A 57671-nucleotide genomic window follows, 5' to 3' on the forward strand; every position below is an offset into this window, starting at 1 on the left:
CCGCCGCCGCAGGCGGCCAGGACCGGGGCGACGGCCGCGCCGGCCGCTCCGGCCTTGAGGAGGGAACGGCGGGAGGTGAGGTGGTTCAGGGCGGTGGTGGGGTCTTCGGACTGGGCTGGCACGGGGACACCTCGTGTGGGTACGGAAACTTCGGAGAGGCCGGGACCCTGGTGACAGACGGTGGCTGGGGGGTGCCCCCGGTAGGGATTGTCGGGATCGGCCCCAATCGATACTTGTTCGCACTACAGGAAGCGTCAAACGAGGTCGGGGCACTCTCGAAGGCGTCCCGGACATTTCTTACGGTCTGTCCGGGATGGTGTTTGAGGGGCCGGTGAATCCTGCTGTGGCCTGGGGGTTTCAGGTCGAATCGGAGGGCGTCCCGCGTGTCCGTGTGCGGGCACCGTCCGCGCCGTGGTAGGGGTCCCAAGCGCGTTTTCGGCGCTCCCTGTTGTGTCCTCATCGTTGTCTGTGAGTAGTGAAAACGTGGCGTTTAGTCGCATATTTTCCGTCTTTCCCAGGCGCTCGATCACGTAGGGTGACACCCTTGGGGTGAGATGAACGCGGCGCCGTGGCCGCAGCTCCCCACGGTCTCAGGGGAGGGCCTTGGTGTCGGACACGGCCGGATGCGGCCAGGGCATTGCCCGAGTGTTGCATGGGTGTTGCACGTCACATGGCCGGTCCAGGGGGCCGAGCTGTTTCCTTTGTCCACATCGGGGAGGACACGGGACGGGGTTTTGTGGCCAATCCCCGGCGCGGGGAACTCAGGTGTGCTGTTCTGGACCCGGCACACCCTTGTCTAAGGTGAGTGCAGGCGGCGCAACCCGCGCGCCCGTCGCGGGTGATTGGAGTGACCGGATGGCTGAGGCGAGGCAACTCCGGGATTACGTGCCCGCGGAGGCCCCGGACGCCGCGACGTCGACCGCACCACGGATCGACGTCGGAGATCTCACGGGTGGGGTCACCGACCACACCGTGTGGAGCTGTGCGGGGAACCTGACCGCGGTGCGGTCCATCCGCGCGCGGGTCCGTGAGTTCCTCACCAGGAACGGGCACGGCGACGGGGCCCTTGACGACGCGGAACTGGCCGTGAGCGAGCTGGCGACCAACGCCCTGCTCCACTCGCGCTCGGGGCAGAGCGGGGGCGTGATGACGCTGTTCATCCGCTCCGACGCGAACAGGCTCCGGGTGGCCGTGGCCGACCAGGGCGAGCGCGACCCGGTGGACACGCACGGCGGACACACCCGCGAGGACGGCGACGACTTCGGGCGTGGCAAGTTCATCGTCGACAGCTGCGCCACGCGCAGCGGTGAGTACTGGAGCGAGGCCACGCACGTGACCTGGTTCGAGATCGATGACGAGTCGGGCGGGAACGCGGTCAGCGAGACCGCCTGAGAGGCCCGGGAGGGCTTCGGGGTGGCCGGAGACACTCGACCCCCAGGGGTGCGCTCCCGTGCCATCCGGAGCGCGTTGGAGCGCGCTCACGGGCACACGGAGCCCTCGGGTGCGCCCGCGGTGGCGCCGGAACGAGCCTCGGTCGACAGCCGGAACGGGCGTGACGCCGTCGAGGGGCGCCACGAAGTCCGACCAACGCGACACGGGCGGCGCACCGACCCGTCAGTGACCGCCCGGCGCACCGCCCTCGAAGCGCGGCGTCCTAGCTCGCGACGTCGGGCCACGGATGGTGGATCCGCGTGGGGACGGGGTCGCACGTGACCGTCACCCGGCGCCCCTCGGGCGGCGGGCAGTCCTCGCCCGCCACCACGCAGGTTCCGGTCCACAGCGCCAGCGCCACGAGGGCCAGTCTGGTCGCCTCGTCCCCGGACTCGCCCACCGCGACGACGTCGTCGGCGGTCAGCGCCAGTTCACCGCGCAGTTCCGCGAATCGTGCCAGCAGGTCGTGGTGGGTGTGCAGGGTGGTGAGGATGTCGTCCCCGACCGGCTCGTACCCCAGGTGCCCGTTGTCGAAGAGGCCCCGCGCCGGGCTGTACCCGTTCCCGTCCGGGCTGGGCAGCAGCAGCTCCCTGAACGGGGTGGTGCCCAGGGCGGAACCGAAGGTGATCACCTGTCGCACCCGCGACCGTTCGGCCAGTTCCAGCCCCCGCTCGGCCAGCTCCTCGCTCACCATCAGCAACCGGGCGTCGGTCTCGGCCAGGGCCCGGCACTGGGTGCGGAGATCGGACTCGGGGGAGACCGTCAGCGCCCGGCCGCCCACCGCCATCACCGTGTACGAGGCCAGGAAGCGGTCAGGGGAGACCGGCGCCAACACGCCGACCACGTCCCCGAGGCACATCCCACGACGACTCAGCCCCGCGGCGGCCTGCTCGACCGTGGCCGCGAAGGTGAGTGCGTCGATCCGTCCGGACGCGCCCCGGATCGTCCCACCGCGCGCGCTCCGCAGCCGCAGCCGCTCACACAGCCCACCGGTGAGCGAGCCGATCGGGTCGTCCCGACGCGGCAGGTGACGGCCGGGTCGTCCGGTTCCTGAAGTCAGTCCTGCCCCCATGCGTTCCCCCACTCGAACGGTCTCCATGTGGGCCCGCTACCCGGGCTCGTCACGCCCCCTCCACGTGGCGAGCCCGGAAGCGCCGCGCCGGACGTTCGCCGCGAGGGACCTCCCCAGGTTTCCCCTCGCGCCAGCGCGGTTGCCCACCGGTTCCGGGAGACTACCCGGTACCGACGGCACGTCGGTTCCCCGGTGTTCGGCCCGGGATCCGACGGCCGTTTCTGGGACCGGCCGAGCCCTGTTCGCACAGTGCCGAGAGCTCGAAGTCCCATGGCTTTGACCCTAGCGCGTTCATGGCAATATGCACATGCATATGGCCATGCACATGCATATGTAGATTCGTGGTCGCGCGAGAACTACACCACCCGCGCGAAGCCCCGGACCGGCAGTGCGCGCGGGGTCGGGGCGAGACCGGGTCAGCCCGTCCGGTGCCGCTTGATCCAAGCGGCGATCTGTGTGCGGGAGTTGAAGCCCATCTTCCGGTTGATGTTGGCCACGTGTCTGGCCGCGGTCGAGGACGTGATGAACAGGGTCCGGGCGATCTCGGGGTTGCTCTTGCCGGTGCTCACCAACTGGGCGATCTCCAGCTCCCGTCGGGTCAGCAGCTTCCCGGGGCTGGCCGACTCCGGTGAGGGAGGGACGGGCGCGGGCTTCGGGGCGGCGGCCGGGGCCTGGGGACGCGTACGGCGTCGGGGAGCCGGGCGACGGCTCTCCTCGGCCAACAGCTCCGCCTCACGCACCGCCTCGAACTGGCTCAGGGCGTGTCCCTGCTCCCACCAGCCCACCAACTGACGGCGGCGGCGACGGCCCCGTTCCTCGTCCGTGAACGGCCACGGGGCCTCCCGCTCGGGCAGACCGACTCGCGAGCGCAGCGCCGTGGCGGCGCCGGCCAGGCGGCAGGCGGGTTCGCGCAGCCCGGAACCGAACGCGACCCGGGCCAGGGACACCAGGCTCCGGGCGGCCTCGGCGCGCTGACCGCTGGCGTGGCTGAGCAGCAGCCCCTCGCTCAGGTAGTCGTAGGCCTGACTGGTGTGCCCCTGCGCGTGCGCCACCCGGCCGATCCCGGCCAGGCAGCGCGCCTCCTCGGACACCGCGCCGATCATCCGCTGGGTGTCCAGCGCCTCCCGGTAACAGCGGTCGGCGGTGATCAGGTCGTCGTTCATCTCGGCGGCCCGGGCCTGGTTGATCAGGGTCACCCCCACCCCCCACCGGTGGTCGATGCCCCGCAGCAGCGCGAGCGCGGCGTTGTAGTGGTGGTCGGCGGTGGGGTAGTCGCCCTGCTGGCACACCAGGGCCGCCCGGCAGCCCAGGGCGATCGCCTCGCCCCACAGGTCACCGGCCTCACGGCACAGCCGCAGGGCCTCCTCCACCCGGACCGACGCGCGGTCCAGGTTGCGCTCACGCACCTCCACCAGGGCCAGCAGGCTCAGGCAGGTGCGCACGAACGCGTCGTCACCGGCCTCGCGGCACAACCGCAGCCCCTCCTCGCCCGCCTCCAGAGCCAGCGCGTGGTCCCGGCGCACACGTGCCAACTGGGCCCGGCCGACCAGCGCCCGCGCCCGGGAGGGAGCCTTCGCGCTCTCCTCCAGCGCCAGCAGGCGGTCCATCCAGTGCGCGCCCTCGGAGTAGTTGTTGTGGCTCACCCAGTGGGCCACCAGGCTCACGCACAGCCGCAGCCCGGGTTCGGCGGCGCCCTTCTGGAGGGACCAACGCAGCAGGGACCGGAGCGTGTCGTACTCGGCGATCACCCGTTGGCGTCCGGAGTCCCGCTCGGACCACGGCATGGAACGGCTTGACTCCAGCCGTTGCCCCAGGTCCTCCGCCAGACGCAGCATGCGGGTCAGCAGACGCTCCTGGATCGACTCGGACTCGCCGGAGGCGACCAGCCGCTCCTGCGCGAACCGGCGCACCGCCTCGGGCAGCCGGTAGCGCACCCGGCCCTCGAACTCGCCGGTGACGGTGATCAGGGAGCGGTCCAGCAGCGACGTCAGCAGGTCGAGGATGGTCGACTCGGGCAGGGACTCGTCAGCGCACACCTGCTCGGCCAGCTCCAGGTCCCACCCCCGGAACACCGACAGACGGCGCAGCAGCACGCGTTCGGGCTCGGGCAGGCCCCGGTACACGAAGTCCAGAACCAAAGGCAGCACATCGCTGCGCGAGACGGCCTGTCCGGGTCCGGGCTGGAACACGGGGGAGGCCAGGTGGGCGCGGAGTCCCTCGGTGAGCGCGGCGATGCCCTCCTCCGGGGCGCGGGCGCCCAGCACCTCGATCCCCAACGGAACCCCACCGCTCAGGTCGCACAGGGTCGCCACGGCATCCAGCTCGGGGCCCGTGGCGGTGAACCGGGGGTCGCGCGCACGGGCGCGGTCCATGAACAGCCGCACCGACTCCGCGTCCGCCGGGTCCGGGGGAGGGGCGTTGCGCGGGACCACGGGCAGGGCCATGGCGGGCACCCGCCACACCGTGCCCCCGGTCAGCCGCACCGGAACCTCGCTGGTCAGCAGCACCGACACGGCGGGGCACTCCGTGAGCAGGGTCTCCCCGACCGCGGTCACCTCGTCCGCGATGTGTTCGCAGGAGTCCAGTACCAGCAGCAGTCTGCGGTCCCGCAGCGCCTCGGTCACGGTCGCCCCGAGCGGCAGCCCGGGTTCCTCGACCACCCCCACCGCCTGCGCGATGCGCGCGTGCACCTCCAGGGATGTGCGCACGTCGGTGAGATCGGCGATCCACACCCCGTCCGGGAACGAGACGGTGGACTGCTCGGCCACGCGCAGGGCCAGGCGCGTCTTGCCGATGCCGTCCGCGCCGCAGAGGGTGACGGACCTGCTGGAACCGAGCAGGCGGAGCAGATCGCTGAGATCTCGCTCCCGACCCACGAAACTGGTGCCCGGCAGGGGGAGATTGTGCCGCGCTGGCGCGGTCAAAGGTGCCATGGCCTTCACAAGTAGGGGCTGTTGGGGGTGTTCTCACCACGGAGGATACGAGGAGGGGCGGGGGCTGACGTCATCGAGGTGGGCGAAGTGGCTTGGGCTTTCTGGTTTAGCGGGTGCACGCGCACTGTGCAAGTGCTTCGGCACGAACACCCTCGGTTCAGCCGGGTTCTCTCGGTGAAGCCCAGCCGGTCAACTGCGTCCTTGACGAAATCGAGAGTTTTCTGAAGATGTTCGCGATATGGCGGGCGGCGGTGGCCTGACTGATGGTGAGACGGGTCGCGATCTCCCGGTTGGACAGACCCCTCTCCGCCAGCGTGGCGATCTCCCGTTCCCGCGGGGTCAGCGATTCCGGTCCGGACAGTCGGGGCGTGGGCGGGCGGGGAAAGGCCAGGGCCCGGTCGCGCACCTGCTCCAACGGGAGCGGGCGCCAGGCGTTCCAAGCCTCGGTGGCCCGCCCCGTGCCCACTCTCCGCTCCACCGCCGACCGCAGGCGGACGGTCTCGGCCGACGGCCGGTCCAGCGCCGTCCGCAGGTCGGCCGCCACCCCGGCCAGGGCCGCCGCCCGCGTGGGCTCCTCCTCGGCCAGCGCCAGTTCCGCCAGGGCCTCCAGCGCCTCGGCCACCGCGATCCGGCGACCCGAGGTGAAACTCACCCGCAGACACCGGCCCAGCGGCTCCCGCGCGGACAGGGTGTCCCGTGCCGCCAGGTGCAGGCGGCCCAGGTCCGCGGCGCACCGCGCGGCGTAGGGATCGGAGGGCAGCTCGACGAAGACCTCAAGGGCCTCGGAGAAGAGTTCCCGGGCCCGGTCGTGGTCGTCGGCCTCGGCGGCGATGGTGCCCAGCCCGTACAGGGCGCGCGCCTCGCTCCAGCGGTCGCCCAGCCCCCGCGAGGAGGTGGCGCTCTCCTCCAGGTGCGCGACGGCCTCCCCGGTGGCGCCCCGACGCCGGGCCAACTCGGCCAGGACGCCCCGCGTGCTCGCCTCGGTCATGGGGTCACCGGACAGGCCGGCCCAGTCCAGGGCCCGGGCCGCCTGCCGTTCACACTCCTCCAGGGAACCCAGCCGCATGGTGAGCGTCGCCAGGGTGGTCAGGGCCGAGGCGGCGGCGATCGGTGCGCGGCAGGCCCGCGCGGCCTCCAGTGCGCAGGAGGCCAGGGTGTCGACCCTGGCAGCGGGGTCCACGTCCAGGCGCAGCTCCGCGTGCAGGGCCAGGGCCCTGGCGCGCAGCGAGGGCGCCTGGTCGTCGGGCTGGTGCGACAGCACCCGCTCCAGGAGCCGGCTGCCCTCCGCGGACAGGTCCCGCATCAGCCAGTAGGCCCGCAGCGCCACGCACACCCGCAGGGCGTCGTCCACGCGCCCGTGGGACAGCGCCCACTCCACCAGCCGGGAGTGGTTCTCCCGGTGGTGGTCGTACATACGCAGCCGCTCGAGCCACTCGTCCCAGGTCTGCGAGGTGGCGGAGCTCTTGGCCGCCTCCTCGAGCCGGTCCACGGTGAACCGCAGGTAGCGGTCCCAGCGCCGATCGCTGTCGGCGCCCAGGCGTTCGGCGGCGTAGGCCCGCACCGTCTCGGTCAGCCGGTAGTGCGCGGTCCCGTTGATCTCGGAGTCCATCACCACCAGGGACTTGTCCAGCAGGGAGAAGTGCAGGGAGAGCACGTCCGTGGGGTCCACGCCCTCGCCCGAGCACACGTCCTCGGCGGCCTCCAGGTACCAGGTGGAGAACAGCGACAACCGGTGCAGCAGCAGCCGCTCGGTGTCGCTGAGCATGTCGTGGCTCCACTCCAGCACGGCTCGCAGGGTCCGCTGGCGTGCCGGGAGATGGCCGGTGCCGTCACTGGTCAGGAGCTGGAAGCGGTCGTCCAGTCGGCGCAGGATCTGCTGGACCGACAGCACCCGGACCCGGGCGGCCGCCAGTTCGATCGCCAGCGGCATGCCGTCGAGCATGCGACAGATCTCCGCCACGTAGCCCGAGTTCTCGCGGGTCATCTCGAACCCGGAACGCGCCGCGTGGGCCCGGGTGAGGAACAGGCGCACCGATTCGTACCGCTGGGCGTCCCGCCGGGGGATCGGCGCGGGCACCGCCGCGTAGGGATCGGTCGGTGTGGGCCGCGCGGGCAGCGAGAGCGGCGGGACCCGCCAGATGTTCTCCTCCGGCACGTGTAGCGGCTGGCGGCTCGTCACGAGGATCCGGACCCGGGGGCAGTCCCGCAGTACGGCCTCGCAGAGCTCCGCCATGGGGCCCACGGCGTGCTCGCAGGTGTCCAGCAGCAACAACAGGTGCTGGGTGCGCAACGCCGTGATGACGCCGTCCATCAGCGTCGTGGAGTCGCCGTTGACCGCCTGGAGGCCCGCCGCGACCGCGCGCAGGGCCTGCTCGCGGTCGGTGGCCTCGCTGAGGTCGATGAACCGCACACCGTCCGGGAACCGGCGCAGGACGCGCTCGGCGAGGTGGAGCGCGAGCCGCGTCTTGCCGATTCCGCCGGTGCCGGTCAGCGTGATCATCCTGGCCGTGCCCATGAGGCGGCTCAGGTCGACGATGTCGCGTTCACGTCCGACGAACTGGATGAACTCACCAGCGGACAGGGGCAGGTTGTGGCGAGGAGGAGACATGGCCTCGATAACTAGGACACCAATCGGCCCGTGCCTGAGGTACGGCACGGAGTACAGCCTGTCCCAGTCTCGCACCCGGGCCCCGAGGCTGTCTCGCGAATGGCCGGTTCCGGCACGGGAGGTCGGAAACCGCCCGTGCCGGACCAGAACCTGCTAAGTGGCGGGGGACCACACGGCCGGGTCGGCAGTGCCCTGCTCACCCTTGGCCATGTCCTTGACCTCGTGCTCGCCGCCCTCCTCGAAGGGCGGGAACCACACGAAGGGGATGCCCCTCTTGGAGGCGTACTGGATCTGCTTGCCGACCTTGGCGGTGGAGTGGAACACCTCGGTGTTGAACCCGCGCTCCCGCAGCAGCTCGCCCGTGCGCAGGGCGTCGGCGCGACGCTCGGCGTTGGGCACCACGACCATCACGTCCGTCGGGCAGACCCGGCCCGCCTCGATCCTGCCCTCCGCCACCAGCTTGGCGAAGATACGGGTCAGGCCGATGGAGATGCCCACACCCGGCAGCCGCTTGCGGATGAACTGCCCGGCGAGGTTCTCGTACCGGCCGCCGGCGCAGATGCTGCCGTAACCGGGGTCGTCGTCGAAGGACGCCTCGTACACGGTCCCGGTGTAGTAGTCGAGGCCGCGCGCGATGGACAGGTCCGCGACCACGCTGCCCTCGGGTAGGTCGGCGAGGTCGTTCAGGACGAAGGCGAGCTCCTCCAGTCCCTCCTCCAGCAGTTCGGAGACCACACCGAGTGCGCGGACCTCCTCGACGACACCGGCACCCCTGATCCGGGCCAGAGCCAGGCAGGGGTCGATCTGCTCGGTGGTCAGGCCCTCGCCCTCAAGGATCTCGCGGACGCCGTCGTCGCCGATCTTGTGGAGCTTGTCCACGGCACGGATCACCGCGATGGGGTCCTTGACGCCGAGCCCCTCGTAGAAGCCCTGGAGCACCTTGCGGTTGTTGACGTTGAGAGTCCACGCCGGGATGTCCAGCCCGCTGAGCACCCGGTGCACGATGCGGGGCAGTTCGGCGTCGAAGTGCAGCGGCACCGAGTCCACGTTGATGACGTCGATGTCGCACTGGGTGAACTCGCGGAAGCGGCCCTCCTGCGGACGCTCACCGCGCCAGACGCGCTGCGTCTGGTAGCGCTTGAACGGGAAGGTCAGCTCGTTGAAGTGCTGGGCGACGTACCGGGCGAAGGGCACGGTCAGGTCGAAGTGCAGACCGAGCCTGGCGTCGGAGTCGTCCTTGGCGTCGGCCTGGAGCCGGTGCAGCGTGTAGACCTCCTGGGAGGTCTCGCCCTTGGCCATCAGCACGTCCAGGTTCTCCACGGAGGGGGTCTCCACGGACGCGAAGCCGAAGGACTCGAACCCGGCGCGGATATGGTCCAGCCAACGCTGCTCCACGGCCCGGACCTGTGGGGTCCACTCGGGGAAACCGCTGATGGGAGTGGGGCGGACGACGCGCTGATCGGACATGTGGGGTTCTCGGCTCCCTTGGGAGTGTGCGGCGTGTTCGGGAAGGTGCCCCTCGACCCGGGCCGCGGCCGTCGCCGCAGGGGGAGGGTGCCCGTCCATCCTACGCACCCGAGCCGCACCCCAGGGCCCGTTAAGGTGGAGTCCCGTCCGTGCGCCCCAGCCACAGCCGGTGTGCTGCCCTGCCCCCTCACGGGTGTGAGCCTCGCCCGTTCACCTCACTCCTGGTGGGCTCAGCCACTGACGGTGTGGTGGCCCGGCCTACGGTGTGAGCCCCGGCCCTTCGCCTCGGCCATGGTGGCTCAGCCACAGGCGAGCCCCGCCCGTACGCCCCAGCCACAAGGGGGGTGCTTTCGTTCGGTGCCGGAGAGGGTTCTGCAGGAGGAGTCGAGCCGCTAGCGAGGTACGAGCGTCAGGCGTGGACGACGACGAAGAATCCCTCTGCAAAGGCACCGAACACGGGCCGAAGCGAAGCGGAGGCCCAAAGAAGTACAGCCGAACCCCGCACCGAAGCGAAGCGGAGGTGCAAAGAAAACACAGCAACCAGACCCACCGGCCCACGTGGACGGTTGTGGGCCGGTGGGGCTGTGGGCGCCCGTGGGTGGGGTGTGCGGCCGGGCCGACGTCGAAGAGCGAGACGTCGGTGTCGGTCGTGCGCCCCTGGGCGCCGCCAGGGTCCCGTGGTGGTCACGTCCTCGTGCCAGGAGGTCGTTGCGACCGCGCTCAGGCGGGTGCCCTGCTCTCCACCGTAGATGGCGGGGCCGGTGCCGGACAGGGATTGGCGCGGCCGAAAGCGGCCGAAAATGGCCTCTCACAATGTCGTAAAGTCGACCTGCCGGGGTACAGGAGTGTGCTTGTCTGACTACGGTCCGTCGGACACGACGGACTCCTCGCCACGAGGTGGACATCCGCCCTCGGGGCCCTTCTGCTGCGTTTCGACCCGCATGGGCGTGGTGGCCGGGGATGTGACGTCTTCCCCCACTGTGCCGAAACCCCGGATTCCAGTGCTGTCCGGTGTTAAGTTCCAGTAGCGGCTGTTTCCCGTGAAGGTTCGGAACCGGGATCGCCGCGCCCCTCCAGCCCGGGTCGTGTGCGCCGTCCGTCCGTGCAGGCCCGGCACTCTCGCTAGGACTAACAGTGATCCACTCAGCTAACAGTACGAACAACGTCCACGCACCCAGTGAGCTGTCCACCAAGATCATCATCGCCGGGGGCTTCGGGGTCGGCAAGACCACGTTCGTCGGGGCTGTGTCGGAGATCCCCCCGGTCCGCACCGAGGCCGCCGTGACCGCGGCCAGCGCTGGTGTGGACGACCTCTCGCACACCCCGGACAAGACCAGCACCACGGTCGCCATGGACTTCGGTCGCATCTCCCTGGACACTGACCTGACCCTGTTCCTGTTCGGTACGCCTGGCCAGCAGCGCTTCTGGTTCATGTGGGACGACCTCGTCCGGGGCGCCCTGGGCGCGGTGATCCTCGCGGACACCCGGCGCCTGGAGGACACCTTCCAGGCCCTGGACTACTTCGAGCGGCAGTACCGGCTGCCCTTCGTCGTGGCGGTCAACGAGTTCGATCCCGAGGCCGCCTACAGCGCCGACGAGTTGCGCGACGCCCTCGACCTGACCCCCGACGTGCCCGTGGTCTACTGCGATGCGCGCGACCGCAGGTCCGTGGTCAAGGTCCTGGTCACCCTCGTCAAGCACGGGATGGCCCTGGAAGCGCGTCAGCGCCACCAGCGCCAGCTCGTGAACTGACCGGACCCGTCCGGGGTTCCCCACGAGTCGCTGGTCCAGGGCGTTCTGTCCCCGTTGGAGCCGACAAGCTGGTACCCGAGAGGAACCATTCGCTTGTGTCCGGCGTTACCCTGGCGTGGTGTTCGGACGAATGGCGGAAAGCGTCCGCCGCCTACTGGGCAAGCCCGGTGCGGTGGACCTGCGGCCCTATACCAAGCTCCTGCCGGCGATCGAGGCCGAAGAGGAGGGTCTGCGAGAACTCAGCGATGGCGAGCTGACGGAGAAGGCCATCGACCTCGGCTACGCCGAGCTTCCCTACTCCCAGAGTGACCTCGTGAGTCTGTGCGCGGTCGGCCGCGAGGCCGCCCGGCGCACCCTCGACGAGCGCCCCTTCGACGTGCAGCTGCTCGGTGTGATGGCCCTCCTCGACGGCCACGTCTCCGAGATGGCCACCGGTGAGGGCAAGACCCTCGCCGGTACCCTCGCCGCTGCCGGGTTCGCCCTGCGCGGCAAGCGGGTCCACGTCCTCAGCGTCAACGACTACCTCGCCCGGCGTGACGCCGAGTGGATGGGGCCCCTCTACGCCATGCTCGGAGTCACGGTCGGCTCCGTCAGCGAGGAGTCCACCGTCGACGAGCGCAAGGAGGCCTACGGCTGCGACGTCACGTACGCGGCCGTCAGCGAGCTCGGCTTCGACGTGCTGCGCGACCGCATGGTGACCGACGTCGACGACCGTGTGGTGCCCGAACCCCACGTCGCCATCATCGACGAGGCGGACTCCGTGCTCGTCGACGAGGCCCGTGTCCCCCTGGTCCTGGCCGGTGCGGCCGAGGCCGTGGCCGCCGACGTCGAGATGGCCGACGTCGTACGGGGCCTCAAGCCGCGCCTGCACTACGAGGTCGACGGCGAGGGGCGCAACGTCCAGCTCACCGACGCCGGTATCGACGCGGTCGAGAAGTCCCTGGGCGGCGTCGACCTGTACTCCGAGGACGACACCTCGGTGCTGCCCCAGGTCAACCTGGCCCTGCACGCGCACGTGCTGCTCCAGCGCGACGTGCACTACGTGGTGCGCGACGGCGAGGTGCGGCTGATCAACGAGTCCCGCGGTCGGATCGCCCTCCTCCAGCGCTGGCCCGACGGCCTCCAGGCGGCGGTCGAGGCCAAGGAGAAGGTCGCGGTCAGCGAGACCGGCGAGGTGCTGGACTCGATCACGGTTCAGTCCCTGGTCCTGCGCTACCCCACGCTGGCCGGGATGACCGGTACCGCCATGAGCGTCGCCGAGCAGCTGCGCGAGTTCTACGAGCTCGAGGTGGCGGTCGTGCCCTCCAACAAGCCGAACGTCCGCGATGACCACGGCACGCTCCTGTTCGCCACCCGTGAGGAGAAGGAGGACGCCCTCGTCGCCAAGGTGGAGGAGATCCACCGGACGGGGCGCCCGATCCTGATCGGCACGCAGGACGTCGCCGAATCCGAACTGCTCGCGGACCGGCTGCGCCAGGCCGGTCTGGAGAGCGTGGTCCTCAACGCCAAGAACGACGCGGACGAGGCCTCCATCATCGCCGAGGCCGGCACCCACGGTGCGATCACCGTCTCCACCCAGATGGCCGGGCGCGGTACCGACATCCGGCTGGGCGGCAGTGACATGACCGACCGCGACCGGGTGGTGGAGACCGGTGGTCTGTTCGTCATGGGCTTCGGCCGCTACCCCAGCAGCCGGCTGGACGGCCAGCTGCGCGGGCGGGCCGGGCGTCAGGGCGACCCCGGCGACTCCATCTTCTTCGTCAGCATGGACGACGACCTGTTGGTGAACCACGCCCCCGAGACCACCGGCTACAAGACCACCGCTGACGGTGAGATCACCGACGAGGGCTGGCTGGCCATGGTCGACCACGCCCAGCGGGTGTCCGAGGGCCAGCTGCTGGAGGTGCACCGCAACACCTGGCGCTACAACAAGCTCATCGACGTGCAGCGCGAGGTGGTCCTGGAGCACCGGGAGCTGGTCCTGACCGGCGGGCAGGGGGACCGGCACGTCGCGGCGGACCGTAAGGAGCGCCACGACGAGCTGGTGGAGGAGCTGGACGCCGACGAGGTCGCCAGCGCCGCCAAGCTCATCACGCTCTACCACCTGGACCGGGGGTGGACCGACCACAACGCGTTCCTCTCGGAACTGCGCGAGGGCATCCACCTGAGGTACCTGGGACGGCGCGACCCGCTCGACGAGTTCAACCGCGAGGCGGTCCCGGTCTTCAAGGGCTTCCTGGACGAGGCCCGGGCCCGTGCCGCCGACAGCTTCGAGGAGCTGGAGGTGGTGGACGGTGAGCTGGACGTGAGCTCGGTCGGCGTGAAGCGTCCGTCGATGACCTGGACCTACATGGTGCACGACCACCCGTTCAGTTCGGCTTTGGAGACGCTCGTGGGCAGGCTCAAGGGCGGTCGGGGTACGTCGAGCGGTGACTGAATAATTCGCACAACCGCCACTCGCGCGGGTCGGGACCAAAGTCCCGGCCCGCGCATTACTTTTGTCGGCTAGTCTGCTGAAGCGCTAATCAAACCCGTCGGTTCCCTGTTTAATTGGTGGACGCGGGTTAAAATGGATGCGTTTTCCAGGTTATTCGAGACGGTTGGGACTGAATCCACGGTGGTCCACGAGATCGGCGCGCAGGAGAAGATCAGTTACGGGCGCAACGACCGCTTCGCCGGCGGGCCCGTCGGCGGCGGTAGCTTCTGGACCGACGACGACGGTCAGCCGGTCGCCAAGATCGGCGGCCCGAAGGAGTGGCGGCCCACGCCCATGATCGACGTCCGCGTCAATGACGTGTTCAGTGTCGGTGGCCAGGCGTGGCGGGTGACGGAAATCGTCGACGCCGATTCGCCGAGTGCGTATCTGCTGGCCACACGGATTAGCTGAGGTCACTCCCCGGGCAGGTCTCGGGGAGGTTTTCTTCTGGCCCTCGTCGGAATCTCCGACCGCCGCGACCGTTCTGTTGGTCGCGGGGGAACGTTTCCTGTTTCGGTTTTGCCGACGAGGGCTTCTTTGTTTGTCCTTATCTGGATTTCTCGTGTGCCGGGGTGTTCGCGCACGTGTGCGACGGTCCGGTGGCACTGAGTTATCGCAGGTCGGCGCTGGTGCGTGGGGAATCCCCCCGGTGGTAATCGAGACATTCCGGTTACCCGAAGGGGGGTGGTCGCGTGACCGGTGCATCGTTAACGTTTGTGATGCAGGCGCGCCCCGGAGCGTGTGGGAGGGTTCGTCGTCCACCAGGGGTACGGGTGGTCGCGCCGGACACCGTCGGACCCAGGGGCTGTCCCCCGCCCCTGGGCCTGGCTCGCTCCCCGGGCCGCGTCGCCCCGGCCGCCCCTAGCGGGTCCCGCTCGGCACCTCCCCCTCCCTTCCTCCCTTCCTCCCTTCCTCCCTTCCTCCCTTCCTTCTTCTCGTTCTCATCTGCGTGCCCTCCCTCGGGCCGCGCGGTGCCCGGACGGGGTGAGTGGATCAGGTTGCAGGGGTCCAGTCGCGTCCGCGACGGTCCTCTGCTGTGATGCACGCAGGATCTTTCGGTCAAACCGAGCGGCGTTCTGGTCTTGCGGTAGAACGAGTTCCAGTATTAGCCTCTGGGTGTGCCTCGCTCGGCGGGGTGCCCGACAGTTCGGTCGTGGGGCGCTCCCGACGGCAGGTGAACGACCGTCGCCCGTCGAAGTCGGATCGCGCCCCGGCCTCGGCGGGCGTCGTCCGTTCCCCGGGGGAGTCGTGTGCGGGTGCCGGTGGGGTCAGCCGAGGAGACGGGAGATCTCGGCGAAGGTCGGGCAGGGCCAGGGCAGGCGGCACCCCTGGCAGCGTGGATCGTCGCCTTCGTCGGGCCTGTGCAGGCCGAGCAGGTCCACGCAGACCCCGGCCAGGGCGGAGACCTCGTTGCGCGCGTTGGCGTAGAAGGCGACGTCGTTGATCCGTGCCAGGGCGCTGTCGGAGCGGGCGTCGGGGAGCCCGACGGTATCCGGCTCCCAGGGCACCGCCCGGTCGGAGCGCTCCAGTATGCCCTCCACACACCGGAGCAGCCTGGCGTGTTCGGAGGTGTGGACACTCCCTGTCGCTGGTCTCGTGAACGGCGGCATCGCTGATCGCCCCCAACGGGTGGATACGCAGCGGCTCATCCCCCAAGGAAAAGCACTGTGACATAGCGTACACATCTCGTCGCGTATTGTCGCGACTTGGGGGTGTGGGCCGCCCTGGGAGCGTGGCCGCCAGACCAGGGGAGATGGGGGGCGCGGGCTGCCCCCAAGGGGAGGGACAGCCCGCAGGTCGGGGGAGGGGACCCGTCGCACGAGCGGGCCCCGCCTGGGAACCGGTCAGCCGCAGCCGCCGCTACAGCCGCAGGAGCCACCGTTCTGGCACCCGCAGCCGCAGCTCGATCCGCAGCCGCATCCGCTCAGGCCCGGCGGTCTGGTCAGGGGGTCGGTCACAGTCCCTCCTCAAGGGCTCGACACCGTCACCCGTGCGCGATCGCACCCGGTCCGGAACGGACCCGGCGCCACGGGCGAGTTTCCCGCCCCAGGAAGTGCCCGCTGCCCGGCTTTTCCAATCGAAGACGGGAACCTTGCCCTTCCATGACCGAGGGACGCCGCGCCCCCGACACGTCGGGGTGCCCATGCTGACCAGTGCCTTCACCGTCGAGTTCAGGTGAAGAGGGTCGACGCCGTGGCCGGTCGGCGTGTCATTCGGTAGAGCCGAACCCGGCCCAGGAGCATGACCGGAACCACGGGCAGCAGCATCGACCACACGAACACACCGACCATCCCGGGAGGGTCCATGCCGGGCAGCTCGGTCGACAGCGCCACCACCAGCCCCGGAACGGTGATCGCCAACGCCGAGGTGTGCCGGGACAGCATGGGGCCGATCAGCCCGCTGGTCGCCGCCAGCGCCGCCACCATCGCCGCCACCATCGCGAACAGCGCGACAATCGCGACGGTTCCCAGCACGGTGAACGCGTCCGGCCGGACCGCCGCCGACCAGGCCGGTCAGGACCAGCCCCCAGGTGACGGCCAGCGTCCAGCTGCCCACGACGAGTACGCGGACCTCAGAAGATGTCGGTCGGCGGCGCGGGGGAGTCCCGCGCGTCCGCGTCGTGCACGGGGGAGTGGCCCGACAGGAACCGGTCCAGGTCCTCGCCCCCCACCAGCCGGGCCATCTCCGGGTCCCGGTGAGCCGACCGTCCCAGCTCCTCCGTCGGCAGCGGCCGGTGGCCCGCCACCAGCACCAGGTTGCCGAACCGGCGTCCGCGCAGGACACCCGGCTCGGCGGTCATCACCACGTGCGGCAGCACCGAACGCACGGTGGCCACCTGGGCGCGCGTGTGCTTCAACGCGTAGCCGTCCCCGACGTTGACCACCAGGAAGCCCCCCGGCCGCAGCACCCGCGCCGCCTCCGCGTAGAACTCCACCGAGGTGAGCCGCGCCGGGGTCCGCGCACCCGAGAAGACGTCGGACACGATGAGGTCCGCGCTGTCCTCGTGCCGGGCGGCGATCCAGTCCCGGGCGTCGCCGATGCCCACCCGCAGCTGCGCCCTGCGGTCCCACGGCAGACGCCGCCGCACCAGTTCCACCAGTGCCGCGTCCACGTCCACCGCGCGCTGGCGCGAACCCGGACGGCTGTGCGCCACGTACCGGGCCACCGTCAGAGCCCCGGCACCCAGGTGCATCGCCTCCACCGGCTCACCCTCCGGGGCCACCAGGTCGGCCGCGTGCGCGATCCGGCGCACGTACGAGAAGTCGAGGTAACCGGGGTCGGACAGGTCCACGTGCGACTGCGGCGTGCCCTCCACCAGCAGGAACCACGAGTTGGCGCGGTCCGCGTCGGCGAGCAGGTCGACCCCCGGCACCACCGAGACCTCCTCCTCGGCCTCGACCCTGTCACGCACACGTCTGCCCATGCCCCCGCCTCACTCCTCGCGATCCCCCAACGTTAGGCGCAGCCGGGAGCCTTCGGAAACGGACGCGCGATCCCCCTCGAAGGAGCGCTAGCCTGGGGTTCCCCAGAAGACCCAACCCGCGCCCCCTCAGGGGCGCGATCACCGAGGAGTGGCCGTGCTACTGCGGATGTCGAACCTGTTCCTGCGCACCCTGCGTGAGGACCCGGCGGACGCCGAGGTGCCGAGCCACAAGCTCCTCGTCCGCGCCGGCTACGTCCGCCGCGCCGCCCCCGGCATCTACACCTGGCTGCCCCTGGGCAAGATCGTCCTGGAGAACGTCGCCCGCGTGGTGCGCGAGGAGATGAACGCGATGGGCGGCCAGGAGGTCCTGCTGCCCGCGCTGCTCCCCAAGGAGTTCTACGAGACCACCGGCCGCTGGGAGGAGTACGGCGACACCCTCTTCCGGCTCAAGGACCGCAAGGGCGCCGACTACCTGCTCGGCCCCACCCACGAGGAGCTCTTCACCCTCCTGGTCAAGGGCGAGTACTCGTCCTACAAGGACTTCCCGGTGGTGCTCTACCAGATCCAGGAGAAGTTCCGCGACGAGGCCCGCCCCCGCGCCGGTGTGCTGCGCGGCCGCGAGTTCCACATGAAGGACTCCTACTCCTTCGACATCGACGACGAGGGTCTCCAGGAGTCCTACGACAAGCACCGGGCCGCCTACATCCGGATCTTCGACCGGTTGGGCCTGGACTACGTCATCGTCTCCGCGACCTCCGGCGCCATGGGCGGCTCGGCCTCCGAGGAGTTCCTGGCGGTCGCGCCCACCGGCGAGGACACCTTCGTGCGCAGCACGGAGTCCGACTACGCCGCCAACGTCGAGGCCGTGCGGACCCCGGCCCCCGCAGAGCGTCCCGTGGAGGGGCTGCCCGAGGCCCAGGTGCACCACACCCCGGGCACCGCCACCATCCAGACCCTGGTGGACTTCCTCAACGGCGCCGGGATGGGCCGCGACTTCACCGAGGCCGACACCCTCAAGAACGTCCTGGTCAAGACCCGCGCCCCCGGCAGCAAGGAGTGGGAGCTCCTCGGCATCGGCCTGCCCGGCGACCGCGAGGTCGACCTCAAGCGCCTCGAAGCCGCCCTGGAGCCCACCGAGGTCGCGCTCCTGGACGACGCCGACTTCGCCGCCAACACCTTCCTGGCCAAGGGCTACATCGGCCCGCGCGCCCTGCTGGACAACAAGGTGCGCTACCTCGTCGACCCGCGCGTGGCCACCGGCACCTCATGGGTGACCGGCGCCGACCGGACCGACCACCACGTGATCGACCTCGTGGCCGGACGCGACTTCACCCCGGACGGCACCATCGACGTCGCCGAGGTGCGCGACGGAGACGCCTCGCCCGACGGCCAGGGCACCCTGTACACCGCACGCGGCATCGAGATCGGGCACATCTTCCAGCTCGGCCGCAAGTACGCCGACGCGTTCAAGCTGGACGCCCTCGGCCCGGACGGCAAGCCCCGCCGCGTCACCATGGGCTCCTACGGCATCGGTGTCTCCCGCGCCGTCGCCTCCGTCGTCGAGCAGTCGCACGACGACAAGGGCATCGTCTGGCCGCGCGAGGTCGCCCCCGCCGACGTGCACGTGGTCGGCACAGGCAAGGGCGGCGAGGTCGAGGAGGCCCTGCGGATCGGCGGCGAACTGGAGGCCCGCGGCCTGCGCGTGCTGGTCGACGACCGCAAGGCGGCCCCCGGCGTGAAGTTCAACGACGCCGAACTGCTGGGGATCCCGACCGTGGTCATCGTCGGCCGCGGCCTCAAGGAGGGCCTGGTCGAGCTGCGCGACCGCCGCACCGGTGAGCGTACTGACGTGCCGGTCGGCGAGATCGTCGAGAGCACCGTCGCCGCCTGCGCCGAGTAGGGCCGCACAGCGACAGGAAGGGGGCTCCCGCGTACTCGGTGCGGGAGCCCCTTCTCGTTGGTCACGGCGTGCGCCGTTCGGGTCAGCCGCGCTCGAAGCCGGGCAGGGAGTCGAGTTCGGCGCCCCACTCCAGGGATCGCACCGTCGACTCCTGGAGGCCGCGCGCCGCGGTCACCCGCAGCTCGGTGTCGGCCGACGCGCTCAGCCACAGGTAGGCGCTCATGGTCGTCTCCTCCAACTCCACGGCGAAATCGTCCATGTCTCCGCCGTCGCGTCCCTGGGGCAACGGGTAGGAGGCCAGCGCCGCCGGGGGGTCGACACCCCGCTCGACCGAGGCGGCGTGCAGGGCGTCCCGCAGCGCCTTGTGCTCGTAGGCGGACGCCGAGGCGCGCTCGCGCCGGGTCCGGTCCCCGGCGGCGCCGCCGACGAACTCGTACCCGTACACGGCCGCGTGCTCGGCGCTCAGGGCCTCCGCCAGGGCCGCGCCGGTGGGATCGCCGCCCTCGGAGGGTGACGGATCCGTACCGGGTCCCTGGGAGCCCCCCGCGGGCGTGGGGATCTCGCTCACCTGACTACCTGCCTTCCGCCATCACGTCGCTCGGACGTCCCTGGGATGTTCCTCGGCCTTCCTCCGCCGCGCGGCCCCGCCACCTCCGCGCTCAGGCACGCGCGAGCAGATGGGCGTGCCCGGCCTCGCAGGCACCGATCCCGCTCACGAGCTGAGCCAGCCCGGGATCGGTCACCGCCGCCGCCTGGTCGAGTCGGGCACTGGTCGCGGCCGCGGCGAGCACGCGCAGCCCCGCGGTGTCGGGCACGGCGTCCAGCGCCACCTCCCCGACCGGGGCCGGGGGCTCCGCCTCGTCCCCGACGGTGTCGTGCGCGGTCACGCCCTCGGGCAGGGCGTCCAACAGGGCGTCCAGGTGCGTGAGGTGGTCCTCCAGCAGGCGCTCCAACAGCTCCGCGGGGCCCGTGCCGTGCTCCAGCGCGGCCTCGTGACGGACGATCGCCCGTTCCTTCTCGCGGATGAGCGAGCGCAGCACGGCGACGTCCGGCGTCACGTCGAACGGGTACCAGTCGGCCCCGGCACAACCGCTCACCCCGACAGTGCCCGCGACCGCGCCGGTCACCGCGACACCGGTCAGCACGAGGCTCCTGGCCGCCAAGGACCGCCTCGTCAGTCCGTGCGCGGTGCGACCGTTGACATCCCCCTGGTCCACGCGCTCTCCTCCCGTGCCCACGGCGTCGACAGGACCGCCGTCTCCGGCGGTCAGCCCCCATCTTTCCACGGTCGGCGACGGGTCCGGGTCGCGCTGACACCCCCTGCCAGGACGGTGTTCCGGACACCCGGAGACCCACCCGTGGGCACCCCCGTCCGCGTGTACCGACCTGGGCGCCGCTCAGGTGTGGATACCCTTGCACCACAACCGCCGTCGCACGCGACGTGCGGCGCTCCAGCTCCCCTCACGGGGGCACGGAGCGGATTCGACGAAGACTACGTACAGAGCTGGACCGCCCCGTTCACGGCACACGGCCGAGCGGGCGGGATTTCGCCGTTTGAGGGGCTAATCACGCATGGGAGCGCAGGCGCGCAACGAGCGCATCGCCGAGCTGCTTGAGCCGGTACTGGCCGCGGCCGGACTGGACCTGGAGGCCGTCGAGCTGACACCCGCGGGCAAACGCCGGGTGCTGCGCGTGGTCGTGGACTCCGACAACGGGGTCGACCTGGACGTCGTCGGAGAGGTGAGCCAGGCCGTCAACGAGAGCCTGGACGCCTCCGACGTCATGGGCGAGCAGCCCTATGTGCTGGAGGTCACCTCCCCGGGGGTGGACCGTCCGCTCACGCTGCCGCGGCACTGGCGGCGCTCCCAGGGCCGTCTGGTGAAGGTCTCCCTCGTCGAGGGCGGCGACCTCACCGGACGCGTCACCGAGTCCGACGACCAGGGCGTCACCCTGGACGTCAAGGGCCGCCCCCGCAGCCTGGCCTACGACAGGATCGCCAAGGCCAAGGTCCAGGTGGAATTCCGTCGCGAAGCCGACACCGACGCGGCGGACTAGAGGGGGAGCCCCATGGATATTGACATGAGTGTCCTGCGCAGCCTGGAGCGCGAGAAGGACATCGCCGTCGAACTGGTGGCCAAGGCCATCGAGGACGCCCTCCTGATCGCCTACCACCGCGAGGAGGGCCCCGACAGGAAGGCCCGCGTGGAGCTCAACCGCTCCACCGGCCACGTGGTCGTGTGGGTCTCCGAGACCGACGAGGAGGGCGGGGTCGTCGGTGAGTTCGACGGCACCCCCACCGGGTTCGGCCGCATCGCGACCTCGACCGCCAAGCAGGTCATCCTCCAGCGTCTGCGCGACGCCGAGGACGAGCTGACCCTGGGTGAGTTCGCCGGGCGCGAGCACGACATCGTCTCCGGGATCATCCAGCAGGGCAACGACCCGCGCAACGTCCTGGTCGACCTCGGCAAGATCGAGGCCGTCCTGCCCCCGCAGGAGCAGGTCCCCACCGAGGACTACACCCACGGCGAGCGGCTGCGCGCCTACGTGGTGCAGGTCCGCAAGGGCCACCGCGGCCCCTCGGTGACCCTCTCGCGCACCCACCCCAACCTGGTGCGCAAGCTCTTCGAGCTGGAGGTCCCCGAGATCGCGGACCACACCGTCGAGATCTCCGCGATCGCCCGCGAGGCCGGTCACCGCACGAAGATGGCGGTCCGCTCCAACCGGGGCGGCGTCAACGCCAAGGGTGCCTGCATCGGCCCGCTGGGCAGCCGCGTCCGCAACGTCATGGCCGAGCTCCACGGAGAGAAGATCGACATCGTCGACTACTCCGAGGACCCCGCCGTGTTCGTCGCCAACGCGCTCTCCCCGGCCCGGGTCAACTCGGTGGAGATCCTCGACATGGCCGCGCGGGTGGCCCGCGTGATCGTGCCGGACTACCAGCAGTCGCTGGCGATCGGCAAGGAGGGCCAGAACGCCCGTCTCGCCGCGCGCCTCACCGGCTGGCGTATCGACATCCGCTCCGACGCCGACCCCGTGCCGGCGCCGGGCGAGGACGCGGACGAGACCGTCCAGGGGGACGAAGACACCCCTTCGGCCGGTTAATCGGGTCGCGCCCATGTCCCGACGCGATAGGGTGGCCGGAGACGGTCCTGACCGCCCCGTGCGTACGTGCGTGGGGTGCCGGTCGCGGACAGTCCAGTCCGACCTCGTGCGGCTGGTGGCCGTGGGCACGGTCATCACGCCCGACACCCGAGGTCGACGTCCGGGGCGCGGCGCCTATCTGCACCACGATCGGCGATGCCTGGAGCTCGCCGAACGGCGCAGAGCATGGTCCCGTGCCTTCCGGAACCGGAACGGTGGTGGCTCCACCGGGTGGGATGTCTCGCTAGTGACGTCCCTCCTTGGTGACGCCCCCGCCTGATCGAGTGCGACTCGGTTCCGGATAGGGTTGGAATGTCCGCGCCGGCCCCGTGGTTGATGTGACCGAGGTCGGCGTGTAGTGCTGTGTCGGCACTTATGAGCTGGCCCATTGTTGTGTAGCGATGAGGAAGCAGGTCGAGATTGCGATGAGCGCCTGATGAGTACGCAGCGATGAGTAACTCGAGCTAACGACGGTCCGGCACAAGCCCATGTCCCGGACCGAAGCTGAAGGAGAAGTGTGGCGAAGGTCCGGGTGTACGAACTCGCTAAGGAGTTCGGTGTAGAGAGCAAGGCCGTGCTGGCCAAGCTCAACGAGATGGGCGAATTCGTCCGTTCGGCGTCCTCGACGATAGAGGCCCCCGTCGTTCGACGCCTACAGGAAGCTTTCAACAACGGTTCCGACGGCGGCAAGAAGGGTGGATCGGCTCCCAAGCCCGGTCCCAAGCCCGCCGCCGAAGGTTCGGCGCGTCCCGCGGCTCCCAAGCCCGGTCCCGCGCCCAAGCCGGGCCCGAAGCCCGGTCCGGCCGCGCGTCCCGCGGCCCCCAAGGCCGAGAAGCCCGCAGAGCCGGCGGAGAAGCCCGCCGCTCCGGCCGAGAAGCCTGCCGCGCCGGTCGAGAAGCCCGCGGTTCCGCATTTCGAGAAGCCCGCCGAGCGGCCCGAGTCCGCTCCGAAGCCCGGCCCCAAGCCGGCTCCGAAGGCGGCTCGCGGCGACGCCCCGCGTCCCGGCGGCCCCAAGCCCGCTGGCGCCCAGGGTGCCCGCGGTGAGCGTGGCGACCGCGGCGAGCGTGGCGACCGTCCCCAGCGCGGTGACCGTCCGGAGCGTTCCGGCGGCCGCGAGGGTGGTCGTGACGGCGGTCGCGGCCCGCGTCCGGGCGGTCCCCGTCCGGGCCCGCGTCCGGGTAACAACCCGTTCGCGTCCAACGCCTCGGGCATGGGCTCCAAGCCCGCCGCCCCGCGTCCCGGCGGCGGCGCTCCGCGTCCGGGCCCCCGTCCCGGTGGCCCGCAGGGCGGCGGCGAACAGCGCGCCCCCCGTCCCGGCGGCGGTGGCGCTCCGCGTCCCGGCGGTGCCGGTGGCCCGCGTCCGGGCCCCCGTCCCGGTGGTCCGCAGGGCGGCGGCGAGCAGCGCGCTCCGCGTCCCGGCGGTGCCGCGGGCGCTCCCCGTCCCGGTGGCGGTGCTCCGCGCCCGGGTGGCGGCGGCGCTCCGCGACCCGGCGGTCCGCGTCCCAGCCCGATGAACATGCCCTCGTCCCGTCCGGCGGCGCCCGCTGGCGGCGGCCGCGGTGGTGGCGGCGGCGGTCGTCCCGGTGGCGGCGGTGGCCGCGGCCGTGGTGGCGCTCCCGCGGGTGCGGGTCCGCGTCCCGGTGGCGGCGGCGGTCGTCCCGGCGGCTTCGGTGGTCGTCCCGGTGGCGGCGGCCGTGGTCGCGGCGGCGGAACGGCCGGTGCGTTCGGTCGTCCGGGCGGTCGTCCCGGGCGTGCCCGCAAGTCCAAGAAGCAGCGGCGTCAGGAGTTCAACGACCTCCAGGCCCCGTCCTTCGGCGGCGTCAAGATCCCGAGCGGCAACGGTCAGACGATCCGTCTGTCCCGTGGCGCCTCGCTCTCGGACTTCGGCGACAAGATCGACGTCAACCCGGCGTCGCTGGTCCAGGTCATGATGCACCTGGGCGAGATGGTCACCGCGACCCAGTCGCTGCCCGACGAGACGCTTCAGCTGCTCGGCGAGGAGCTGAAGTACAGGATCGAGGTCGTCAGCCCCGAGGACGAGGACCGCGAGCTGCTGGAGTCCTTCTCCATCGAGTTCGGCGAGAACGAGGGCGGCGACGCCGACCTGCGTCCGCGTCCCCCGGTGGTCACCGTCATGGGTCACGTCGACCACGGTAAGACCCGACTGCTGGACACGATCCGTAAGACCAACGTCGTCAGCGGCGAGGCCGGCGGAATCACCCAGCACATCGGTGCCTACCAGGTCGCGACCGAGGTGGACGGCGAAGAGCGCAAGATCACCTTCATCGACACCCCCGGTCACGAGGCGTTCACCGCCATGCGTGCCCGTGGTGCGAAGGTCACCGACGTCGCGGTCCTGGTCGTGGCGGCCGACGACGGCGTCAAGCCGCAGACGGCCGAGGCCATCGACCACGCCAAGGCGGCCGACGTGCCGATCGTGGTCGCGGTCAACAAGATCGACGTCGAGGGAGCGGACCCGCAGCGGGTGCGCGCCCAGATGACCGAGTACGGTCTCGTGGCCGAGGAGTACGGCGGCGACGTCCAGTTCGTGGACATCTCCGCGCTCAAGGGCGACAACATCGAGGCGCTGCTCGAGTCGATCGTCCTCACGTCCGACGCGGCCCTGGACCTCCAGGCCAACCCGGACATGGACGCCCAGGGTCTGGCGATCGAGGCCTACCTGGACCGCGGTCGCGGTTCCATGGCCACGGTCCTGGTCCAGCGGGGCACGCTCAACGTCGGTGACTCCATCGTCTGTGGCGACGCCTTCGGTCGCGTTCGCGCCATGCTCGACGAGCACGGCGAGAACGTGCAGTCGGCTGAGCCGTCCCGTCCGGTCCAGGTGCTCGGTCTGACCAACGTGCCCAGCGCCGGTGACAGCTTCCTGGTCGTCAAGGACGACCGCGTGGCCCGTCAGATCGCCCAGCAGCGTGAGGCGCGTGAGCGCTTCGCCCAGCAGGCGAAGTCGGCCCGCCGGGTCACCCTCGACAACTGGCAGTCCGCCATCAAGGAGGGCGAGCGCTCCGAGCTGCTCCTCCTCATCAAGGGCGACATGTCCGGTTCGGTCGAGGCGCTCGAGGAGTCGCTGCTCAAGATCGACGCCGGTGGCGACGAGGTCAGCATCCGGATCATCGGACGCGGCGTCGGTGCCATCACGCAGAACGACATCAACCTGGCGTCGTCCGCGGACGCGATCATCGTCGGCTTCAACGTTCGGCCCGAGGGCAAGAACAGCCAGCTGGCCGACCGCATGGGCGTCGACATCCGGTACTACTCGGTCATCTACCAGGCCATCGACGAGGTCGAAGCCGCGGTCAAGGGTCTCCTCAAGCCCATCTACGAGGAGGTCCAGCTCGGCAGCGCCGAGGTCCGCGAGGTCTTCAAGGTGCCGAAGATCGGTAACATCGCCGGTTCCATCGTCCGTGACGGCATCATCCGCCGTAACACCAAGGCACGTCTCATCCGCGAGGGCAAGGTCATTTCCGGCAACCTCAACGTCGAGTCGCTGCGTCGGTTCAAGGACGACGCCACCGAGGTCCGCGAGGGCTTCGAGTGCGGTATCGGTGTCGGTTACAACGACATCCGGGTCGAGGACGTCATCGAGACCTACGAGATGCAGGAGAAGCCCCGCGACTAGTCGCGAGGACTGATCCACCTGGGGCCCCGGACGATCGTGTCCGGGGCCCCGCCTTTGACGGCTCACACAACACCACAGGTGATCACTTGTACGTTGGGGCGCTGACTCTGGACGTTCTCCTCGGAGACGTCCACTCGCTCAAACAGAAGCGCTCGATGGTGCGGCCCGTCGTCGCCGAACTGCGCCGGAAGTTCTCGGTGTCGGTCTCGGAGGTCGGCGAGCACGACCTCTACCGTCGGGCGAAGATCGGTGTCGCGGTGGTCGCGCCGACCGCCGCCCACGCCCGGGACCAGATGGACACCTGCGAGCGTTTCGTCGCGGGCCGTCCCGAACTGGAGCTGCTCTCCGCGAGGCAGCGGCTCTTCAACGAAGAGGAAGACTGACGATGGTTGACGCCGCACGCGCGCGAAAGATCGCCGACCGTATCCAGCGGATCGTCGCCGAGATGCTGGACCGGCGAATCAAGGACCCGCGCCTGGGTTTCGTCACCGTGACCGACGCCCGGATCACCGCCGACCTCCGGGACGCCACGGTGTACTACACGGTGTTCGGCACCCCCGAGGAGAAGGCGGCCAGCGCGGCAGCGCTGGAGAGCGCCAAGGGCGTGATCCGCAGTGAGGTCGGTCGCCAGACCGGCATCCGCCACACGCCCAGCCTGACCTTCGTCATCGACGAGGTGCAGGAGAACGCCCAGCACATCGAGAAGCTGCTGGTCGAGGCGCGCAAGTCCGACGAGGAGGTGGCCCAGAAGGCCACCGGTGCCAAGCACGCGGGTGAAGCCGACCCGTACAAGGCCCCTCGTGAGGACGAGGACGAGGACGAGTAACCGGATTCCCCCCGGGGCGGCGGCAGAGGCCGCCGCCCCTTTCCCAGAAGGAGCCCCATGGCCGACAGCGGTGTCGTGGTCGTCGACAAGCCCGCCGACTGGACCTCACACGACGTGGTCGCCAAGACCCGAGGTCTGGCGCGTACCCGACGCGTGGGCCACGCGGGCACCCTGGACCCGATGGCCACGGGGGTCCTGGTCCTGGGCATCGAGAAGGGCACGAAGCTGCTCGGTCACCTGACGCTGACCGAGAAGACCTATGAGGGCACGATCCGCCTCGGACTCGTGACCAACACCGACGACGCCGAGGGTGAGCCCGGAGTCCGGGTGGACGCCTCCGCCGTCACCGACGCGGACGTGCACGCGGCCGTCGCGAAGCTCACCGGCCCCATCCAGCAGGTTCCGCCGCAGGTCAGCGCGATCAAGGTGGACGGTAAGCGCGCCTACAAGTCGGCCCGGGAGGGCAAGGAGGTGGCGCTCAAGGCGCGGACGGTCACCGTCTCCCAGTTCGACGTGACGGCCATCCGGCACACCCCGGACGGTTTCGTGGACGTGGACGCGGTCGTCACCGCCTCCAGCGGCACCTACATCCGCTCGCTCGCCCGTGACATGGGCGCGGACCTGGCCGTGGGCGGGCACCTCACCGCCCTGCGCCGGACCCGGGTGGGCCCCTATGACCTGTCCCAGGCCCGCACCCTCGACGAACTCGCCAAGGAGTTCACCCAGATCCCCCTGGCCCAGGCGGTGGCCGCCGCGTTCCCGGTGCGGACCATGGACGAGACCGAGACCCGTGCCATCCGCCACGGCAACCGGATCGGGGAGAGCTCCCTGGGTGACGGGCCGGTGGGGCTGTTCGCCCCGGACGGCACCGTGGTCGCGCTGGGGGAGAACCGCCCCGGCCACATGAAGCCGGTCGTCGTCTTCTCTCCGGCCTGATCAGATCTTGATGACGGCGGCCCGGCCCGCGCACAGGGCCAGGAGGTCGTCCGGGTCGGAGGTCAGAATGACGGCGGGGGCCTCCGCCTGGAGCGCGGTGGCGCACAGCATCGCGTCGATCGCGTGTTTGTGGCCGTGGAGTCCTGCCTCGGAGAGCAGGGCGCACGCCGTTCGTGCGACCTGTTCCGTGACCGGCTCGACGGTGATCCGGGACAGGGTCCACTCCAGCGCCGGACGCCTGATCCCGGGGTGCACGACCTCCACGAGCGTGGCCGCACTGGTCAGGACGGTCATGTCGTCCCGGAGCGCGGTGGCGAGCCACTCACTGATCCGGCCGTCTCTGCGGATGGCCCCGGCGAGGCCCTCGCTGTCCAGAACGAGGGACCTGACCGATGTACGGGGGGCGGGACTCACGCGGCCTCGTCCTCTTTTCGCTTCTGCGCGGAACCAGACGCGCTGACTCCCTGCTCTTGCAGGGCCCGACGCATCTCGTCGCGTATCTCACTCATTCGTTCGTCCGTGACCGGGCCGTTCTCGGCCTCCAGCGTTTCGACCAGCTCAGCCAACTGGTCGCGTTGGACCTGGCGTCTGACCGCGTTGGTGACGTAGGCGGAGAGCCCGGAGCCGCCGCTACGGGAGCGCGCGTCCTCGGCGAGGTCCTCGGGAAGGGTGACAGAGTACTTCTTGGTGGCGCCGTTCATGACACTTATGCTACCCGTCATGCCACCGTCGTATTCGAGGGGTGGCTGGACGACTTTCTTGCTGAAGTCCGATGTCAGCGTGTTGTTCACAAGGGCGAAGATAGCGAGGCGTCACTGGATGTGTGCGGGTTTCGCGAAGATTCCCGGAGCCTTCTCGGAATCCGGGTCAGGGGCGCCGTGCGACCTCGTCCAGGAAGGCGGCGAGGGCGGCGGTCAGTTCGCCCGGCCGCTCCACCGAGGGCAGGTGTCCGGTCTCGGGCAGTTCCAGGAGGCGGGAGCCCCGGATTCCCTCCGTGTACCGGTCCGCGACCGCCTGGACCTGGGGAACCTCCGACAGGCCCTTGACCACGAGGGTCGGCACGGTGATCTCGTGCAGACGGTCCACCGCGGGGGCCTCGGGCCACTCGGGACGGTTGGCCGGGCTCGACCAGCGGCGGGCGTACATCTCACGGAGCATCAGCAACGACTGGTCCCAGGCCTCAAGGGGCATCTCCTCGGGGGAGCGCCCCGGGCCGAGCACCATGAACCCGGCCTGGACCTCGGCCATCGCGGCCACGTCGGAGGGGTCCGGGACCGCGTTGCCCTCCCGGTACGAGGACAGGCGCTCGTGCGGGACCGCCGCCAGGGCCATCTGCCGACCGGTCCGCAGGAAGGCCTCCGGCCACACGTATTCCGACATGCCGGGACACACCAGGGCCAGCGCGTTCACCCGGTCCGGGGCGGCCAGCGCCGCGTCGACCGCGTGGGCGCCGCCGAAGGAGGCACCCACCAGGGTGGCCTCGGCAATCTCCAGGGCGTCCATCAGGTCCAGCAGGTCCTCGTGGTGCCGGACCGGTCCCTCGTGATCGGCCGAACCCCCGTGGCCGCGCCAGTCGTAGCGCACCGCACGGTGGTTCGCGGACAGGGCCGCGAACTGGTGGTCCCACATCCTCCGGTCCGCCACTCCCGCGTGGACCAGGACGATCGCGGGTCCGGACCCGGCCTCGTCATAGGCCAAACGTGTCGTACCGGTGTCGATCATCGCCATCCGGGCACGGTAAACCGGGTGTCCGGCTCGTGCCAACCCGTCTTTGCCCTCGGCGGAGGGCGGGTGCGCCGGACCACACCGGGTGCGTGGCGGAAGAGGGGCCGTGACGTGGCACGCTTGACCCTGAACCGATCAGACGTGAGCGAAGGGGACCGAACGTGCTGCGATGGGACGGGCTGGGGGACATCCCCTCCGACTGGGGGCGGTCCGTGGCGGCGGTCGGTGTCTTCGACGGCGTGCACCGAGGACACCAGGCGATCCTGGCCGCCGCGCGCGCCCACGCCGACCGGCTCGGCCTGCCGGTGGTCGCGGTCACCTTCGACCCCCACCCCGAGCGGGTGCTGCGCGGAACCACCCCGGCGGTCCTCACCCCGGTCGACCGCCGCGTCGAGCTGATGGAAGCGCTCGGCGTCGACGCTGTATGCGTCCTGTCCTTCGACGAGGAGCTGTCGGCCCTCAGTGCCGAGGAGTTCGTACGGCTCGTGCTGTCCGACGGGCTCGGCGCCGCGGCTGTGGTGGTCGGGGAGGACTTCGCGTTCGGCCACCGGGCCGCCGGTAACGTCGCCGTGCTCGCCGACCTGGGCGAGAAGTACGACTTCGCCGTCGACGGGGTGCGCCTCGTCTCGGAGGGGGACACCATCACCTCCACGCGCGTGCGCTCGCTGTTGGGCGGGGGAGACGTGGACGCCGCCGCCGGACTCCTGGGCCGTCCGCACCGGGTCTCCGGGGAGATCGTGCACGGGGCCGCCCGCGGCCGAGAGCTCCTGGGCTTTCCCACCGCCAACATGGACCTGACCGCGGACGCGGCCGTGCCCGGGGACGGCGTGTACGCGGGGTGGCTGAGCCTCCTGGAGCCGGTCGAGGGGCACGAGTCGAGGTGGCCCGCGGCGGTCTCGGTGGGTACCAACCCCACGTTCGACGGCGCCGAGCGTACCGTGGAGGCCTACGCCCTGGACCGTGACGACCTGGAGTTGTACGGTCTGCGCATGGCGGTCGACTTCACCGCGCGCATCCGGGGACAGGAGCGGTTCGACGACATCGACGCGCTCATCGTGGCCATGCGCCGCGACGTCGACCGCTGCCGTGAGGTCCTCGGCGTCGCCTGAGTCCGTCGTCACCGGGCGACGGGGTCACGCGCCACGTCACCTGCGGTAGGGTGGGGTCCGTCCACGTGTGCCCGCGGCCGGTCACGCCCCCCTCCGGGAGCGGATTCCGCGGGAGCGCGGCGCACCCACGCCATCGGCGCAGGGCCGCGCGCACCACACGCGACGGTGACTGCTCGTACGCGCGGTCACCGCGTCTGAACCCTGCCACGTACCGGGGTTCGCCCCTGCGTACCGACTTCTCAGTGAAGGAGCGACGTGTCGATCGACACCGCCACCAAGGAAAAGATCATCGCCGAGTACGCCACCGTCGAAGGTGACACCGGCTCCCCCGAGGTCCAGATCGCGCTGCTCACGCACCGCATCACCGAGCTCACCGAGCACCTGAAGGACCACAAGCACGACCACCACAGCCGTCGTGGCCTGCTCCTGATGGTCGGCCGTCGCCGCCGTCTGCTCAAGTACGTGGCCAAGCAGGACATCACCCGCTACCGCTCGCTCATCGAGCGTCTGGGCCTGCGTCGCTAGGTCGTTTCGGAGGGAGTGGCCTCGGCCGCTCCCTCTTTGTTAGTAAGGTGTGACCAGAGTGGCGTCCGCGATAGGACGCCGCCCGCACCACCCGTGCCGCCACCCCGGACCCAGGGGTCGGTCCTCGGTAGTGGTCTCCGGACATCGCCCCGTACGGGCGAGCCGTGGGCTTCGATCGATGACCGACCGTCATCACCTCCGGGGCACGACACGGGAACAACATCGCCGTGCCACGGACCGGGAAGGTCCGGACGCGGCGCCCGCAACGTGTAACAGGAGGTCGCCCATGGAGGGCGTTTACTCGGCCGAAGCCGTCATCGACAACGGCAAGTTCGGCACCCGTACCATCCGCTTCGAGACCGGTCGTCTGGCCCGTCAGGCCGCCGGTTCGGCCACGGTCTTCCTGGACGACGAGACCGTCGTCCTGTCGGCGACCACCGCCTCGAAGCGCCCCAAGGAGAACCTCGACTTCTTCCCCCTGACGGTGGACGTCGAGGAGCGGATGTACGCCGCCGGCCGCATCCCCGGCTCGTTCTTCCGGCGTGAGGGCCGTCCGTCCGAGGACGCCATCCTCACCTGCCGTCTGATCGACCGGCCGCTGCGCCCGTCCTTCAAGAAGGGCCTGCGCAACGAGATCCAGATCGTCGAGACGATCCTCTCGCTGCACCCCGAGCACCTGTACGACGTCGTCGCCATCAACGCGGCCTCGATGTCCACGCAGATCGCCGGTCTGCCCTTCTCCGGCCCGATCGGCGGCGTCCGCGTCGCCCTGATCGACGGCCAGTGGGTCGGCTTCCCCACCCACGCCGAGCTTGAGGGCGCCACCTTCGACATGGTCGTCGCCGGCCGCGTCATGGCGGACGGCGACGTCGCGATCATGATGGTCGAGGCGGAGTCCACCACCAAGACCCTGAAGCTGGTCGCCGAGGGCGCCGTCGGCCCCAACGAGCAGACCGTCGCCGAGGGCCTCGAAGCGGCCAAGCCCTTCATCAAGGTGCTGTGCAAGGCCCAGCAGGCCGTGGCCGACCAGTCCAGCCGTGAGCAGGGCGAGTTCCCGATCTTCCTCGACTACGAGGACGACGCCTACGCCGCCGTCGAGGGCGCCGTGCGCGAGGAGCTCGTCAAGGCGCTCACCATCGCGGACAAGCAGGACCGCGAGGGCGAGCTCGACAAGATCAAGGCGTCGGCCGCCGAGAAGCTGGCCGAGGACTTCGAGGGCCGCGAGAAGGAGGTCAGCGCCGCCTTCCGCAGCCTCAGCAAGCAGCTCATGCGTGAGCGCGTCCTGCGCGACAAGGTCCGCATCGACGGCCGTGGTCCCAAGGACATCCGCCAGCTGAGCGCCGAGGTCGGCATCCTGCCCCGCGTGCACGGTTCGGCCCTCTTCGAGCGTGGCGAGACCCAGATCATGGGCGTCACCACGCTGAACATGCTGCGCATGGAGCAGACGGTTGACACGCTCAACCCGGACAAGACCAAGCGCTACATGCACAACTACAACTTCCCGCCCTACTCCACCGGTGAGACCGGTCGGGTGGGCTCGCCCAAGCGGCGCGAGATCGGGCACGGCGCCCTGGCCGAGCGGGCCCTGCTGCCGGTTCTGCCCGCCCGCGAGGAGTTCCCGTACGCCATCCGCCAGGTGTCCGAGGCCCTCGGGTCCAACGGCTCCACCTCGATGGGTTCGGTCTGCGCGTCCACCATGTCCCTGATGGCGGCCGGTGTGCCCCTGAAGGAGATGGTGTCGGGCATCGCGATGGGTCTGATCAGCGAGGGCGACGAGTTCGTCACGCTGACCGACATCCTCGGTGCCGAGGACGCCTTCGGCGACATGGACTTCAAGGTCGCCGGTACCCGTGACCTCATCACGGCGCTCCAGCTGGACACCAAGCTCGACGGCATCCCCGCCGAGCAGCTGGCCCTGGCGCTCCAGCAGGCCCGCGGCGCCCGTCTGGCCATCCTCGACGTCATGCAGGAGGCCATCGAGCGTCCGGCCGAGATGAGCCCGAACGCTCCGCGCATCCTCACCGTCAAGGTGCCCGTCGAGAAGATCGGTGAGGTCATCGGCCCGAAGGGCAAGATGATCAACTCGATCCAGGACGACACCGGCGCGGACATCTCGATCGAGGACGACGGCACCATCTACATCGGTGCCACCGACGGCCCCTCCGCCGAGGCGGCCCGGGACACGATCAACCAGATCGCGAACCCGACCATGCCCGAGGTGGGTGACCGCTACCTGGGCACCGTCGTCAAGACGACCGCCTTCGGCGCGTTCGTCTCGCTGCTGCCCGGCAAGGACGGTCTGCTGCACATCTCGCAGATCCGCAAGCTGCACGGCGGCCAGCGCATCGAGAACCTCGACGACGTGATCAGCATCGGCGAGAAGATCCAGGTCGAGATCCGCGAGATCGACGACCGCGGGAAGCTCTCCCTGGTGCCCGTCGAGGTCGTGGAGTCCGAGGCCGCCAAGTCCGACAAGCCCGAGGCCGCCCCCGCGGCTCCCGCGGCCGCGGACGAGGACGCCGACAACGGTGACGACAAGTCCGAGGGCGCCCCGCGCCGTCGTCGTCGCCGCAGCTCGGGCGGGCGTTCCGAGAACACCTGATCCACGCCTGTTCGACCCTGTACGGGGCGGTCGCGTCTGCACGACGCGGCCGCCCCGCCGTCGTCCCGGGCGTATGCTCTGCTGGATGTCCCGACGCGAAGAAGAAGGATTCATGAGTTCTGTCCCCATCGCCGCCGAGCAGGAGCCGGGAACGACCGTGACGCTGCTGGAGCCCGACGGCGGTTCCGGTCTGGTGCGTCGGACGGTGCTGCCCGGCGGCCTGCGCGTGGTCACCGAGAACATCCCCGGGGGCCGCTCCGCCGCCTTCGGGATCTCGGCCACCACCGGCTCCCGTGACGAGGACTCCGCGCACGCGGGGTCGGCGCACTTCCTGGAGCACCTGCTTTTCAAGGGGACCGGGACCCGGTCGGCGCTGGAGATCTCCGCGCTGCTGGACGGGGTGGGCGCCGACCACAACGCGTACACCACCAAGGAGCACACCTGCTACTACGCGAAGGTCCTGGACCGGGACCTGCCGCTGGCGGTGGACGTGGTGGGCGACATGGTCGCCAACTCGGTCCTGGACGAGGGCGAGGTGGAGACCGAGCGCGGCGTGATCCTGGAGGAGATCGCCATGTACGAGGACGAGCCCGCCGACCTGGTGGACGACGTCTTCGCGGAGCACTTCTTCGGTGACACCCCGCTGGGGCGCCCGATCCTCGGCACCACGGACTCCATCAAGGCGCTGTCCCGCGAGCGGATCGCCGAGCAGTACCGGGACGCGTACGTGCCCTCGGAGCTCATCGTGACGGCGGCGGGCAGTCTGGACCACGAGAGCGTCGTGGAGCAGGTGCGAGCCATGTTCGCCAACCGGCTCGGCGCCGCCGGTGACGCCCGTCCGTCCCGCCCGCGCGGCGCCGGTGAGCCGGTGCGGACCTTCGGTGGCACGGTCGTGCAGCCGCGTGAGACCGAGCAGGCGCACATCATCCTGGGTTCGGAGGGGCTGACCCGCACCGACCCGCGCTGGCACGCCCTGAGGCTGCTCAGCGCCGCGTTGGGCGGTGGCATGTCGTCGCGTCTGTTCCAGGAGGTGCGGGAGAAGCGCGGCCTGGCCTACGCGGTGCACGCCTACCACACGGCCTACGCCGACACCGGCACCTTCCAGATCTACGCGGGCTGCCTGCCGGAGAAGGCCGACGAGGTCATCGGGGTCTGCCGGGACGAGCTGGCCAAGGTCGCCGCCTCCGGCATCACCGCCGAGGAGCTGACCCGCGCCAAGGGGCAGATCCAGGGCGCCATGGTGCTGGGCAGCGAGGGCACCAACGCCCGGATGGGTCGTCTGCTCGCGCACGAGCTCACCCAGCCGCGCCACTTCTCCATCGACGAGGACCTGGCCCGGTTCGACGCCGTCACCCAGGCCGACGTCGCCGAGGTCGCCGCCGAGCTGCTGGCCCGGCCGAGGGCGCTGGCCGTGATCGGCCCGTACGAGGCCGACCGGACCTTCTGAGGCCCCACAGAAGAGGGGAGCCCGTGACCGTCGCTGGTCACGGGCTCCCCTTTCGCGTTGCCCGAGTCCTTCGGGCTACAACGGGCGTCCCCGAGGCCGACCGCGCTTCTTGATCGCGATCTGCCGGGGTCCACCGGTGTGGGCGCCCCCGTGGACGACGACCTCCAGGAGGCCGTCGCCGAAGGCCGCCTCCACGTCCTCGTCGTCGATGTCCTCGGGAAGACTGATCTCACGCCGGAACGAGCCCATGAAGCGCTCGGAGGTGTAGTAGATCGTGCTGTCGTCCTCCTCGCGGTGCCGCTCGCCGCTGATGACGAGCACGCCGTGCGCCAGGCTGACGGAGACCTCGGTCTCCTTGACCCCGGGCAGCTCCGCTCGGATGACGAGGTCGCGGCCCTTGGCCAGGATGTCCGTGGACGGGCTCCAGGCGTCGGCGAACGTCCTCTCGCGCTCACCCACCTGGGTGGTCTCGATCGTGGAGATCGTGTCCGACATCCTGTTCATCTCGGTGATCATGTCCACCACCCCGTGGAAGGGGTTGCTGAACCTCTTGGGTGCCACCGTTACCTCCTCAATGCGCCGTCGGTGGCGCTCCGTCCACCTTCAGGAACTACTGGTCCCTACTGTGCCCGGTCCCGGAACGGGACCGGTCCTCGCCCCGCACCTTCTTGGGCTCGCCCGGGGCGCGTTCGGTCCCCAGGCCCTTGAACAGACCCGCCACCATGAACAACAGGATCACGGCGAAGGGCAGACCGGTGATCACCGACGCCGCCTGTAGCGCCGAGAGCGCGTCGTCGCCGCCGGCCACCAGGAGGATCCAGGTGACACCGCCCAGACAGACGGCCCAGAAACCGCGCTGGATGCGGTTCGGATTCTTGGTACCGCCGTTGGTCAGCATGTCCACGACCAAGGAGCCGGAGTCCGCGGAGGTGATGAAGAAGATGGCCACGACCGCCAGCAGCCACACGGCGGCGATCACGGCGACCACACCGGTGATCGGAAGTGCTTCCAGCAGGGTGAACGCCGCCTGCGCCTCGTCTCCCTCGATGAAGTTGGCCCTGCCCGCCAGGTCGTAGAAGAGCCCCGAGCCGCCGAACACACCGAACCACAGGACGCAGACGGCGGTGGGGGCGAACAGGGCGCCGATCACGAACTCGCGGATGGTGCGGCCGTAGGAGATTCGGGCCAGGAAGATGCCGACGAAGGGCGCCCAGGAGATCCACCATCCCCAGTAGAAGATGGTCCAGGCCTGGACCCACTCGGCGGCCTGCGCGTCGACCCGGGGACTGGGGAACGACAGGCTCCACGAGACGAGGTTGCTCAGGTACTCGCCGGTCGCGGTGGTGGTGCTCGCGATGATCCACAGCTTGGGTCCGACCGCGAAGACGAACGCCAACAGGATGAAGGCCAGCCACAGGTTGATCACCGACAGCCGGCGCAGACCCTTGTCGATGCCCGACAGTACGCTGAACAGCGCCACCGCAGTGATGACCGCGATGATCACGGTCTGGACCAACGCGTTGTTCGGAACCCCGAACACGTCGCTGAGTCCGCCGTTGATCTGGAGGGTGCCCAGACCGAGGGACGTGGCCAGACCGAAGATCGTGCCGAACACCGCGAGGATGTCGACGACGTTGCCGGGCCAGCCGAAGGCGCGGTCGCCGAGCAGCGGGTAGAGCGCGGAGGCCGGGCGCAGGGGCAGGCCCTTGCGGTAGGCGAAGTAGCCGAGGGAGAGCCCCAGGGCGATGTAGACGGCCCAGGGGTGGAAGCCCCAGTGGAAGAACGTGAGTGCCAGCGACTCCGACGCCGCTTCGGGCAGCGGAACGCCGTCCGGACCGGGCATGAGCGAGGCGTCACGCGGCCAGTGCAGGTGCTCGATGGGCTCGGCCACGCCCCAGAAGACCAGTCCGATGCCCATACCCGTGGTGAAGAGCATCGCGAACCAGGCGAGTGTGCTGAACTCGGGCCGTGAGTCGTCCGGTCCGAGTCGGATACTCCCGTACTTGCTCAGCATCAGGAAGACCGCGGTGCCCACGAAGAACACCGTCGCCAGGACGTAGATCCAGCCGACCTGTTCGCCGAGCCATGTGCGGGTGCTCTCGGTGGCCTCCAGCATGGGGCCCGTGAACGCGACGCCCATGATGATGAAGGCGATGATCACGAGGCCCGAAACGCCGAAGACCGTGGGGTTCGTCTTTTCTTTTATGTATGTGCGCAGGGATGAGATGGTGTCTCCTTCCCGACACCGCCGGGGGACCAACGGTGTTTGGGAGAGTCTGCCGGTCCCGCTGCCGGCCACGGATGGGTCCCGTGGGATGTTAGGGCCGTTGGTCCCTGGCAGCAAAGTAAAGCCGCGAGTTGGAGTGTTCCGACAAAAACGGCATGACGGACTTGAGTCCCGTGCGTCGCAGTGTTCGCGGGACCCGGAGGGCACTCGGAAAATCAGGGACCGGGCGGTTTCGTGGTGATCAGTTCCTCAAGGGTGAGGCCCACGCGACCCAGCCAGTCCGCGATCACCTCGAGTTCCGCGTCGGTGTAACCGGAGTGCAGGTCGGTCATGGCCTGGCGCATGCCCGGCGCGGGGGGGCCGAGCGCGCTTTCGGCGCCCTCCAGCAGTCGCACGGCGATCTTGCGCCGGTCCAGCGGGTGCGGCGCCCGCTCGACCAGTCCGTGCGCCTCAAGCCGGTCCACGACGCCGGTCACGGAGCCGGTGGACAGGCAGAGGCTGTCGGCGATCTCGCCGGGCGTCATGGTGCCGCTCGCGCGCAGCAGTGTGTAGCACTGGAAGTCGGTCGGGTTCATGCCCGTGCGGTCGGCCATGCGGTGCAGGAGCCGGACCAGGCGTACCGCGAGCTGCTGCCCGTCGCTCTGGAGCGCCTCGTACAGCTCCCCACGTGTCCTGTGACCGTGGCCGTCTCCGAGTGCCTTCGCAGGAGGCTCGGTGCTGGGCACGGTGTCCATGGATCTCCCTACCGCTCCGTGAACGGTCCCTCCGGTCACTTGTCGTCGAGTCTAGGCCGCCTCCCAAGTGTCGCTTGGCCGCGGAGAGGGCCGCGTGAAATGATCTCCAGAGTAAGATGCTCGGTTTCCAAGGTATTTCCCGAAAAATCGGACACTCACTGGGGGTAGCCATCACCGTCTCACCTGCGGACACACTGGAGGAACCGCTTCCCACCGACCTCGACGGTGTTCGGGACGCGGTGAACGGGCTCCTGGCCGGATACCTCGGACACAGGGTCACAGAGGCGTGCGGGACCGACCGCGACTTCGCGGCGGAACTCTGCGCGAGGATGTCCGCCTTCACACTGCACGGGGGCAAGGGACTGCGCTCCGTCCTGGCCTGGTGGGGCTGGCTCGCCGGTGGGGGCGCGGACACCGGCCCCGGCGCGAGGTCGGCTCTGCGGGCGTGCTCGGCGGTCGAGGTCCTCCAGTCCTTCGCCCTCGCGCACGACGACGTGATGGACGCCGCCCCGCTCCGGCGCGGTGCCCCCTCCTTCCACACCGTGTACACGACACAACACCGGGAGCGCGGCCTGCGCGGGGACGCGCGCCGCTACGGCGAGTCCCTCGCGATCCTGGTCGGCGACCTCGCCATGGTCTGGGCCGACGACCTCCTGCACGAATCCCTGGCCGACCTGCCCACCGGGTCCGCCGCGCACGCGGTGTGGCGGGACATGCGGACCGAGGTCATCGCGGGACAGTTCCTCGACCTCAGCGCCCAGGCCCACGGCGACCGCTCCGAGGAAGGGGCGATCCGCATCGACCAGCTCAAGACCGCGACCTACACGGTCGAACGTCCCCTGCACATGGGCGCAGTGATGGCCGGGACCGACGAGGGCACGGTGACAGCCCTGCGGGCCTACGGCACCGACGTGGGCGTCGCCTTCCAGCTGAGGAACGACCTGATGGACGCCTATGGCGCCCCCGACCACACCGGGAAGCGAACCGGCGAGGACCTGCGGGAGGGCAAGAACACGCTGCTCTTGGCCTGCGGGGTCCGGATGGCGGCCGAGACGGGGGACCTCGCGGCCCAGCGGGTGCTCGCCCGGGTCGGCCACCCCTCCGAACGGGTGGACGCCGAGGAGGCGGCCCGCGCGCTGGAGCGGGTCGGCGCCCGTGAGGAGGTCCGCGGCCGCTGCCGACTCCTGGCCGAACGCGGACTGGGGCGGATCCGCGGACTCGATCTCCACCCCGCAGTCTCCGAAGGCCTGCACCGCTTCGCCGAGACGGCGGCCCGTACGTGAACCCCGCACCGAGAGGACCCGTCGACGTGCCCCAGAGGAACGGTAGGGACCCCGTGGTCGTGGTGGGAGCCGGACTGTCCGGACTCTCCTGCGCGCTCCACTTGCTGGGAGCCGGACGGGAGGTGGTGGTGGTCGAACGCGAGGACCACCCCGGCGGGCGCGCCGGGCGCCTGGACATGGACGGTTTCCGCGTCGACACCGGGCCGACCGTGCTCACCATGCCCGAACTCCTCGAGGAGGCGTTCGCCGCGGTCGGGGAGTCGGTCCGCGACCGCCTCGAACTCCTGCCGCTGGCACCCGCCTACCGGGCGGCCTTCACCGACGGCTCCACCGTGGACGTCCACACGGACCGCGAACGGATGGCCGCCGAGGTGGCCAGGGTCGCGGGCCTCCGGGAGGCGGTGGGGTACCTGCGGCTGCGGGACTGGCTCACCCGCCTGTACGAGGTGGAGATGCGCTCGTTCATCGACGCGCGCTTCGACTCACCCCTCGACCTGCTCGGCCCCGACCTCGTCCGGCTCGCCGCGATGGGCGGGTTCGACCGGCTGTCCAGGGCGGTCGGCCGCCACCTGAAGGACGAGCGCCTGCGCCGGATCTTCTCCTTCCAGTCGCTCTACGCCGGGGTCGCCCCGGACCGGGCCCTGGCCGCCTACGCGGTCATCGCGTACATGGACACCGTGGCGGGCGTCCACTTCCCCAAGGGCGGGATGCGCGCCATGGGCGAGGCACTGGCGGGCGCCGCAGCCAAGGCCGGGGCGGTCCTGCGCTACGGGGAGTCGGCGCACCGCCTGGAACGCCGGGGGGACCGGGTCACGGCGGTCATCACCGGGAACGGGGAACGTCTGGCCTGCGACCACGTGGTGCTCACCACCGACCTCGCTGCCGCGCACCGGCTGCTCGACCACCGCCCCCGGCGCCCGGTACCGCACCGGTACTCCCCGTCCGCGGTGGTGCTCCACCTGGGCACCGACCGCACCTGGGACCAGCTGGCCCACCACACGATCTCCTTCGGCACGCAGTGGGAGCGCACCTTCACCGAGATCATCGACGAGGGCCGGACCATGAGCGATCCCTCGCTCCTGGTCACCCAGCCCACCGTCACCGACCCGAGCCTGGCGCCCGAGGGCCACCACCTCCTGTACGTGCTGGCGCCCGCGCCCAACCTGGCCGCCGCCGACATCGACTGGGACACCGAGGGCCCCCGCTACAGGGACCGGATGGTGGCCGTCCTCGAAGCCAGGGGGATGACCGGCCTGGACGCCTCGGTACGCGCCGAACACATGGTCACGCCCGCCGACTGGGCACGACAGGGACTGGCCCGGGGCACTCCCTTCTCCCTCGCCCACACCTTCGCGCAGACCGGGCCCTTCCGGCCGCGCAACACCGTCCCCGGAACAGCCAACGCGGTCCTGGCCGGGTGCGGCACCACCCCCGGGGTGGGCCTGCCGACGGTCCTCATCTCAGGGAAACTGGCGGCCGCGCGCGTCGTGGCCGGAACGGAGCGGCGCGCACGATGATGACCTCAGCCACGGGGGAACTGGACGCCGCGGGGATCGAGGCGGGGAGGCTGCGGGCCGACTACCTCCTGTGCCGCGCGCTGCACGCCCGCCACGGCCGCACCTACTTCGCCGCCACGCGGGTGCTCCCGCCCGAGCGCCGCCCCGGCATCCACGCCCTCTACGGGTTCGCGCGCTGGGTGGACGACATCGTCGACGAACCCGGCGCGGACACCACCCCGGACGACCAGCGGGCCCGGCTGGACGAGATCGGGGCCGACATGGACACCGCGTTCACGGGAGGGGAACCGCGTGAGCCGGTGCTGCGGGCCCTCGCGCACACTGTGGAGAGGTACGGCCTCCCGAGCGACTACTTCACGGCGTTCATGGCGTCCATGCGGATGGACCTCGACACCACGGCCTACCGGGACCTTCCCCACCTGCGCGAGTACATGTACGGGTCGGCGGCGGTGATCGGACTCCAGGTGCTGCCGGTCCTGGGGACGAGCGCGCCCAGGGAGGAGGCTGCGCCGCACGCCGCTGCGCTGGGGGAGGCCTTCCAACTCACGAACTTCCTCCGCGACGTGGCGGAGGACCTGCGCAGGGGTCGCGTCTACCTGCCCGCCGACGTCCTGGACGCGCACGGCGTGGACCGGCCGCTCCTGGAACACTGCGCGGTCACCCGTCGGCCCGACCCCCGGATGCGGGGCGCCCTCGCCGCGCTCGTGGAGGCCAACCAGGAGTTCTACCGCGAGGCGGAGCCGGGCATCGCGATGCTCTCACCGGTCGCCCGACCGTGTGTCACCACCGCCTTCCGGCTCTACCGCGCCATCCTGGACGAGATCACCGCCGCCGACTTCGACGTGTGGAGCGTGCGCCACCGCGTCTCCGACACCCGCAAGCTGGCGGTGGCCGCGCCCGCCCTGGCCCGGGCGCTGTGGGCGCGGACCGTGCCCCGCCCCAGGGCCGGCACCTGACCCTCCCGGAAGGGAGGGGACCGACAGAGGCCGCTGAGGAGGCACCCATGACTCTGCCCGACCCCGAGCCGCGCCGTCTGCCGCTGCGGCGCATGCCCAGGAGCACCTGGGCGCGACAGGAACCGACCTGGCGCGAGGCCTCGCCCTCTGTCATCGGCCAAGCCCTCAAGCGGGCCCTCGCCCGCCCCTCCGGGAACTGGTTCGTGCTGGCCGCCAGCTCCGAGGTGCGCACGGACCGGCCGTTCGGACGGGTGGTGTCCGGAACCGAGCTCGTCGCCTGGCGCACTCCGGACGGGACCGCGCACGCGGGTCCCGGTGCCTGTCCCCACCTGGGGGCGCCGCTGTGCCGCGGAGCGGTGGCGGAGGGGCGCCTGGTGTGCCGCTGGCACGGGCTCTCACTGGAGTCCGGGGGGATGCCCGGATGGAGCCCGTACCCGGTGCACGACGACGGCGTGCTCGTGTGGGTCCGCCTGGACGAATGCGGAGGAGAGGAGCCGACGGAGGCCCCCGTCGTCCCGGAGCGCCCGAGGGCGGACACGAGCATCGCGGCGGTGGAGAGCCTGGCGGGACGCTGCGAACCCGAGGACGTGGTCGCCAACCGGCTCGACCCCTGGCACGGCTCGTGGTTCCACCCCTACTCGTTCGTCGGCCTGAGGGTGACCGAGGTCCCGCGGGGGCCGGACCCCGACCCGGACCGGCTGGTCGCGGACGTGGGGTTCCGGGTGGCGGGCCGGTGGGGCGTGCCGGTCCGGGCCGAGTTCACCTGCCCGGAACCGCGCACCGTCGTCATGCGCATCATCGAGGGGGAGGGGACGGGCAGCGTGGTGGAGACCCACGCCACCCCGCTCGGCACCGACCGCGACGGGGTGCCGCGCACCGCCGTGATCGAGGCGACGGTGGCGGCGTCCGGGCGCACGGGTTTCGCCCTGGCCCGGCGCGTGGCGGGCGCGGTGCGGCCCGCGGTGCGGCTGGTGGCGCGCCGTCTGTGGAAGGACGACCTCGCCTACGCCGAGCGCCGCTACCTGCTGCGGACCTCCGGTCGCTGGCCCGGCTGACGGGCGACCCGGGCCAGGCCGCGCAGGACCGCGTCGCGCCCCCGCCGGGGCACGGTCCACAGCGTGTGCCCCGGCAGTCCCCAGTGCGACAGCAGCGCGTTCGCGGCGCTCAGCCCCGTGGTGGCGGCCCCCTCCATGAGCGCGACCGGCAGGTCGACGCGGACGTGGTCACCCGCCACCACCAGGGTGGGGTCGGGTGTGGTCACCGCACAGCGGTCCCGGTATCCGCCCGGCGGGAAGAGCGCGCAGTCCGCGCGCAGTTCGTGTCGCGCGTCCACCTCGCGCGCCGCCGCCAGCTCCGGGTAGACCGCCGTCGCCTGCTCCCACAGCGACTTCCGCTCCGCGGCGGGGTCGTGGTCCTCGGGCAGCGCGTAGGCGTGCAGCTCCACCACGGAGCCGCCGGTGCGCGCGGCCCACTCCCGCGCCTGGTCCTCGTAGCGGTCCAGGACGCTCACGTTGTCAAGCGTCGGATACCCGGCGGTGCCCAGGAAGGCCTGCCGGTGCGGCCGGACCGGGTGGTCCAGCCAGTAGCGGGAGACCAGGAACGGCGGCGCGGACCCGATCCCCGCGACCCGTTCGCGCCAGGCGGCCGTCCCGAGCCCGGGGGAGGCCGCCACGAGGGCGCGCAGCCCGCGCGGATCGGCGGCCAGCACCACCGCGTCGAACTCCTCCCGGTCGTCATCCCCGCCCTCGCGCCAGGTGACCGCGTGGGGCAGGTGCTCCCCGGGAGTGACCCGCTCCGCCTCGACCCCCGTCCGGAAGCGCACCCCGGCCCGGCGCAGGTAGCCCTCCAGGGGATTCCACAGGGCCTGGGGGAAGGGCGAGCGCGGAACGTCGAACACCAGGCCCTCGGAGGACCCGAGGAAGTAGACGTGGAACATGACGGCCATCTCGGCGGCGGAGAGCCGCTCCGGCTCGGCGAAGAAGCTCCGGCTGAAGACCTCGAAGGCCAGGTGGCGGGCGGAGCGCGGGAAGCGGGTCACCTCCAGCAGTTCCCGGGCGCTGCGGTGTCCCAGGCGTTCGTGCACCCCGGGCACGTCCGCGTCCAGGAGCTGGAGCACCGCCGGGACGTTCACACCGGCCAGTTCCGAGACGGGGAAGCTCCGACTCGTCGCGGCCAGCGCGAACGCGTTCCACGGCGGGGTGGTGGGAAGGTTCGAGAAGCGGTCACGGGATCCGGACCGGTGCACCAGCGGGTAGTCGGACAGCGGCACCAGCGATTCCAGGCCGGGGTCCGCGCGCCGGAGCAGTCCGCGCAGGTTGTAGTACTGGCGAAAGAAGGCGTGGAATCCGCGGCTCATGGTGGCCGTGCTGCCGTCGGCGAGGGTGGTGTCCCACCCTCGAAGGCGTCCGCCGAGCCCGTCCTCACGCTCGAACACCACCACCTCCGATCCGCGCTCAGCCAGCCCGCACGCGGCGGCCAGTCCGGCGATGCCCCCGCCCACCACCGCGACACGGGGAGCGCTCTCCGGGCGCCGCCCACGCGGCGCGGGGGCGGGGATCCGCTCGGCTCGGGGGTCGTTGACGTCGGGGTTCACGGCCTGGCCCCCACGAAGGTGTGCGTGATGCCGTACCGCCAGCCCGGCATGGGCGCGCTGGCCACCGACCCCAGCCCGGCCGCCCGCATGCGTTCCAGCAGGGTGGCGCGGCCGTCGAAGTCCAGGACGCTGCGCCACAGGTACCGGAACAGGTCGTCCCGACCGGCCAGGGCCCGGCCCGCCGGGATCACCACGCCCCAGCACACGGCGCTCCACACCGCGCGGGCGGCGACGGAGTCCGCTACGGAGTACTCGTGCAGCGCCAGCCGGCCGCCCGGACGCAGCAGCTCGCGCACACGCGCCAGGAAGGCGTCCGGGTCGGGGACGTTGCGCACCAGGTAGGCGGCGAACACCGCGTCGGCCGGCCCGCCGAGCACCTCCTCCGCCCACTCCGGGGTGAGGTCCTGGGCGCGTGCCAGGTGGAAGGTGACGCCGCTCGGCCAGTCCTTGGCCGCCGCCTCGAGCAGCATGCCCTCGGACGAGTCCACACCGACGATCCGGGCCCTCGGGTACTCGCGGGCCAGCGCGGCGGTCGAGGCTCCCGTGCCGCAGCCGAGGTCGACCAGAACCCGGTCCGCGCCCAGGCCCGGGAGGAACAGGCGCCGCGCCGACGTGCGCAGGTCCTGGTGGTAGCCGGGGCTGGAGGCGACCAGTCGGTCGTAGGCCGGCGCGGCGAGGTCGAACTCCTCGGTGACGGCGGCGGTCTTCATCCGCTCGGTCGATGTGGTCATCGGTCCTCCGGAATGGTCGGGGTGGTCGAGGGACTTCGACCGCCGCAAGGGCCATGCTGGGGGGATGGCCGACTACGACGTGGTGATCATCGGAGCGGGGGCCGCAGGGCTCACCCTGGCTCATCGGATCGGGCAAATCAACGATCGGCGCGACCCGCCGCTGAGGACGGCGGTCCTGGAGCCTCCCTCCGGCCCGCACACCCCGCCCCCTCGGACCTGGTGCTACTGGGAGTCCGGCCCGGGGCGCTGGGACCACCTGCTCGCCGCATCGTGGGCGGACCTGTCGGTCATCGGCCCGGACGGAGGGGAACACCGTTCCTCGGCGGGTCCCTACGTCTACAAGATGCTGCGCTCCGCCGACCTGGACGCGCACGTGCGCTCATCGGCGAGCGACGGGGTCGAGTTCCTGCCGCTGCTCGCGCACGACACTGAGGACGGTCCCGAGCACGCCACCGTCCGGGCGCTCGCACCCGGAGGGGACCAGGTGGACCTCACCGCCCGCTGGGTCTTCGACTCACGCCCGCCCGGTCCGCCCCGGGGAGGGCGCACCCACCTCCTCCAGCACTTCCGTGGATGGTTCGTCCGCCTGCCGGAGGACACCCTGGACCCCTTCGCCGCCGTGCTCATGGACCTGCGCCCGCCCCAGCCCCGCCACGGCGTGGCCTTCGGCTACGTGCTTCCGCTCTCCGGCCGGGAGGCCCTGGTCGAGTACACCGAGTTCGGCCGCGCCGCGCTCACCACCGACCAGTACGAGCGGGCCCTCACGGACTACTGCGAGATGAGTGGGTTCCACGGGTTCGAGGTCACCGCGTCCGAGCAGGGCGCCATCCCCATGACCGACGCGCGACTGCCCGCCAGGGTCGGTCGGCGGCTGTTCCGGATCGGCGCGGCCGGGGGCGCCACGCGTCCCTCCACCGGATACACCTTCAGTGGTACGGCCCGCCAGACCGCCGCGATCGCGCGGGCCCTGGAACTGCGCCGCGTTCCGGTGCCACCGGCACCCCATCACTCCCGGCACCTGGCCATGGACGCGGTCATGCTGCGGGCCCTGGACAGCGGCCGGGTGTCCGGAGCGGACTTCTTCGCCCGGCTCTTCGCCGCCAACCGGCTCGGAGACGTGCTCGCCTTCCTGGACGGGGACTCGCTTCCGGTGCGCGAGTTCGCGATGGGGCTGACCACCCCGGTCGGGGCGATGTCCTTGAGCACCGCCGACCACCTCTGGCACACGTTGCGCTCGGTGGTCCCCGACCCGTCGCGCTGGAGCCCGGCCCGGTGGGGGATTCCGGCCCAGTGGTGGAACCCGGCCCGGCGGCCCCGGGGGGTCAGTCGCTGAGCATCCGCAGACCCTCCGCCAGGGAACCCGGGTGCAGTCCGCGAACCGCAGGGCCTCCCCGGCATCGAGCCGGCCGGGACCGGCGGCGCGGACGCCCGGCGCAGCACCGAGGACACGCTCCACGAGAGCAGGTGCTCCACCTCCACGTAGCGCTGGGTCGCCTCCCAGCGGCGGCCCCATGCCGTACAGCAGGGGCATCGCCAGGTCCTCCGAGGTGGCGACGGTCCCGTTGCGTTCCACTGCGGTCTGGAGAAGACGGTCGACCAGATCCGAGTCCATGCGTATGGCGGCCCGGGCCAGGCCCTGGGGCGTCGGGGTGTGTTCGTGCCCGCCCGCGGGTACGGCCACCGTAGACAGGGAAACGGGGCCGCCCGGGGAGGCGGCACGCGGCTCCGGGACGGTCGCGGTGCGGGTCGTGGAGTCGATCCGCCGCGCGGCCTCGGCGGAGGGGACGCCCTCGCCGACCTGGCGGCACAGTTCGAGGAGACGGGCGGTGTCGGCGGGTGAGTACCGCCGGTGACCGCCCGGACCGCGCACACGCGGACCGATCCCGTAACGCCGGTCCCAGCTGCGCAGGGCGGACGGCGCGACCCCGAGGAGCCGGGCGGCGGCGCCCGGGCCGGGGGCGTCGGTCATGGCACCCCCGCACGTTGCACAAGCGGTGCGACTTCTGACGCGGGCCGCTGACCTCTGACTCTGGAACCTGAGAGCACCGAAAGGGGCGACGACATGGATCTGGACACCACGCGCCGGGCGGACCGGCGGTTGGATCACGTCTACCGGATCGGGGCCGGGCTCACCGGACTGGTCCTGGTGGGCTTCGGCAGCGCGGGCATGATGATCAGACTTCCGCTGTTCGACACGCAGGGTGAGGTGGTCGCGGGGCTGTCCACGAACGGCGCGCTCAGCTTCCTGTCCATCGCGTTCGGCTCGCTTCTGGTGGGCGCGGCGATCCTGGGCGGCAAGTTCGCGTCGACGGTGTGCGTCACGGTCGGTGGGGCCTTCCTGGTCAGCGGCCTGGTGAACCTGATCCTGATGAGCACCGACTTCAACATCCTGGCCTTCAGCGTCCCCAACGTGATCTTCAGTTACGTGGTGGGTCTGGTCCTGATCACCTTCGGTATGTACGGCCGGTTCACCGGGAACCTCCCGGCGGACAACCCGTTCCGGCGGTACCGGCACCCGGGCGAGGGGACCGGCGAGGACGGTGTGGACGCCGAGCGCCCGCGTCAGAGGGCGGAGGACGCGGCCGGTGCCTCGGCCGACGAAGGCACCGCCCACGGAGTGCCCGGTCCGCGATCCGCGCGTGAACGCGAGGACAGCCCCGAGGAGCGTCGAGGATGAGCGCGCCCAAGGGACGGCTGGCCCTGGTGACCGGGGCCAGCGGCTACATCGGCGGACGGCTCGTCCCCCAACTCCTGGACGCCGGGTACCGGGTCCGCTGTCTGGCGCGCACGCCTGAGAAGCTGCGCGACCAACCGTGGCGCGACCGGGTGGAGGTGGTCCGGGGCGACGTGGTCTCGGGTGAGGGGTTGGCCGAGGCGCTGTCCGGCGCGGACGTGGCCTACTACCTGGTGCACTCCATGAGCGGCGGCAGCGACTTCGTGCGTACCGACGCCGAAGGGGCGCGGCGCTTCGCGGAGGCGGCCGGGCGGGTCGGGACGGGCCGGATCGTCTACCTCGGGGGCCTGGCCCCGGAGGGCACGGAACTGTCGGAGCACATGGCCTCCCGGGAGGAGGTCGGACGCATCCTCCTGGAGGCGCCGGTGCCCGCAGTGGTGCTGAGGGCCGCCGTCATCCTGGGGTCGGGGTCGGCGTCCTTCGAGATGCTCCGCCACCTGACGGAACGGCTCCCGGCGATGACCACGCCCCGGTGGGTGCGCAGCCGGGTGCAGCCGATCGCCGTGCGGGACGTGCTCCGGCTGCTGGTGCGCGCGGACGAGCTCCCCGCCGGGGTCAACCGCACCTTCGACATCGGTGGGCCGGAGGTGCTCAGCTACGCCGAGATGATCCAACGGTTCGCCGCCGTGGCGGGGCTGGCCAAGAGGCTGATCGTCCCGGTTCCCGTGCTGTCCCCGGGGCTGTCGAGCCTGTGGGTCGGCCTCATCACGCCGGTGCCGCCTTCCGTGGCCCGGCCGCTGGTGGAGTCGTTGCGGCACGACGCGGTGATGGCGGAGAACGACCTGGCGCGCGAGCTGCCGGACGAACGGCGGATCGGGTTCGACGAGGCGGTGCGCCTGGCGCTGCGGCGGATCGACGAGGACCGCGTGGACACGCGCTGGTCCTCCGCGGCCTGGCCCAGCGCCCCCTCCGACCCGTTGCCCACCGACCCCGACTGGGCCGGAGGCAGCCTGTACACGGACCGGCGGGCCCGGTACGTGGACGGATCCCCGGAGAGCCTGTGGCGGGTGATCGAGGGCATCGGGGGCGATCGCGGCTGGTACTCGTGGCCGCTGGCCTGGGCGGCCAGGGGATGGATCGACCTCGCCGTGGGCGGGGTGGGGCCCCGGCGCGGGCGACGCGACCCCGAACGCCTGCGGGTGGGCGACTCCCTGGACTTCTGGCGAGTGGAGGAGATCGTCCCCGGTGAGCTGCTGCGATTGCGCGCGGAGATGCGCCTGCCCGGCCCCGCCTGGCTGGAACTGCGTGTGGCGCGCCTGGAGGGGCGCACGGTCTACTGCCAGCGTGCCCTGTTCCATCCGAGGGGGCTCGCCGGCCACCTGTACTGGAAGGCGGTCACGCCCTTCCACGGAATCGTCTTCGGCTCGATGGCGGGCAACATCGCGGCCCGCGCGGAGGACGAGGCCGAGGTGACGTCCGGGACCTGAGCCCCGATGGAGGAGCACCGCCGGGGTGCGCTACCTTGTGGGAAGAATTAGCTAGGAATCCGAGAGGCTCGGTTTCCGAGTCATTTGGACAAGTTGGGGCCGCGCGTCCACTGGACGCGGGCCCGGAAGGACTTCCCACGTTGCCGACACGACACGAACCCCCGGCCAGACGATCCCGTTGGTGGGTCGGCGCCGCTCTCCTGGTCAGCTTGGTGTGGCTGCTCGGAGCGGGCCCGCTCGGCGCCTTCCTCGGCCGACTCGGCGAGGTGCAGACCAACGACCCCGGCGCCTTCCTGCCGGTCGGGGCCGAGTCCACCGAGGCCGGTGAGCTGGCCGAGGAGTTCGACCGCGGCGACACCGTCCCGGCGATCGTGGTCCTGTCCGCCGACCAGGAGCTCACCGAGACCCAGCTCACCCACGTGGGCGCCCTCGGGGAGCGGATCGGAGACCAGCCGTGGGTCTCCGGCGCGGTCGTGGGTCCCGTGCCCGGCACCGAGGACCCCTCCGTAGCCCAGCTGATCGTGCCGATCGGCTCGGAGAACGACACCGGCGACTCCGTGACCGAGCTCCGGGGACTCCTGGCCGACCACTCCCCGGACGGAGTCCAGGCGCAGGTCACCGGGCCCGCGGGCTACGCGGCCGACCTCGTGGCGGCCTTCGGCGGCATCGACTCCACCCTGCTCGTCGTGGCTGTCGTCGCGGTCCTGGTCATCCTTGTGGCGGTCTACCGGTCGCCGCTGCTGCCGGTCCTGGTGATCCTCGCCTCGCTCCTGGCCCTCGGGCTGTCGGGAGCGCTGGTCTACGCGGCGGCCGACGCCGGGCTGGTCAGCCTCAACGGCCAGAGCCAGGGCATCCTGTTCATCCTCGTCGTGGGCGCCTGCACCGACTACGCGCTGCTGCTGGTCGCCCGCTACCGCGAGGAGCTGGCCGCCCGGGAGCGGGTGCCCGACGCGGTGCTCGCCGCGGTCCGGGGGGTCACCGGCCCGGTCCTGGCCTCCGGCGGAACCGTGATCCTCGGCGTACTCTGCCTGCTCGCCGCAGACCTCGCCTCCACTCGCAGCCTCGGCCCGGTCGTCGCCCTGGGGGTGGCCGCCGCGATGCTCGCCGCCATGACCTTCCTCCCCGCCGCCCTCGCGCTGTGCGGTCGCGCCGCCTTCTGGCCCAGCGCCCCGCACCGCACCCGCGAGGAGTCCGGGAACACCACCGACGAGGTCCTGCGCCAGCACCCGTTCTGGGGGCGGATCGCCGCCACGGTCTCCCGCCGCCCGCGCGCCTACTGGCTGGGCACCGCCGCCCTGCTGCTCGCGGCGGCCGTGTTCGCGCCGCAGTTCAGCGCGCAGGGCACCGGCCAGGCGGAGGTCTTCCGCACCGAGGTCGAGGCCGTGGACGGCCAGGAGACCCTGACCCGGGGATTCGGAGCCGACTCCAGCGCCGCGCCCGCCCTCGTGGTAGCCAAGGAGAGCCGCTTGGACGAGGTGGTCGCCGCGGCCGAGCGGATCCCACAGGTGGAGGGGGCGGCCCCGGTCACCGAACCCGGTCCGCCCGGCGCGGAGGCCGCGCCCCTGGTGGAGGAGGGCCGGGTCCTGGTCGAGGTGGTGCTGTCCGCCGACCCGGAGTCACCGGAGGCGGTGGAGGCCGTCCGCGACCTGCGCGTGGAACTGGACACGGTCGAGGGGGCCGACGCACTGGTGGGCGGGGTGAGCGCCACCGACCTCGACACCCTGGAGACCGCGCAGCGGGACTTCGTGGTGGTCGTCCCACTGGTGACGCTGGTGGTCTTCCTGGTGCTGATCCCGCTGCTGCGGTCGCTGGTGGCGCCGCTGCTCCTGATGGCGGCCAACGTGCTCTCGTTCGCCGCCGCCCTGGGCGTGGGCACCCTGGTGTTCGACCACGTCCTCGGGCTACCGGGAGCCGACCCGGTCGTGCCGCTCTTCGCCTTCGTCTTCCTGGTGGCGCTGGGGATCGACTACAGCATCTTCCTGATGTCCCGCGCACGTGAGGAGACCCTCGCGCACGGGCACCGGGAGGGGGTCCTGCGGGCGCTCACGGTGACCGGCGGGGTGATCACCTCGGCCGGGGTGGTGTTGGCGGCCACCTTCGCCGCGCTGGCCGTGATCCCGCTGCTGTTCCTGTTGCAGCTGGCCTTCCTGGTCGCCTTCGGTGTGCTGGTGGACGCCCTGCTGGTGCGGACGCTGCTCGTGCCCGCCCTCTCCCTCGACGTGGGCCCGCGCCTGTGGTGGCCGGGCCGCGCGGCCCGGACCCGCTAGAGCGGGTCGCCGGGCAGCTCCTGGTAGGCCCGGGCGATCCTTTCGGAAAGCCCGGGCCGGGGCAGGGCGGCCCCGTCGATCGAGGCCACCGGACGCACCCCGGTGGCGGCGTTGGTGACGAAGGCCCCGTCCATCCTGGTGGCCGCGACGGCGGCCAGGGGGCGGGTGGAGACCGGGACCCCGAGCGACCCGGCGACCCGGGTGACCAGACGGGCCGTCACCCCCTCCAGGCAGGGCGCCTGGGGCCAGACCAGCCCCTCGCCGTCCAGGAAGCCGATGTTCCAGGTCGGGCCCTCGGAGACGCGGCCGTCCACCCCCATGAAGAGGGCGTCGTCCAGTCCGTCCAGCTGGGCGGCACGCCGCTGCCGGATCACCCCGAACAGCCCGGTGCCCTTGATCGTCGGGGCGTCCCGGGAGAACTCGCGCGTACCGAGGTGGACCGGTGGCGGGACGGGCGCCGGCGCGGGGCGCGTGGAGACCAGGATCTGGGGCATGGCCCGCGCGGCGGGGCGGCCCAGGTCGAGCTCCGGGTCGTGGACGGTCACCCGCACCACGCACGGCGAGGGGTGGGCGCGGGCGGAGCGGCGGGCGAGTTCACGGACGCGCGGGACGTCGAGTTCGGCGCCGAAGAGGGCCGCACAGTCCCGCGTGAGCCGTTCCATGTGCAGGTCGAGTCCGCGCACCCGCAGGTCGGTGACGAGCATGGTCGTGAAGTGCCCGTAGCCGTACAGGGCGAGGCCTGAGAGTTCTCCCGTGCTGACGGGGCGTCCGTTCAGTTCCATTACGGGGCCCATTCTGGCACTTCGGGACCTCTGGCAGGGGTGGTTCCCGCAGCTCCGCGCGCCGCTCTCAGGCCTGCGGATTCGGGCTCCGGGACCCCGCCTCCATCTCGGTGAACGCGGTCACCAACTGCTCCTCGGAGGTGTCCAGGTACGCCCCGAGTTCGGTGGCGGCGGTGTCGGCGTTGCCGTCGGCCAGCGCCAGGTGGATGCGCCGGTTCCACTTGAGGTAGGGGTCGTGGAACTCGCGGGGCGCCGCCATCACGTGGAAGACCAGACGGGTCTCGGCCAGGACCTGGCGCATGAACTCGTTGACCCGGGCGCTCCTCGCCAGGGCCGCGAGCGCCTCGTGGAAGCGCATGTTCGCGCTGCCCATCCGCCACCAGTCCTCCCGGGTCCGGGCCCGCTCGCCCTCGTCGACGGCGGTGCCCACGGCCCGCACCAGGTCGGCGGGGGCCTGGGCGGCCCCTCGCACGGCGGGAAGTTCCAGGGACCGGCGCGCATTGAACAAGTCGCGGACGTCGTCGCTGGTGGGACGGCTGACGAACACCCCGCGGTGCATGTGGTGCACGAGCAGGCGTTCGTGGCTCAGGAGTCGGAAGGCCTCGCGCAGGGTGTTGCGGGAGACCTCGTACTTGCGGCTGAGCTTCTCCTCGGACAGACGCACGCCGGGGGCCAGTTCGCCGTCGATGACGAAGGTGCGGAGGAGGTCGGCGACGCGCTCCGCCTGACTGGTCGGCCGAACCAGAGCGGGTGCGGGCAACCGGTCGATGTGGTCCTCTGTCGCCGTCACGTGAGCCCTCCGCCTGTCTCGTGCGCCCACACCGGAGACGGGGTGGTCCCACCAATGTTACGTACCGGGGGTTCGCGATTTTACTTATCCGTGCCTTACTTGAGGTGCGGGATTGCAGTATTGTTCAACAATCCAACAATGAGGTTGGCGTCACAACCCTCCCGGACACCTGGAGAGTCAGCCATGGGCGAAATGCCCCCCGCACCGCAGCAGAAGGTGCGTCCGAGGCTTGGCAGAGTCACTCTGAGCAGCGGTCTCCTCGGAGCCATGTTCCTGATGGCCACCAGCGCCATCGGTCCCGGGTTCATCACCCAGACCACGACCTTCACGGCCCAGCTCGGCGCCGCGTTCGCCTTCGCGATCCTCGTGTCGATCCTGGTCGACATCGCCGTGCAGCTGAACATCTGGCGCGTCATCGGCGTCTCCAACATGCGCGCCCAGGACCTGGCCAACAAGGTCCTTCCGGGGGCTGGTTACCTGCTCGCCGTCCTCATCGTCTTCGGCGGCCTGATCTTCAACGTCGGCAACATCGCCGGTACCGGCCTGGGCCTCGACGCCATGATCGGGCTCGACCCGCGCGTCGGCGCGGCGATCTCCGCTCTCGTCGCCATCGTCATCCTGGGCGTCAAGCGGCTCGGCGTGGCCCTGGACCGCATCCTCGTGGTCCTCGGCGTCATGATGATCGCCCTCACCGCCTACGTGGCCTTCGTGTCCAGCCCGCCCGTGGGCGACGCCCTGCGCCAGTCGGTCCTGCCCGAGGCGGGCAGCAGCGACCTCTTCCTCGCCACCATCACCATCATCGGCGGCACCGTGGGCGGCTACATCACCTACGCGGGCGCCCACCGACTCATCGAGAACGGCATGGGCGGCCGCGAGAACATCGCCGCCATCACCCAGACCTCCGTCACCGGCATCATCGTCACCGGTCTGATGCGCGTCCTCCTCTTCCTCGCCATCCTGGGCGTGGTCGCCGGAGGCGTCGCCATCATGGACGCGCCCAACCCCTCCGCCGAGGCCTTCTACCAGGCCGCCGGAGAGGTCGGCATGCGACTGTTCGGCATGATCATGTGGGCGGCCGCCGTCAGCTCCGTGATCGGCGCCTCCTACACCTCCATCTCCTTCGTCACCACGTTCTCGCCGTGGCTGGAGCGGCACAAGGGCAAGCTGGTCACCGGCTTCATCGGTATCTCCCTGGCGATCTACCTGGTCTCCGGGCAGGCGCCGGGAACCCTGCTGGTCATGGCGGGCGCCCTCAACGGCGTCATCCTGCCGGTCGGTCTCGGCCTTCTGCTGTGGGTGGCCGCCCGCCACTCGAAGACCCTGCTCAACGGCTAACCCCACCCCCNGGCTACCGCTACCCGCGCTGGCTGCTGGTCGTCGGTGTCGCCGCCTGGCTGCTCACCGTCTACATGGCGGTCAACGCCCTGGGCGGCATCGCCGCGCTCTGGCAGTAGCAGGCACCGTTCCGGAGCGGCGACCACCGCTCCGGGGCCCGGAACACCGCCCCTCGGGCACAGTGGTGTCGGCGCCACCGCGCGTGGCGTCGGCACCAGGGGGTACGAGAACTAGGAGGAGCACGTGCGCATCGACCTCAACTCCGACCTCGGCGAGAGCTTCGGCCGCTGGGACCTCGGGGACGACCAGGCGCTGCTGTCCATCGTGACCAGCGCCAACGTGGCCTGCGGATTCCACGCCGGAGACCCGTCGGTCCTGCGGCGGACCACGGCCGAGGCCGCGGCGCGCGGGGTCGCCGTCGGCGGTCACGTGGCCTACCGGGACCTGGCCGGGTTCGGGCGTCGCTTCGTGGACGTTCCGCCCGCCGAACTCACCGACGAGGTGCTGTACCAGCTCGGCGCGCTGTCGGCCTTCACCTCGCTGACCGGCGACCGTATCCGCTACGTCAAGCCGCACGGTGCCCTGTACAACGCGATCGTCCACCACGAGGAGCAGGCCGCGGCGGTCGTCGAGGCCGTCCGCTCCTTCGACCCGGACCTGCCGGTCCTCGGCCTGCCCGGGTCGAGCTTCCTGGAACAGGCCGAGAGGGCGGGGCTGTCCACGTACCGCGAAGCCTTCGCCGACCGCGCGTACACGCCGGACGGCACCCTGGTCTCGCGCCGCGAACCCGGCGCCGTCCTGCACGACCCCGAGGCCATCGCCGCCCGCTGCCTGCGCATCGCCCGGGGCGAACCCGTCAAGGCGGTGGACGGCACCGAGATCCTCGTGCGGGCCGACTCCCTGTGTGTGCACGGCGACAGCCCCGGAGCGGTGGACATCGCCCGCGCCGTGTCCGAGCTGCTGCGCTCCGAGGGCGTGACCATCGCGTCCTTCGCCGGTTCCGCCCAGTCCGACTGACCGAGCCCGTCCCGATTTGGAGTCGTCCGTGCGCGTCCTGAAGTGCGCAGACACCGGGGTCCTGGTGGAGGTCGCCGACCTCTCCCAGGTGATCGCCCTCGGCGCAGCCCTGGAGGCGGAACCGCTGCCAGGCGTCGCCGACGTCGTCCCGGCCGCCCGTACCGTCCTGCTGCGGCTGGAGCCCGGCACCGACCCGGCGCACGTCGCCGAGGCCGTCACCGGACTGACCCTGACGGCCGGAGTGAGCCGTGGGGTGGGGGAGACCGTCACCATCCCCGTCCACTACGACGGGGAGGACCTCGACGACATCGCCGAGCTCACCGGCCTCAGCCCGCTCGAGGTGGTGCGCGCCCACACCGCCGCGACGTGGACGGTCGCGTTCTGCGGGTTCGCGCCCGGCTTCGGCTACATGGTCGGCGACGACCCGCGCCTGCACGTGCCCCGCCGGGGCGAGGCCCGCACCCGCGTCCCCAAGGGCTCCGTGGCCCTGGCGGGGGAGTTCACGGGCGTGTACCCGCGCAGCTCACCCGGTGGCTGGCAGCTGCTCGGCCGGACCGACGCCGTGGTCTGGGACCTGGACCGCGACCCGCCCGGCCTGTTGCGCCCCGGCGTCCGCGTGCGCTTCGAGGAGGTCTCGTGAACCCCGTGACCACCGACGACACCGCCTCCGTGCGCGAGGACACGGGCCACGCCGTGCCCGCGCCCTCCGCCGGGGCGGGAGCCCGGGAGCACGCAGCCCGGACGGCGGGCCGCGCGTCCGGTGCGGCCCTGGAGATCCTGGCCACCGGGCCGATGACCACCGTCCAGGACGCGGGTCGCTTCGGCCACGCCGCCCTGGGCGTCGGTCGCTCCGGCGCCGCCGACGCCGCCTCCTACGCCCTCGCCAACCGGCTCCTGGCCAACCCCGAGGGCGCCGCCGCCCTGGAGGTCACCCTCGGCGGCCTGCGGGTGCGCGCGCACGGGGCGGTCACGGTCACGGTGACCGGTGCGGAGGCCCCCGTCCGCGTGGACGGGCGCGGAGCGGCGGTCAACGAGATCCTGCACCTGCCGGACGGGGCCGAACTCACTCTGGGCGTCCCCGCTCGCGGGCTGCGGTCCTACCTGGCCGTGCGCGGGGGAGTGGCGGTGCCGCCCGTCCTCGGCTCGCGTAGCACCGACGTGCTCGCCGGGCTCGGCCCCGCGCTCCCCGGCGCCGGTGACCTGCTGCCGGTCGGCCCCGCCCCGGTCGCCCTGCCCCACCTGGACCACGCGCCGGTCCGGCCCGTCGGCGGCGACGTGGTCGACCTCCGCGTCGACCTCGGCCCGCGCGAGGACTGGTTCACCGACCAGGCCGTCTCGGCCCTGCTCTCCGGGGAGTACGAGGTGACCTCCCGGAGTGACAGGGTCGGCGCCCGGCTGGCCGGACCGGTCCTGGAACGCTCCCGCGAGGGTGAGCTCCCCAGCGAGGGCATGGTCGCCGGGTCGCTCCAGGTGCCCCCTGGCGGCGAGCCGGTGCTCTTCCTCGCCGACCACCCCGTGACCGGCGGATACCCGGTGATCGCTGTGGTGCGCTCCGCCGACCTGCCCAAGGCCGCCCAGGCACGCCCGGGTACCCGGATCCGCTTCGTCCTGTGAACACCACGCCCAGTGAAGAGAGAGGCCTGGAAACTATGAACCCCGAACCCGACCGCACCGGCCCCGACGGTCCGGCCCCGGCCGACCTCTCTCCCGCTCGGGCCCGGGCGCTGTTCCGGGGCGGGCTGCGCGTGCCCACCTCCGGCTACAGCCCCGGGTACGCGCAGGCCAACCTGATCTCGCTCCCGCGTGACCTCGCGTTCGACTTCCTGCTGTTCGCCCAGCGCAACCCCAAGGCCTGCCCGGTCCTGGACGTGACCGAGCCCGGCGAGGTGTCGGCCTCGGTGTTCGACGGTGACCTTCGCACGGACCTGCCGGCCTACCGCGTGTACCGCCACGGCGAGTTCGTGGAGGAGCGCACCGACGTCACCGACCTGTGGCGCGACGACCTGGTGTCCTTCCTCATCGGGTGCAGCTTCACCTTCGAGACCCCGCTGCTGGAGGCGGGGGTGCCGGTCCGCCACATCGAGACCGGTGGCAACGTGGCCATGTACCGGACCAACCGGGAGTGCCGCCCGGCCGGTCGCTTCTCGGGACCCCTGGTGGTGTCCATGCGCCCGATCCCGGCTGGTCAGGTCGCCGACGCCGTGCGGATCACCTCGCGCTACCCGGCCGTGCACGGGGCCCCGGTGCACGTGGGCGACCCCGCCGCG

Annotated in this window: 47 protein-coding genes and 2 pseudogenes (1 of these 49 running past the window's edge); 29 read left to right on the top strand and 20 right to left on the bottom strand. The window is 71.3% G+C overall.

What is annotated here, in order from left to right:
- Positions 1–855 precede the first annotated feature (855 nt).
- Positions 856–1392: an ATP-binding protein gene (locus D452_RS0102690; protein ID WP_017542613.1), complete on the top strand. Its 537-nt coding sequence runs from the start codon at positions 856–858 to the stop codon at positions 1390–1392.
- 262 nt (positions 1393–1654) lie between these two features.
- On the opposite strand, the gene D452_RS0102695 is transcribed toward D452_RS0102690, so the two are convergent.
- From D452_RS0102695 to hisS, 4 genes are all read right to left on the bottom strand, one after another.
- Positions 1655–2503, bottom strand: coding sequence for an AMP-binding protein (locus D452_RS0102695; protein WP_040693010.1), 849 nt, complete (start codon positions 2501–2503; stop codon positions 1655–1657).
- A 416-nt stretch (positions 2504–2919) separates the two neighbouring features.
- Positions 2920–5427: a LuxR C-terminal-related transcriptional regulator gene (locus tag D452_RS0102700; protein WP_017542615.1), complete on the bottom strand. Its 2508-nt coding sequence runs from the start codon at positions 5425–5427 to the stop codon at positions 2920–2922.
- 166 nt (positions 5428–5593) lie between these two features.
- On the bottom strand, positions 5594–8044 hold the full coding sequence (locus tag D452_RS0102705) for an ATP-binding protein (protein WP_017542616.1): 2451 nt from the start codon (positions 8042–8044) through the stop codon (positions 5594–5596).
- Positions 8045–8197: 153 nt separating this feature from the next.
- Complete coding sequence (gene hisS, locus D452_RS0102710; protein ID WP_017542617.1) at positions 8198–9511, bottom strand: histidine--tRNA ligase; 1314 nt, start codon at positions 9509–9511, stop codon at positions 8198–8200.
- A gap of 1134 nt (positions 9512–10645) precedes the next feature.
- On the opposite strand from hisS, the gene D452_RS0102715 reads away from it, so the two are divergent.
- From D452_RS0102715 to D452_RS0102725, 3 genes are all read left to right on the top strand, one after another.
- The gene (locus D452_RS0102715) at positions 10646–11263 is read left to right on the top strand and encodes a GTP-binding protein (protein ID WP_017542618.1); all 618 of its coding nucleotides are present in this window, start codon (positions 10646–10648) and stop codon (positions 11261–11263) included.
- 130 nt (positions 11264–11393) lie between these two features.
- Positions 11394–13700 (top strand): accessory Sec system translocase SecA2, encoded by a 2307-nt coding sequence (gene secA2, locus D452_RS0102720; protein ID WP_026128912.1) that lies wholly within the window; start codon positions 11394–11396, stop codon positions 13698–13700.
- A 180-nt stretch (positions 13701–13880) separates the two neighbouring features.
- A complete protein-coding gene (locus tag D452_RS0102725; protein ID WP_026128913.1) occupies positions 13881–14150 on the top strand; it encodes a DUF6406 domain-containing protein in 270 nt (89 codons plus the stop codon).
- Positions 14151–15007: 857 nt separating this feature from the next.
- Here D452_RS0102725 and D452_RS0102730 read toward each other — a convergent pair.
- The 3 genes from D452_RS0102730 to D452_RS0102740 all read right to left on the bottom strand — a co-directional run bounded on the left by D452_RS0102730 (position 15008) and on the right by D452_RS0102740 (position 17163).
- The gene (locus D452_RS0102730) at positions 15008–15280 is read right to left on the bottom strand and encodes a hypothetical protein (RefSeq protein ID WP_017542621.1); all 273 of its coding nucleotides are present in this window, start codon (positions 15278–15280) and stop codon (positions 15008–15010) included.
- Positions 15281–15910: 630 nt separating this feature from the next.
- On the bottom strand, positions 15911–16213 hold the full coding sequence (locus tag D452_RS27600) for a hypothetical protein (protein ID WP_017542622.1): 303 nt from the start codon (positions 16211–16213) through the stop codon (positions 15911–15913).
- Positions 16214–16311: 98 nt separating this feature from the next.
- Positions 16312–17163, bottom strand: a complete 852-nt coding sequence (locus D452_RS0102740; protein ID WP_017542623.1) for a spermidine synthase — start codon at positions 17161–17163, stop codon at positions 16312–16314.
- A 166-nt stretch (positions 17164–17329) separates the two neighbouring features.
- Between D452_RS0102740 and D452_RS0102745 the strand changes: the two genes are divergently transcribed.
- Positions 17330–19063 (top strand): proline--tRNA ligase, encoded by a 1734-nt coding sequence (locus D452_RS0102745; protein WP_017542624.1) that lies wholly within the window; start codon positions 17330–17332, stop codon positions 19061–19063.
- Positions 19064–19145: 82 nt separating this feature from the next.
- On the opposite strand, the gene D452_RS0102750 is transcribed toward D452_RS0102745, so the two are convergent.
- Positions 19146–19631, bottom strand: a complete 486-nt coding sequence (locus tag D452_RS0102750; RefSeq protein WP_017542625.1) for a ferritin-like domain-containing protein — start codon at positions 19629–19631, stop codon at positions 19146–19148.
- Between the two features lie 91 nt (positions 19632–19722).
- Positions 19723–20280 carry a hypothetical protein gene (locus D452_RS0102755; RefSeq protein WP_017542626.1) on the bottom strand — a complete coding sequence of 186 codons (558 nt, stop codon included), beginning with the start codon at positions 20278–20280 and terminating at the stop codon, positions 19723–19725.
- Positions 20281–20635: 355 nt separating this feature from the next.
- Here D452_RS0102755 and rimP point away from each other — a divergent pair, with 355 nt between their 5' ends.
- The 7 genes from rimP (at position 20636) to truB (ending at position 27603) form a co-directional block, all read left to right on the top strand.
- On the top strand, positions 20636–21118 hold the full coding sequence (gene rimP / locus D452_RS0102760; protein ID WP_017542627.1) for a ribosome maturation factor RimP: 483 nt from the start codon (positions 20636–20638) through the stop codon (positions 21116–21118).
- Between the two features lie 24 nt (positions 21119–21142).
- A complete protein-coding gene (gene nusA / locus D452_RS0102765) occupies positions 21143–22165 on the top strand; it encodes a transcription termination factor NusA (protein WP_017542628.1) in 1023 nt (340 codons plus the stop codon).
- 13 nt (positions 22166–22178) lie between these two features.
- Positions 22179–22484 carry a YlxR family protein gene (locus D452_RS29385; protein ID WP_083927437.1) on the top strand — a complete coding sequence of 102 codons (306 nt, stop codon included), beginning with the start codon at positions 22179–22181 and terminating at the stop codon, positions 22482–22484.
- Between the two features lie 237 nt (positions 22485–22721).
- Positions 22722–25841, top strand: coding sequence for a translation initiation factor IF-2 (gene infB, locus D452_RS29390; protein ID WP_083927438.1), 3120 nt, complete (start codon positions 22722–22724; stop codon positions 25839–25841).
- 86 nt (positions 25842–25927) lie between these two features.
- Entirely contained in the window at positions 25928–26224 is a 297-nt protein-coding gene (locus tag D452_RS0102780) for a DUF503 domain-containing protein (protein ID WP_017542630.1), read from the top strand.
- Between the two features lie 2 nt (positions 26225–26226).
- Positions 26227–26667 (top strand): 30S ribosome-binding factor RbfA, encoded by a 441-nt coding sequence (gene rbfA, locus D452_RS0102785; RefSeq protein ID WP_017542631.1) that lies wholly within the window; start codon positions 26227–26229, stop codon positions 26665–26667.
- 57 nt (positions 26668–26724) lie between these two features.
- Positions 26725–27603, top strand: coding sequence for a tRNA pseudouridine(55) synthase TruB (gene truB, locus D452_RS0102790; RefSeq protein WP_017542632.1), 879 nt, complete (start codon positions 26725–26727; stop codon positions 27601–27603).
- Here the strand turns inward: truB and D452_RS0102795 are convergent, their stop codons facing one another.
- The 3 genes from D452_RS0102795 to D452_RS0102805 all read right to left on the bottom strand — a co-directional run bounded on the left by D452_RS0102795 (position 27604) and on the right by D452_RS0102805 (position 29331).
- Positions 27604–28017 (bottom strand): type II toxin-antitoxin system VapC family toxin, encoded by a 414-nt coding sequence (locus D452_RS0102795; protein WP_017542633.1) that lies wholly within the window; start codon positions 28015–28017, stop codon positions 27604–27606.
- Positions 28014–28304: a hypothetical protein gene (locus D452_RS0102800; protein ID WP_017542634.1), complete on the bottom strand. Its 291-nt coding sequence runs from the start codon at positions 28302–28304 to the stop codon at positions 28014–28016. Before D452_RS0102800 ends, D452_RS0102795 begins: the two co-directional genes overlap by 4 nt.
- A 166-nt stretch (positions 28305–28470) precedes the next feature.
- On the bottom strand, positions 28471–29331 hold the full coding sequence (locus D452_RS0102805; protein WP_017542635.1) for an alpha/beta fold hydrolase: 861 nt from the start codon (positions 29329–29331) through the stop codon (positions 28471–28473).
- A gap of 158 nt (positions 29332–29489) precedes the next feature.
- On the opposite strand from D452_RS0102805, the gene D452_RS0102810 reads away from it, so the two are divergent.
- The 4 genes from D452_RS0102810 (at position 29490) to D452_RS0102825 (ending at position 35011) form a co-directional block, all read left to right on the top strand.
- Positions 29490–30437 carry a bifunctional riboflavin kinase/FAD synthetase gene (locus tag D452_RS0102810; RefSeq protein ID WP_017542636.1) on the top strand — a complete coding sequence of 316 codons (948 nt, stop codon included), beginning with the start codon at positions 29490–29492 and terminating at the stop codon, positions 30435–30437.
- A gap of 255 nt (positions 30438–30692) precedes the next feature.
- Positions 30693–30962, top strand: coding sequence for a 30S ribosomal protein S15 (rpsO, locus tag D452_RS0102815; RefSeq protein ID WP_017542637.1), 270 nt, complete (start codon positions 30693–30695; stop codon positions 30960–30962).
- A gap of 286 nt (positions 30963–31248) precedes the next feature.
- Positions 31249–33564 carry a polyribonucleotide nucleotidyltransferase gene (locus D452_RS0102820; RefSeq protein ID WP_017542638.1) on the top strand — a complete coding sequence of 772 codons (2316 nt, stop codon included), beginning with the start codon at positions 31249–31251 and terminating at the stop codon, positions 33562–33564.
- A 112-nt stretch (positions 33565–33676) separates the two neighbouring features.
- A complete protein-coding gene (locus tag D452_RS0102825) occupies positions 33677–35011 on the top strand; it encodes a M16 family metallopeptidase (protein ID WP_017542639.1) in 1335 nt (444 codons plus the stop codon).
- 75 nt (positions 35012–35086) lie between these two features.
- On the opposite strand, the gene D452_RS0102830 is transcribed toward D452_RS0102825, so the two are convergent.
- The 3 genes from D452_RS0102830 to D452_RS0102840 form a co-directional block, all read right to left on the bottom strand.
- Positions 35087–35572, bottom strand: coding sequence for an Hsp20/alpha crystallin family protein (locus D452_RS0102830; protein WP_017542640.1), 486 nt, complete (start codon positions 35570–35572; stop codon positions 35087–35089).
- Between the two features lie 49 nt (positions 35573–35621).
- On the bottom strand, positions 35622–37217 hold the full coding sequence (locus D452_RS0102835) for a BCCT family transporter (protein ID WP_275040706.1): 1596 nt from the start codon (positions 37215–37217) through the stop codon (positions 35622–35624).
- A gap of 236 nt (positions 37218–37453) precedes the next feature.
- A complete protein-coding gene (locus tag D452_RS0102840) occupies positions 37454–37972 on the bottom strand; it encodes a MarR family winged helix-turn-helix transcriptional regulator (RefSeq protein ID WP_017542642.1) in 519 nt (172 codons plus the stop codon).
- A 239-nt stretch (positions 37973–38211) separates the two neighbouring features.
- Between D452_RS0102840 and D452_RS0102845 the strand changes: the two genes are divergently transcribed.
- From D452_RS0102845 to D452_RS0102860, 4 genes are read left to right on the top strand one after another with little or no spacing between them, the layout of a single operon-like run.
- Entirely contained in the window at positions 38212–39255 is a 1044-nt protein-coding gene (locus D452_RS0102845) for a polyprenyl synthetase family protein (protein WP_017542643.1), read from the top strand.
- A 53-nt stretch (positions 39256–39308) separates the two neighbouring features.
- Entirely contained in the window at positions 39309–40772 is a 1464-nt protein-coding gene (gene crtI, locus D452_RS0102850) for a phytoene desaturase family protein (RefSeq protein ID WP_017542644.1), read from the top strand.
- Positions 40772–41728 carry a phytoene/squalene synthase family protein gene (locus tag D452_RS0102855; RefSeq protein ID WP_017542645.1) on the top strand — a complete coding sequence of 319 codons (957 nt, stop codon included), beginning with the start codon at positions 40772–40774 and terminating at the stop codon, positions 41726–41728. The genes crtI and D452_RS0102855 overlap by 1 nt, the downstream gene beginning before the upstream one ends.
- 47 nt (positions 41729–41775) lie before the next feature.
- Positions 41776–42783, top strand: a complete 1008-nt coding sequence (locus D452_RS0102860; protein ID WP_017542646.1) for a DUF5914 domain-containing protein — start codon at positions 41776–41778, stop codon at positions 42781–42783.
- Here D452_RS0102860 and D452_RS0102865 read toward each other — a convergent pair.
- Positions 42747–44321: an FAD-dependent oxidoreductase gene (locus D452_RS0102865; protein WP_017542647.1), complete on the bottom strand. Its 1575-nt coding sequence runs from the start codon at positions 44319–44321 to the stop codon at positions 42747–42749. The two genes, D452_RS0102860 and D452_RS0102865, sit on opposite strands and share 37 nt — an antisense overlap.
- Positions 44318–45052 carry a class I SAM-dependent methyltransferase gene (locus D452_RS0102870; protein ID WP_017542648.1) on the bottom strand — a complete coding sequence of 245 codons (735 nt, stop codon included), beginning with the start codon at positions 45050–45052 and terminating at the stop codon, positions 44318–44320. The genes D452_RS0102865 and D452_RS0102870 overlap by 4 nt, the downstream gene beginning before the upstream one ends.
- A gap of 64 nt (positions 45053–45116) precedes the next feature.
- On the opposite strand from D452_RS0102870, the gene D452_RS0102875 reads away from it, so the two are divergent.
- Entirely contained in the window at positions 45117–46385 is a 1269-nt protein-coding gene (locus D452_RS0102875; protein WP_017542649.1) for a lycopene cyclase family protein, read from the top strand.
- Between the two features lie 483 nt (positions 46386–46868).
- Here the strand turns inward: D452_RS0102875 and D452_RS31205 are convergent.
- Positions 46869–47021, bottom strand: a pseudogene (locus D452_RS31205) (MerR family DNA-binding transcriptional regulator); the annotation flags it as partial.
- A 93-nt stretch (positions 47022–47114) separates the two neighbouring features.
- On the opposite strand from D452_RS31205, the gene D452_RS0102880 reads away from it, so the two are divergent.
- The 3 genes from D452_RS0102880 (at position 47115) to D452_RS0102890 (ending at position 51480) form a co-directional block, all read left to right on the top strand.
- On the top strand, positions 47115–47729 hold the full coding sequence (locus tag D452_RS0102880; protein WP_017542650.1) for a DUF4383 domain-containing protein: 615 nt from the start codon (positions 47115–47117) through the stop codon (positions 47727–47729).
- The gene (locus D452_RS0102885) at positions 47726–49213 is read left to right on the top strand and encodes an SDR family oxidoreductase (RefSeq protein WP_017542651.1); all 1488 of its coding nucleotides are present in this window, start codon (positions 47726–47728) and stop codon (positions 49211–49213) included. Before D452_RS0102880 ends, D452_RS0102885 begins: the two co-directional genes overlap by 4 nt.
- Positions 49214–49353: 140 nt before the next feature.
- On the top strand, positions 49354–51480 hold the full coding sequence (locus D452_RS0102890) for an MMPL family transporter (RefSeq protein ID WP_026128918.1): 2127 nt from the start codon (positions 49354–49356) through the stop codon (positions 51478–51480).
- On the opposite strand, the gene D452_RS0102895 is transcribed toward D452_RS0102890, so the two are convergent.
- The gene (locus tag D452_RS0102895) at positions 51477–52262 is read right to left on the bottom strand and encodes an aminotransferase class IV family protein (RefSeq protein WP_017542653.1); all 786 of its coding nucleotides are present in this window, start codon (positions 52260–52262) and stop codon (positions 51477–51479) included. The two genes, D452_RS0102890 and D452_RS0102895, sit on opposite strands and share 4 nt — an antisense overlap.
- Before the next feature lie 67 nt (positions 52263–52329).
- Entirely contained in the window at positions 52330–53052 is a 723-nt protein-coding gene (locus D452_RS0102900; RefSeq protein ID WP_017542654.1) for a GntR family transcriptional regulator, read from the bottom strand.
- A 183-nt stretch (positions 53053–53235) separates the two neighbouring features.
- Here D452_RS0102900 and D452_RS27605 point away from each other — a divergent pair.
- The 5 genes and pseudogenes from D452_RS27605 to D452_RS0102925 form a co-directional block, all read left to right on the top strand.
- Positions 53236–54506, top strand: a pseudogene (locus tag D452_RS27605) (NRAMP family divalent metal transporter).
- Between the two features lie 124 nt (positions 54507–54630).
- Positions 54631–55404, top strand: a complete 774-nt coding sequence (locus tag D452_RS0102910) for a LamB/YcsF family protein (RefSeq protein WP_017542656.1) — start codon at positions 54631–54633, stop codon at positions 55402–55404.
- A gap of 28 nt (positions 55405–55432) precedes the next feature.
- Positions 55433–56044 carry a 5-oxoprolinase subunit B family protein gene (locus tag D452_RS0102915; protein WP_026128919.1) on the top strand — a complete coding sequence of 204 codons (612 nt, stop codon included), beginning with the start codon at positions 55433–55435 and terminating at the stop codon, positions 56042–56044.
- Positions 56045–56049: 5 nt separating this feature from the next.
- Positions 56050–57018, top strand: a complete 969-nt coding sequence (locus tag D452_RS0102920; RefSeq protein WP_394297081.1) for a 5-oxoprolinase subunit C family protein — start codon at positions 56050–56052, stop codon at positions 57016–57018.
- Between the two features lie 35 nt (positions 57019–57053).
- Positions 57054–57671 carry the 5' portion of a putative hydro-lyase gene (locus D452_RS0102925; protein ID WP_017542659.1) on the top strand. 198 nt of this gene lie beyond the right edge of the window, so only the first 618 of its 816 coding nucleotides appear in the window; its start codon is at positions 57054–57056; its stop codon lies off the right edge, out of view.

This window comes from Nocardiopsis prasina DSM 43845 (assembly GCF_000341265.1).
GTDB classification, from domain to species: domain Bacteria; phylum Actinomycetota; class Actinomycetes; order Streptosporangiales; family Streptosporangiaceae; genus Nocardiopsis; species Nocardiopsis prasina.

Excerpts from the sequence above, each read along its gene's own strand:
- D452_RS0102885 (WP_017542651.1), top strand. The coding sequence starts at position 47,726 with ATGAGCGCGCCCAAGGGACGGCTGGCCCTGGTGACCGGGGCCAGCGGC.
- D452_RS0102805 (WP_017542635.1), bottom strand. The coding sequence starts at position 29,331 with ATGGCGATGATCGACACCGGTACGACACGTTTGGCCTATGACGAGGCC.
- D452_RS0102875 (WP_017542649.1), top strand. The coding sequence starts at position 45,117 with ATGGCCGACTACGACGTGGTGATCATCGGAGCGGGGGCCGCAGGGCTC.
- hisS (WP_017542617.1), bottom strand. The coding sequence starts at position 9,511 with ATGTCCGATCAGCGCGTCGTCCGCCCCACTCCCATCAGCGGTTTCCCC.
- nusA (WP_017542628.1), top strand. The coding sequence starts at position 21,143 with ATGAGTGTCCTGCGCAGCCTGGAGCGCGAGAAGGACATCGCCGTCGAA.
- D452_RS0102870 (WP_017542648.1), bottom strand. The coding sequence starts at position 45,052 with ATGACCACATCGACCGAGCGGATGAAGACCGCCGCCGTCACCGAGGAG.
- secA2 (WP_026128912.1), top strand. The coding sequence starts at position 11,394 with ATGGCGGAAAGCGTCCGCCGCCTACTGGGCAAGCCCGGTGCGGTGGAC.
- rimP (WP_017542627.1), top strand. The coding sequence starts at position 20,636 with ATGGGAGCGCAGGCGCGCAACGAGCGCATCGCCGAGCTGCTTGAGCCG.
- D452_RS0102745 (WP_017542624.1), top strand. The coding sequence starts at position 17,330 with ATGTCGAACCTGTTCCTGCGCACCCTGCGTGAGGACCCGGCGGACGCC.
- D452_RS0102705 (WP_017542616.1), bottom strand. The coding sequence starts at position 8,044 with ATGTCTCCTCCTCGCCACAACCTGCCCCTGTCCGCTGGTGAGTTCATC.
- D452_RS0102800 (WP_017542634.1), bottom strand. The coding sequence starts at position 28,304 with ATGAACGGCGCCACCAAGAAGTACTCTGTCACCCTTCCCGAGGACCTC.
- D452_RS0102895 (WP_017542653.1), bottom strand. The coding sequence starts at position 52,262 with ATGGAACTGAACGGACGCCCCGTCAGCACGGGAGAACTCTCAGGCCTC.
- D452_RS0102855 (WP_017542645.1), top strand. The coding sequence starts at position 40,772 with ATGACCTCAGCCACGGGGGAACTGGACGCCGCGGGGATCGAGGCGGGG.
- D452_RS29385 (WP_083927437.1), top strand. The coding sequence starts at position 22,179 with ATGTCCCGACGCGATAGGGTGGCCGGAGACGGTCCTGACCGCCCCGTG.
- truB (WP_017542632.1), top strand. The coding sequence starts at position 26,725 with ATGGCCGACAGCGGTGTCGTGGTCGTCGACAAGCCCGCCGACTGGACC.
- D452_RS0102740 (WP_017542623.1), bottom strand. The coding sequence starts at position 17,163 with ATGGGCAGACGTGTGCGTGACAGGGTCGAGGCCGAGGAGGAGGTCTCG.
- D452_RS0102840 (WP_017542642.1), bottom strand. The coding sequence starts at position 37,972 with ATGGACACCGTGCCCAGCACCGAGCCTCCTGCGAAGGCACTCGGAGAC.
- D452_RS0102690 (WP_017542613.1), top strand. The coding sequence starts at position 856 with ATGGCTGAGGCGAGGCAACTCCGGGATTACGTGCCCGCGGAGGCCCCG.
- rbfA (WP_017542631.1), top strand. The coding sequence starts at position 26,227 with ATGGTTGACGCCGCACGCGCGCGAAAGATCGCCGACCGTATCCAGCGG.
- D452_RS0102825 (WP_017542639.1), top strand. The coding sequence starts at position 33,677 with ATGAGTTCTGTCCCCATCGCCGCCGAGCAGGAGCCGGGAACGACCGTG.
- D452_RS0102695 (WP_040693010.1), bottom strand. The coding sequence starts at position 2,503 with ATGGGGGCAGGACTGACTTCAGGAACCGGACGACCCGGCCGTCACCTG.
- D452_RS0102860 (WP_017542646.1), top strand. The coding sequence starts at position 41,776 with ATGACTCTGCCCGACCCCGAGCCGCGCCGTCTGCCGCTGCGGCGCATG.
- D452_RS0102880 (WP_017542650.1), top strand. The coding sequence starts at position 47,115 with ATGGATCTGGACACCACGCGCCGGGCGGACCGGCGGTTGGATCACGTC.
- D452_RS0102820 (WP_017542638.1), top strand. The coding sequence starts at position 31,249 with ATGGAGGGCGTTTACTCGGCCGAAGCCGTCATCGACAACGGCAAGTTC.